Origin of the sequence: Microbispora sp. NBC_01389 (assembly GCF_045040095.1) — a bacterium.
In the GTDB taxonomy this organism is placed as follows: Bacteria; Actinomycetota; Actinomycetes; order Streptosporangiales; family Streptosporangiaceae; genus Microbispora.
The window spans coordinates 4,206,559-4,263,675 of the sequence record NZ_CP109552.1 but is presented as its reverse complement, the minus strand read 5'-3'; the positions used below and the strand labels follow the sequence as shown (position 1 = coordinate 4,263,675).

48 protein-coding genes (2 of these 48 cut by a window edge) are annotated in these 57,117 nt (G+C 71.5%); 19 read left to right on the top strand and 29 right to left on the bottom strand.

The features are described 5' to 3' along the window. From OG344_RS19215 to OG344_RS19195, 5 genes are all read left to right on the top strand, one after another. Window positions 1-354, top strand: the end of a protein-coding gene (locus OG344_RS19215; protein WP_405084260.1) for an amino acid ABC transporter ATP-binding protein. 402 nt of this gene lie to the left of the window's left edge; only the last 354 of its 756 coding nucleotides appear in the window; the start codon falls outside the window, past its left edge; its stop codon occupies window positions 352-354. A 107-nt stretch (window positions 355-461) separates the two neighbouring features. Beyond that, a complete protein-coding gene (locus OG344_RS19210) occupies window positions 462-1,295 on the top strand; it encodes a glutamate ABC transporter substrate-binding protein (protein ID WP_327044673.1) in 834 nt (277 codons plus the stop codon). 33 nt (window positions 1,296-1,328) lie between these two features. Next, window positions 1,329-1,997 (top strand): amino acid ABC transporter permease, encoded by a 669-nt coding sequence (locus tag OG344_RS19205; RefSeq protein WP_327044672.1) that lies wholly within the window; start codon window positions 1,329-1,331, stop codon window positions 1,995-1,997. Further along, window positions 1,994-2,869 (top strand): amino acid ABC transporter permease, encoded by an 876-nt coding sequence (locus tag OG344_RS19200; RefSeq protein ID WP_405084259.1) that lies wholly within the window; start codon window positions 1,994-1,996, stop codon window positions 2,867-2,869. Before OG344_RS19205 ends, OG344_RS19200 begins: the two co-directional genes overlap by 4 nt. Before the next feature lie 77 nt (window positions 2,870-2,946). Beyond that, window positions 2,947-3,684, top strand: a complete 738-nt coding sequence (locus tag OG344_RS19195; protein ID WP_405084258.1) for a transporter substrate-binding domain-containing protein — start codon at window positions 2,947-2,949, stop codon at window positions 3,682-3,684. Window positions 3,685-3,714: 30 nt separating this feature from the next. On the opposite strand, the gene OG344_RS19190 is transcribed toward OG344_RS19195, so the two are convergent. The 4 genes from OG344_RS19190 to recA all read right to left on the bottom strand — a co-directional run bounded on the left by OG344_RS19190 (window position 3,715) and on the right by recA (window position 8,567). Next, window positions 3,715-4,395, bottom strand: a complete 681-nt coding sequence (locus OG344_RS19190) for a DUF305 domain-containing protein (RefSeq protein WP_405084257.1) — start codon at window positions 4,393-4,395, stop codon at window positions 3,715-3,717. A gap of 131 nt (window positions 4,396-4,526) precedes the next feature. Beyond that, the gene (gene rny / locus OG344_RS19185) at window positions 4,527-6,152 is read right to left on the bottom strand and encodes a ribonuclease Y (protein ID WP_327044665.1); all 1,626 of its coding nucleotides are present in this window, start codon (window positions 6,150-6,152) and stop codon (window positions 4,527-4,529) included. Window positions 6,153-6,441: 289 nt separating this feature from the next. After that, entirely contained in the window at window positions 6,442-7,434 is a 993-nt protein-coding gene (locus OG344_RS19180) for a regulatory protein RecX (RefSeq protein WP_405084256.1), read from the bottom strand. Between the two features lie 8 nt (window positions 7,435-7,442). Further along, entirely contained in the window at window positions 7,443-8,567 is a 1,125-nt protein-coding gene (recA, locus tag OG344_RS19175) for a recombinase RecA (RefSeq protein WP_405084255.1), read from the bottom strand. 330 nt (window positions 8,568-8,897) lie between these two features. Between recA and OG344_RS19170 the strand changes: the two genes are divergently transcribed. Then, window positions 8,898-9,173 (top strand): hypothetical protein, encoded by a 276-nt coding sequence (locus OG344_RS19170; RefSeq protein WP_405084254.1) that lies wholly within the window; start codon window positions 8,898-8,900, stop codon window positions 9,171-9,173. 70 nt (window positions 9,174-9,243) lie between these two features. Here OG344_RS19170 and OG344_RS19165 read toward each other — a convergent pair whose 3' ends face one another. The 6 genes from OG344_RS19165 to OG344_RS19140 form a co-directional block, all read right to left on the bottom strand. Beyond that, a complete protein-coding gene (locus OG344_RS19165; protein ID WP_405084252.1) occupies window positions 9,244-10,329 on the bottom strand; it encodes an ABC transporter permease in 1,086 nt (361 codons plus the stop codon). Next, window positions 10,326-11,204: an ABC transporter ATP-binding protein gene (locus tag OG344_RS19160; RefSeq protein ID WP_405084251.1), complete on the bottom strand. Its 879-nt coding sequence runs from the start codon at window positions 11,202-11,204 to the stop codon at window positions 10,326-10,328. Before OG344_RS19160 ends, OG344_RS19165 begins: the two co-directional genes overlap by 4 nt. Next, window positions 11,197-11,505, bottom strand: a complete 309-nt coding sequence (locus OG344_RS19155) for a transcriptional regulator (RefSeq protein ID WP_327044660.1) — start codon at window positions 11,503-11,505, stop codon at window positions 11,197-11,199. Before OG344_RS19155 ends, OG344_RS19160 begins: the two co-directional genes overlap by 8 nt. Next, on the bottom strand, window positions 11,502-11,963 hold the full coding sequence (locus OG344_RS19150; protein WP_405084250.1) for a hypothetical protein: 462 nt from the start codon (window positions 11,961-11,963) through the stop codon (window positions 11,502-11,504). Before OG344_RS19150 ends, OG344_RS19155 begins: the two co-directional genes overlap by 4 nt. 224 nt (window positions 11,964-12,187) lie before the next feature. Further along, window positions 12,188-12,382 carry a DUF3046 domain-containing protein gene (locus tag OG344_RS19145; RefSeq protein WP_327044658.1) on the bottom strand — a complete coding sequence of 65 codons (195 nt, stop codon included), beginning with the start codon at window positions 12,380-12,382 and terminating at the stop codon, window positions 12,188-12,190. A 71-nt stretch (window positions 12,383-12,453) separates the two neighbouring features. Further along, the gene (locus OG344_RS19140; RefSeq protein WP_327049542.1) at window positions 12,454-12,942 is read right to left on the bottom strand and encodes a VOC family protein; all 489 of its coding nucleotides are present in this window, start codon (window positions 12,940-12,942) and stop codon (window positions 12,454-12,456) included. Between the two features lie 136 nt (window positions 12,943-13,078). On the opposite strand from OG344_RS19140, the gene OG344_RS19135 reads away from it, so the two are divergent. Next, a complete protein-coding gene (locus OG344_RS19135) occupies window positions 13,079-18,106 on the top strand; it encodes a DEAD/DEAH box helicase (protein WP_405084249.1) in 5,028 nt (1,675 codons plus the stop codon). A 28-nt stretch (window positions 18,107-18,134) separates the two neighbouring features. On the opposite strand, the gene OG344_RS19130 is transcribed toward OG344_RS19135, so the two are convergent. From OG344_RS19130 to OG344_RS19120, 3 genes are read right to left on the bottom strand one after another with little or no spacing between them, the layout of a single operon-like run. Beyond that, window positions 18,135-19,448: an APC family permease gene (locus OG344_RS19130; protein ID WP_405084248.1), complete on the bottom strand. Its 1,314-nt coding sequence runs from the start codon at window positions 19,446-19,448 to the stop codon at window positions 18,135-18,137. 12 nt (window positions 19,449-19,460) lie between these two features. Then, a complete protein-coding gene (locus tag OG344_RS19125; RefSeq protein ID WP_405084247.1) occupies window positions 19,461-20,144 on the bottom strand; it encodes a M15 family metallopeptidase in 684 nt (227 codons plus the stop codon). Between the two features lie 16 nt (window positions 20,145-20,160). Further along, window positions 20,161-21,336 (bottom strand): ROK family protein, encoded by a 1,176-nt coding sequence (locus OG344_RS19120; protein ID WP_405084246.1) that lies wholly within the window; start codon window positions 21,334-21,336, stop codon window positions 20,161-20,163. A gap of 215 nt (window positions 21,337-21,551) precedes the next feature. On the opposite strand from OG344_RS19120, the gene OG344_RS19115 reads away from it, so the two are divergent. The 4 genes from OG344_RS19115 to OG344_RS19100 all read left to right on the top strand — a co-directional run bounded on the left by OG344_RS19115 (window position 21,552) and on the right by OG344_RS19100 (window position 26,412). Continuing rightward, window positions 21,552-22,883 (top strand): sugar ABC transporter substrate-binding protein, encoded by a 1,332-nt coding sequence (locus OG344_RS19115; RefSeq protein WP_327044653.1) that lies wholly within the window; start codon window positions 21,552-21,554, stop codon window positions 22,881-22,883. Window positions 22,884-22,888: 5 nt separating this feature from the next. Continuing rightward, window positions 22,889-23,908 (top strand): carbohydrate ABC transporter permease, encoded by a 1,020-nt coding sequence (locus tag OG344_RS19110; RefSeq protein WP_405084245.1) that lies wholly within the window; start codon window positions 22,889-22,891, stop codon window positions 23,906-23,908. Then, window positions 23,905-24,756 carry a carbohydrate ABC transporter permease gene (locus tag OG344_RS19105; protein ID WP_327044651.1) on the top strand — a complete coding sequence of 284 codons (852 nt, stop codon included), beginning with the start codon at window positions 23,905-23,907 and terminating at the stop codon, window positions 24,754-24,756. The genes OG344_RS19110 and OG344_RS19105 overlap by 4 nt, the downstream gene beginning before the upstream one ends. 114 nt (window positions 24,757-24,870) lie before the next feature. After that, window positions 24,871-26,412 (top strand): glycoside hydrolase family 3 protein, encoded by a 1,542-nt coding sequence (locus OG344_RS19100; RefSeq protein WP_405084244.1) that lies wholly within the window; start codon window positions 24,871-24,873, stop codon window positions 26,410-26,412. 98 nt (window positions 26,413-26,510) lie between these two features. Here OG344_RS19100 and OG344_RS19095 read toward each other — a convergent pair whose 3' ends face one another. From OG344_RS19095 to OG344_RS19080, 4 genes are all read right to left on the bottom strand, one after another. Then, complete coding sequence (locus OG344_RS19095) at window positions 26,511-27,140, bottom strand: hypothetical protein (protein WP_327044649.1); 630 nt, start codon at window positions 27,138-27,140, stop codon at window positions 26,511-26,513. 35 nt (window positions 27,141-27,175) lie between these two features. Further along, window positions 27,176-28,627, bottom strand: a complete 1,452-nt coding sequence (locus OG344_RS19090) for a sugar phosphate isomerase/epimerase family protein (protein WP_405084243.1) — start codon at window positions 28,625-28,627, stop codon at window positions 27,176-27,178. Between the two features lie 205 nt (window positions 28,628-28,832). Next, window positions 28,833-30,692 (bottom strand): OmpL47-type beta-barrel domain-containing protein, encoded by a 1,860-nt coding sequence (locus tag OG344_RS19085; RefSeq protein ID WP_405084242.1) that lies wholly within the window; start codon window positions 30,690-30,692, stop codon window positions 28,833-28,835. A 194-nt stretch (window positions 30,693-30,886) separates the two neighbouring features. Further along, window positions 30,887-34,900: a ThuA domain-containing protein gene (locus OG344_RS19080; RefSeq protein WP_405084241.1), complete on the bottom strand. Its 4,014-nt coding sequence runs from the start codon at window positions 34,898-34,900 to the stop codon at window positions 30,887-30,889. Between the two features lie 484 nt (window positions 34,901-35,384). Here OG344_RS19080 and OG344_RS19075 point away from each other — a divergent pair, with 484 nt between their 5' ends. Next, a complete protein-coding gene (locus tag OG344_RS19075) occupies window positions 35,385-36,620 on the top strand; it encodes a multicopper oxidase domain-containing protein (RefSeq protein ID WP_405084240.1) in 1,236 nt (411 codons plus the stop codon). 76 nt (window positions 36,621-36,696) lie between these two features. Continuing rightward, entirely contained in the window at window positions 36,697-37,722 is a 1,026-nt protein-coding gene (locus OG344_RS19070) for a multicopper oxidase domain-containing protein (RefSeq protein ID WP_405084239.1), read from the top strand. A gap of 50 nt (window positions 37,723-37,772) precedes the next feature. Here OG344_RS19070 and OG344_RS19065 read toward each other — a convergent pair whose 3' ends face one another. Then, window positions 37,773-38,951, bottom strand: coding sequence for an ROK family transcriptional regulator (locus OG344_RS19065; RefSeq protein ID WP_327044643.1), 1,179 nt, complete (start codon window positions 38,949-38,951; stop codon window positions 37,773-37,775). 262 nt (window positions 38,952-39,213) lie between these two features. Here OG344_RS19065 and OG344_RS19060 point away from each other — a divergent pair, with 262 nt between their 5' ends. From OG344_RS19060 to OG344_RS19050, 3 genes are all read left to right on the top strand, one after another. Beyond that, entirely contained in the window at window positions 39,214-41,157 is a 1,944-nt protein-coding gene (locus tag OG344_RS19060) for an endonuclease/exonuclease/phosphatase family protein (RefSeq protein ID WP_405084238.1), read from the top strand. 84 nt (window positions 41,158-41,241) lie between these two features. Continuing rightward, window positions 41,242-41,706, top strand: coding sequence for an RrF2 family transcriptional regulator (locus OG344_RS19055; RefSeq protein WP_405084237.1), 465 nt, complete (start codon window positions 41,242-41,244; stop codon window positions 41,704-41,706). 62 nt (window positions 41,707-41,768) lie between these two features. Further along, window positions 41,769-42,554 carry a DNA-formamidopyrimidine glycosylase family protein gene (locus tag OG344_RS19050; protein WP_405084236.1) on the top strand — a complete coding sequence of 262 codons (786 nt, stop codon included), beginning with the start codon at window positions 41,769-41,771 and terminating at the stop codon, window positions 42,552-42,554. A gap of 208 nt (window positions 42,555-42,762) precedes the next feature. On the opposite strand, the gene OG344_RS19045 is transcribed toward OG344_RS19050, so the two are convergent. From OG344_RS19045 to OG344_RS19005, 9 genes are all read right to left on the bottom strand, one after another. Continuing rightward, entirely contained in the window at window positions 42,763-43,119 is a 357-nt protein-coding gene (locus OG344_RS19045) for a helix-turn-helix domain-containing protein (RefSeq protein ID WP_111699708.1), read from the bottom strand. A gap of 253 nt (window positions 43,120-43,372) precedes the next feature. After that, a complete protein-coding gene (locus OG344_RS19040) occupies window positions 43,373-43,867 on the bottom strand; it encodes a nicotinamide-nucleotide amidohydrolase family protein (RefSeq protein ID WP_327044639.1) in 495 nt (164 codons plus the stop codon). Next, window positions 43,864-44,637 carry a CDP-diacylglycerol--glycerol-3-phosphate 3-phosphatidyltransferase gene (pgsA, locus tag OG344_RS19035; RefSeq protein ID WP_405084235.1) on the bottom strand — a complete coding sequence of 258 codons (774 nt, stop codon included), beginning with the start codon at window positions 44,635-44,637 and terminating at the stop codon, window positions 43,864-43,866. The genes OG344_RS19040 and pgsA overlap by 4 nt, the downstream gene beginning before the upstream one ends. Continuing rightward, window positions 44,634-46,046, bottom strand: coding sequence for a 30S ribosomal protein S12 methylthiotransferase RimO (rimO, locus tag OG344_RS19030; RefSeq protein ID WP_327044637.1), 1,413 nt, complete (start codon window positions 46,044-46,046; stop codon window positions 44,634-44,636). Before rimO ends, pgsA begins: the two co-directional genes overlap by 4 nt. Window positions 46,047-46,076: 30 nt before the next feature. Next, window positions 46,077-46,829 carry a helix-turn-helix domain-containing protein gene (locus tag OG344_RS19025; protein ID WP_327044636.1) on the bottom strand — a complete coding sequence of 251 codons (753 nt, stop codon included), beginning with the start codon at window positions 46,827-46,829 and terminating at the stop codon, window positions 46,077-46,079. A 144-nt stretch (window positions 46,830-46,973) separates the two neighbouring features. Continuing rightward, a complete protein-coding gene (locus tag OG344_RS19020; protein ID WP_405084234.1) occupies window positions 46,974-49,565 on the bottom strand; it encodes a DNA translocase FtsK in 2,592 nt (863 codons plus the stop codon). A 74-nt stretch (window positions 49,566-49,639) separates the two neighbouring features. Next, entirely contained in the window at window positions 49,640-50,413 is a 774-nt protein-coding gene (locus OG344_RS19015; protein ID WP_405084233.1) for an IclR family transcriptional regulator, read from the bottom strand. Between the two features lie 265 nt (window positions 50,414-50,678). Further along, complete coding sequence (locus OG344_RS19010; protein WP_405084232.1) at window positions 50,679-52,097, bottom strand: aldehyde dehydrogenase (NADP(+)); 1,419 nt, start codon at window positions 52,095-52,097, stop codon at window positions 50,679-50,681. A 1-nt stretch (window position 52,098) separates the two neighbouring features. Next, complete coding sequence (locus OG344_RS19005; protein ID WP_327044630.1) at window positions 52,099-52,902, bottom strand: NAD(P)-dependent oxidoreductase; 804 nt, start codon at window positions 52,900-52,902, stop codon at window positions 52,099-52,101. Window positions 52,903-53,124: 222 nt separating this feature from the next. Between OG344_RS19005 and OG344_RS19000 the strand changes: the two genes are divergently transcribed. Genes OG344_RS19000 through OG344_RS18990 form a run of 3 tightly spaced genes read left to right on the top strand, consistent with a single transcriptional unit; the run spans window position 53,125 to window position 56,401 of the window. Beyond that, entirely contained in the window at window positions 53,125-54,027 is a 903-nt protein-coding gene (locus tag OG344_RS19000; RefSeq protein ID WP_405084231.1) for a 5-dehydro-4-deoxyglucarate dehydratase, read from the top strand. Next, window positions 54,024-55,283 carry a glucarate dehydratase family protein gene (locus tag OG344_RS18995; RefSeq protein ID WP_405084230.1) on the top strand — a complete coding sequence of 420 codons (1,260 nt, stop codon included), beginning with the start codon at window positions 54,024-54,026 and terminating at the stop codon, window positions 55,281-55,283. The genes OG344_RS19000 and OG344_RS18995 overlap by 4 nt, the downstream gene beginning before the upstream one ends. Then, window positions 55,280-56,401, top strand: a complete 1,122-nt coding sequence (locus OG344_RS18990) for a hypothetical protein (RefSeq protein ID WP_405084229.1) — start codon at window positions 55,280-55,282, stop codon at window positions 56,399-56,401. Before OG344_RS18995 ends, OG344_RS18990 begins: the two co-directional genes overlap by 4 nt. Window positions 56,402-56,409: 8 nt before the next feature. On the opposite strand, the gene OG344_RS18985 is transcribed toward OG344_RS18990, so the two are convergent. Together OG344_RS18985 and OG344_RS18980 are read right to left on the bottom strand one after the other, a co-directional pair. Then, on the bottom strand, window positions 56,410-56,919 hold the full coding sequence (locus tag OG344_RS18985) for a DUF402 domain-containing protein (RefSeq protein WP_327044626.1): 510 nt from the start codon (window positions 56,917-56,919) through the stop codon (window positions 56,410-56,412). Window positions 56,920-56,982: 63 nt separating this feature from the next. After that, window positions 56,983-57,117: the final stretch of a ribonuclease J gene (locus OG344_RS18980; protein ID WP_327044625.1), read on the bottom strand. 1,551 nt of this gene lie beyond the right edge of the window; only the last 135 of its 1,686 coding nucleotides appear in the window; its start codon lies beyond the right edge, outside the window; its stop codon occupies window positions 56,983-56,985.

Sequence of the window (57,117 nt, the reverse complement as noted above, 5' to 3'; positions counted from 1 at the left end):
ATCGCCTCGCAGGCGGGGAAGTATCCCGCCCAGCTCTCCGGCGGCCAGCAGCAGCGGACGGCCATCGCCCGCGCGCTGGCGATGGACCCCAAGATGATCCTCTTCGACGAGCCCACCTCGGCCCTCGACCCGGAGATGGTCCAGGAGGTGCTCGACGTGATGGTCGGCCTGGCCAGGGACGGCATGACGATGATGGTCGTCACCCACGAGATGGGCTTCGCCCGCCGCGCGGCCAACCGCATCGTGTTCATGGCCGACGGCCAGATCGTCGAGGAGGGGTCGCCCTCGGAGTTCTTCACCCAGCCGAGCACCGAACGCGCCCGCGACTTCCTCTCCAAGATCCTCACGCACTGATCCGTGTTCCTGACAGCCCCTGCTCCTGACAGCCCCTGCTCACGACAGTCCCAGCTCACGACAGTCCCAGCTCACAAAGTGCTCCACAGAAGCGAAAGGTGATGCGGATGCGATTCGCAGCCGGCTTGCTCGCGCTCGCCGCCCTGGCCACCGGCCTGACGGCCTGCGGCGGTTCCGGGTCGGGTTCGATCGTCGACAAGGCGAAGGACGACAAGAAGCTCGTGATCGGCGTCAAGATCGACCAGCCGGGCTGGGGCCTGAAGAAGCCCGACGGCAGCTTCGGCGGGTTCGACGTCGACGTGGCGAAGTACGTCGCCAAGGAACTCGGCGTGCCGGAGAGCGGCATCACGTTCAAGGAGGCCCAGTCGGCCAACCGCGAGCCGTTCATCCAGCAGGGTCAGGTCGACATGGTCATCGCGACCTACTCGATCACCGACGAGCGGAAGAAGAAGATCTCCTTCGCCGGGCCGTACCTCGTCACCGGGCAGGACATCCTCGTCCGCGCCGACGACAGCTCGATCACGGGGGTCGAGTCGCTCAAGGACAAGAAGGTCTGCGGCGCGCAGGGGTCGTCGTCGCCCAAGCGGCTCGCGGACAAGTTCGGCCCCGACTGGGAGGCCAAGAACCTCACCCAGCAGCAGGGGTACGGCGCCTGCCTGCCGCTGCTGGAGAACAAGCAGGTCGACGCGATCTCCACCGACGCCACGATCCTCGCCGGGTTCGCCACCCAGTTCCCCGGCAAATTCAAGCTGGTCGGCCAGCCGTTCAGCGAGGAGAGGTACGGCATCGGCATCAAGCTGGACGACAAGACCGGCCGCGACGCGATCAACAACGCGATCGAGAAGTTCTTCAAGGACGGAAGCTGGCGCAAGGCCATCGACGCGAACCTCGGCGAGTTCGGCAAGTACTTCACGACGCCGCCGTCCGTCGACCGGTACTAGAACACCGACAGCGGCACTGGAAGGAGGCCGGCGGTGGAGGCCGTCGTCGACGAGCTTCCCGTCATCCTCGGCGCGTTCTGGCTGACGGTGAAGCTCACGGTGGTCAGCGGGCTGATCTCGCTGGTCTGGGGGATGGCGCTGGCCGCCATGCGGGTGAGCCCGCTGCCGGTGCTGCGGGCGGCGGGCGCGCTGTACGTCAACGTGCTGCGCAACACGCCCCTCACACTGATCATCGTGTTCTGCGGCCTCGGCCTCGGCACGGTGATGGACGTCCAGTTCTCCGACAACCTGTCGATCAACAGCTTCTGGCTGTCGATCATCGGGTTGTCGGCCTACACCTCCGCCTTCGTCTGCGAGGTCGTCCGGGCCGGGGTCAACACCGTGCCCCTCGGCCAGGCGGAGGCGGCCCGCGCGATCGGCCTGACGTTCCTGCAGACGCTCCGCCTGGTGATCCTCCCCCAGGCGGTGCGCACGGTCATCGCACCCCTGGGGAGCCTGCTGAACGCGCTGGTCAAGAACACGACGGTCGCCGCCGCGATCGGCGTCACGGAGGCGGCACTGCGCATGAAGGGCCTGTTCGACGCCCACGGAGACGCGATCATCCCGATCTTCCTCGGCTTCGCGGCCGGTTTCGTGGTGCTGACCCTCCCCGTCAACCTGCTGTCCGGCTGGCTGGCCCGCCGCCTGGCGGTGGTCCGATGACGGCCCGCGGCGCGAGCGTCCTCTACGACGTCCCCGGCCCGCGCACCCGGCTGCGCAACAACGTCCTGACGCTCGTCTTCGGCGCCGTGCTGCTGCTGGTCGCGTACTTCGCCTGGGCGAAGTTCGACGAGAAGGGCCAGTGGAGGGGCGAACTGTGGCAGCCGTTCCTCCGGGCGGACACCTGGACCGAGCTGATCCTCCCCGGGCTGCTCAACACGTTGTCGGCCGCGGCGGTGGCCGCGGTTTTCGCGCTGGTCTTCGGCGCCGTGTTCGGCATCGCCCGCCTGTCGGACCACCGCTGGGTGCGGCTCCCCGCCGGGCTCGTCGTCGAGGTCTGCCGGGCGATCCCGCTGCTCATGATGATCTTCTTCGCGCAGTACGGCGGGAGCCTCGCGGGGCTCGTCGTCACCGAGTTCACCGCCGTGGTCTTCGGCCTCACCGTCTACAACGGGTCGGTCCTGGCCGAGATCGTCCGCGCGGGCATCCTGGCGGTGCCGCGCGGCCAGGCCGAGGCGGGCTACGCGATCGGCCTGCGCAAGAACCAGGTGATGCGGGTGATCCTGCTGCCGCAGGCGGTCACCGCGATGATGCCCGCCATCGTCAGCCAGCTCGTCGTGCTGCTCAAGGACACCGCGCTCGGGTTCGTCGTGGCGTACGCCGACCTGCTGAACGCCGGCGCGCGGGTGGTGCCGGCGAACTTCTCCAACCTGATCCCCTCGGTGATCGTCATCGCCGTGGTCTACATCGCGATCAACCTGGCGCTCGGCTATCTCGCCACCTGGCTGGAACGGCGCAGCCGGCGCAGCAGGAAGGTCACGGCCGACCCGGCCGCCGCCGAACGGGCCGGCGGCGAGGTCGCCTTCGTCCGCTGATCCCGCGCTCTCCGGTCAAGGGAGTTTTGCCGTGTCGCTGCTGGCGGCGGCGCGTACGCGACCTCGATATTGAGCGCGTGTGGCGTGTCCTCGCCGTGATCGGCGTCCTGGCGGCCGGGTGCCTCGCGGGGTGCGGGGGCGACGGCAGGCTGGTGATCGGCGTGCGCCCGGGGCAGCCGGGGCTGGTCGCCCGGATGCCCGACGGGCACTTCGGCGGCTTCGACATCGAGGTCGCGCACTACGTCGCGCGGGCCCTCGGCTACCGCGACGACCAGATCCTCTACACGGCGGACACGGCCCGCGCGGACCTCGTCGTCGGCGTCACCGGCCCGGCGGGCTCCCGGCCGATCGCGGGGCCGTATCTCGTCACCAGCACCGACGTCCTCGTCCGGGCCGACGACCTGTCGATCAGGCGGCCCCGTGACCTCGCCCGCAAGCGGGTCTGCGCCACCCGGGAGTCCGCCGGGCCGCTCGTGGCGAGGTTCGGCGCCCGCTGGCGGCAGTTCTTCCTCGCCGAGGCGAACCTGCCCGCCGCCTGCGCGCCGCTGCTCGCCCGGGGCGGCACCGACGCCATCGTGGCCGACGCGCCCGTGCTCGCCGGGCTGTCGGCGCAGTATCCCGGCAGGTTCCGGTTCAGCGGCAGGCCGCTGTCGACCCAGGAGTACGGCATCGCCACCAGCACGGCCGCCCTGCGCGACCAGGTGAACGACGCGCTGCGCCGGATGTTCGAGGACGGCAGCTGGAACCGGGCCGTCATCGACCAGCTCGGCGTCCTCGCCACCCGCTACACCACTCCCCCGTCGCTGAGGTGGTGACGGTGGGATCGGTGGCGAGCCGGGCGCGGGCTACCGGTTCAGCTTCGCGAGGAGGGCGCGCATGCGGTCGATCTCGATGCGCTGGTCCCCGTCGACGTGGGTGACGAACTGGTTGATCGCCGATTCGCCGCCGCCTCCGCCGCCGAACAGCCGCTCGACCATCGTCAGCGCGCCCATGTGGTGCTGGATCATGTCCTCGTAGAAGAGCCGGTCGAACCGCGTCCCCTTGGCCTGCTCCAGCTCGGCGAACTGCGCCTCGGTGAGCATGCCCGGCATGGGCTCCCCGTCGCCGTGGTCGTGCCCGGCGCCGGAGCCCACGCTGGGCACCTGCTGGAGCCGGGCCCTCAGCCAGCGCACCATCTGGTCGATCTCGTCCTGCTGGGAGATCTCGATCCGCTTCGCGAACCGGGGAAGGTCCTTGCTCTCGCCGCGGCCGGCGACGAGCCCGGTCATGCGCAGGGCCTGGGAGTGGTGGCGGATCATCCCCTGCATGAACCGCACGTCGGCGTCGGTGTAATCCTGGCCCTCGGCGCGCGGCACCTCGCCCGCCGTCAGGACCTTGCTGCCCTGTCCCGGCGCACCCGGCTGCACGATGTTCGCCGCGGGGGCCTGGGCGGCCTTGGGAGTCTCCGTCTTCGCCGTACAGGCGCTGATCGTGGTGGCCGCCAGCACGAGCACGAGAAGCCGCCGGTACGGAGTCGAGGAGATCATGGCCGTGCACTCGCTTCGGGGTGGGGGGCACCGGGTAAACCGGAGTATATGGAGGGGTATAGCACATTTGCCCCCAAATCCGGTTAGTGCCCACCAAATGCCGCGCTGGCGGTGCTCTGCGGCAGCCGGGCTTATCGGGCGAACTCGGTGGCGCGGGACTCGCGGACCACGGTGATGCGGATCTGACCGGGGTAGGTCAGCTCCTCCTCCACCTGCTTGGCGACGTCCCGGGCGATCACCTGGGCCTGGATGTCGTCGACGTTGTCGGGCCGGACCATGACGCGGATCTCCCGGCCCGCCTGCATGGCGAACACCTTGTCCACCCCGTCGTACGACTGGGCGATCTCCTCCAGGCGCTCCAGCCGCTTCACGTACGCCTCCAGGGACTCACGCCGGGCGCCCGGACGGCTGCCGCTGATCGCATCGGCGGCCTGGGTGAGGACGGCCTCGACGGTCCTGACCTCCACCTCGTTGTGATGTGCCTCGATGGCGTGGACGACGTCCTCGTGCTCGCCGTACCGGCGGGCGATCTCCGCGCCGATCATCGCGTGGCTGCCCTCGACCTCGTGGGTGAGCGCCTTGCCGATGTCGTGCAGCAGAGCGCACCGCTTGACGAGGTCGCGGTCGAGCCGCAGCTCGGCGGCCATGATCCCGGCGATGTGCGCCGACTCGATCAGGTGTTTGAGCACGTTCTGGCCGTAGGAGGTGCGGTAGCGCAGCTGCCCGAGCAGGGTGACCAGCTCGGGGTGCATCTCGGTGATGCCCAGCTCGACCAGCGCGTCCTCCCCCGCGCGTACGCACAGGTCCAGCACCTCGGCCTTGCTGCGCTCGTGGGCCTCCTCGATGCGCTGGGGGTGGATGCGCCCGTCGAGCACGAGCTTCTCCAGCGTCAGCCTGGCCGTCTCCCGGCGCACCGGGTCGAAGCACGACAGAAGCACCGCTTCCGGTGTGTCGTCGATGATCAGGTTGACACCGGTGGTGGACTCGAAGGCCCGGATGTTGCGGCCCTCGCGGCCGATGATCCGGCCCTTCATCTCGTCGCCGGGGAGGTGCAGGACGCTCACGACCGACTCGGCCGTCTGCTCGGTGGCAACCCGCTGCACGGCGAGAGTCACGATCTTGCAGGCGCGCTTCTCGCCCTCCTTGCGGGCCTCGCTCTCGATCTCCCGGACGATCAGGGCCGCCTCGCGCTTGGCCTGGTTCTCGATCTCCTTGACCAGCTCGGCCCTGGCCTGGTCGGCCGTCAGGCCCGCGACCCGCTCCAGGATCTCCTTGCGCCGCTCGGCCACCCGCTCCAGGTCCTCGCGGCGGTCGGCCAGCTCCGTCTCGGTCTCGGCTAGCTTACGGGCCCGCTCGGCCTGCCTGCGCGCCTCCTCGTCGAGCCGCTGCTCGCGCTCGGCCAGCCGGTTCTCGCGCCGCTCCAGGTCGGAGCGCAGCTCCTTGAGCTCGGTCTTGAGGAGGCGCGCCTCCTCCTCGACCTCCTTGCGCGTGAGCGTCGCGCTCTCGGCGAGCGACTCGGACTTCTGGAGGATCTCCCCCGCGTCCCGCTCCGCCCTCGTACGGATCTCCTCGGCCTCCTGCCGGGCTCGTTCGAGCTCCTCATTGACCTCGGCCTTGATCTCGGCGAGCTGCTCGGGCGAGGGACCGGACGGCGCGGCGACTCCGCCGGTGCGGCGTACGACGATGACAAGGGCGGCGATCATCACGAGAGCCAGCAGCACCACCGCAACCGCAAGAACGATCACGATCGTGTCCATGCGCGCTCACCCCTATCGCCTCACGACAACCTCATGGCAGGGGTCACACGCGCGCAGCACGGCAGAGCCCGGTGGCGTCACCAGGACAAATATCGTCACATCGCCCGGACACCCCGAAGGGTGACCGATCTGGCCCGAAGGCCGGCCAAAGTTCTCGTCCGTCGTGCTTCACCGTTATGGCAATCCGCGCTGCGCGGAGTAACTCCTCACTGCGGTCGAGATTAAGCGTCAGAGAGGTAACGAGCAAGCAAAGATGGCCTGTCAAGCGACTTTTGCATGGTGCTATAGCTCACTCGAAGCTGTCGGGAAGCCCATCGGAGGGTATGCCTTCGGCCTCGATCGCCTCCCGGACGATGCGGAACGCCAGGCCGGGTGAGTAGCCTTTGCGGGCCAGCATGCCGACCAGCCGGCGCATGCGCGCCTGCGGCTCCACCCCACGCGTGCCGGCCAGCTTGCGCTCCACCAGTCTGCGCGCGGTCTCGGTCTCCTCGTCGGGATCGAGCCGCTCCAGGGCGTCCTCGACCGTCTCCTCGGCGACGCCGCGCCGCCGCAGTTCCTGCGCCAGCGCGCGGCGGGCGAGGCCGCGTCCGGCGTGCCGGGAGGTCACCCACGCGGCGGCGAACGCCTCGTCGTCGATGAGCCCGACCTCGGAGAACCGCTCCAGGACGGCGTTCGCCGCCTCCTCGGGCACGTCCCGCTTTCGCAGGGCGTCCGCGAGCTGTGCCCGCGTCCTGGGCGCCATCGTCAGCAGCCGCAGGCAGATGGCCCTGGCCACCGCCTCGGGGTCGGCCGGCGGCCCCTCTCTCGCCGCGCTCCCCTCTCCCGGCCCGTCCGGCAGCCACTCCCCGGACCGCTCCCGCCGCTCGCCCCGGCCTCGGCGAGCTTCCCAGGCTCCCTGGTCTTCCCGGTCGGCGTCCTGCGCTCTGCGGTTCTCCCGCTTCCTGCCGCGCCCCTGACGCCGGCGCCCGGACCCGGCGGCGGCCCGGCCCGTGTCGTCCCGGTCCCAGAGGTCGAACCCACCGGGGCCGGCGGAGCCGGCAACGTCGCCGGAGCTGTCAGCATCGCCAGAACTGCCGGAGCCGCCGACACCGTCCGGGGCTCGCCGTTCACGCCTGCGGATCTGCGCCCGCAGGGCGCCGATCGTCGCGGACGCGTCATCGGCCGAGCCAGCCGAACCGGCCGGCTCCCCGACCGGCCCCCAGGGTCCCGAGTTCCAGTCCCCCGGCCCGAACTCGTCGTCCGGGCCCTCGTCATCCGGGCCGGGGTGCTCGTCGCGCCTCATGCCTGCGCTCAGACGTCACCCGGCTTGGGCGCGGCGGCCGCCTTGCTGCCCCGGCCCGACGCGGACGCGGTCGCCCGGCCCGCCGTGGGCGCGGGCGCGGCGGCCGGAGCGGCGGGCGCTTCGGTCGGCGTGTCGAGCTTGGGCCCGACCCCCAGCTTCTCCTTGATCTTCTTCTCGATCTCGTTGGCGATGTCGGGGTTGTTCTTCAGGAAGTTGCGGGCGTTCTCCTTGCCCTGCCCGAGCTGGTCGCCCTCGTACGTGTACCAGGCGCCCGCCTTCCGCACGAACCCGTGCTCGACACCCATGTCGATCAGGCCGCCCTCACGGGAGATGCCCATGCCGTAGAGGATGTCGAAGTCGGCCTGGCGGAACGGCGGGGCCATCTTGTTCTTGACGACCTTCACCCGGGTCCGGTTGCCGACCGGCTCGGTGCCGTCCTTGAGCGTCTCGATCCGGCGCACGTCCAGCCGCACCGACGCGTAGAACTTCAGCGCCTTCCCACCCGTGGTGGTCTCGGGACTCCCGAACATGACGCCGATCTTCTCGCGGAGCTGGTTGATGAAGATGGCGGTGGTCCGGGTCTGGTTCAGGGCGCCGGCGATCTTGCGCAGCGCCTGCGACATGAGGCGGGCCTGGAGGCCGACGTGGCTGTCGCCCATCTCGCCCTCGATCTCCGCCTTCGGCACGAGGGCCGCCACGGAGTCGATCACGATGATGTCGACGGCGCCGGAGCGGATCAGCATGTCGGCGATCTCGAGGGCCTGCTCACCGGTGTCCGGCTGGGAGACGAGCAGCGCGTCGACGTCGACGCCCAGCTTCTTCGCGTACTCGGGGTCGAGGGCGTGCTCGGCGTCGATGAAGGCGGCGATGCCGCCGCCCCGCTGGGCGTTGGCCACGGCGTGCAGGGCGACCGTCGTCTTACCGGAGGACTCCGGGCCGTACACCTCCACGATCCGGCCCCGGGGGAAGCCACCGATGCCGAGAGCCACGTCGAGAGCGATGGCGCCGGTGGGGATGACCTCGATCGGGGCGCGCGCGTCGTCTCCGAGGCGCATGACGCTGCCCTTGCCGAACTGCCGCTCGATTTGCGCGAGGGCGGTCTCAAGGGCCTTCTCGCGGTCGTTGATTGCCATTGGATGCCCCCTGGAGGGTGGTCGTCTGCTCGGTCACCGAAAAGCTACGGGGTGCGACCGACAATTTCCTGAGCTTCCCGCACACCGCCCGGAGGGTGGGTGCGGCGGTCCGCCGCGTCCGGGCGCCGCGCGCGGCGCACACCCCGTGGGCGACCAGACCAATATAGCCGAACGACTGTTCGATCACATGAGGAACCGCCGCCGACATCGGGAAACCGGCCGGAGTTCCCGCCGCCGTTACATTCCCGGGCGTTACCCGTTCATGGTTGTCGTCCCGTTGACCTGCGACGATCCTTGTAACAAAGCTGGATCTCCCGCGAAGGGGGCCTCGTGACGGGCACCGGCGACTACGGCAGGCAGCGCCTGGCCTACCTGGAGGCACTCGCCGCCCGGCTTCCCGGCCACGGCCTCGGCGCCCGGGTGATCGGCGGGGACACCCCCGTCCTCTCCGTATGGCACCCGGAGACCGGCAGGCAGACGATCGTCTTCGCGATTCCGGCCGGGGAGGGCTGGATGTTCCTGTGGGCTCCGGGCGGGCAGGAGAGCGCCGACGATCCCGGGCGCGCGGCCGAGCTGATCACCGCGACGCTCACCCGGCCACTCTGACCCGCCGGGATCTCCCCCGGAGCCCCACCGGAACCCGGCGGAAACCCGCCGAGCCCGGTCCCGTACGCACTCAGCGCAGGACCTCGCCCAGTCTGACCCGGGCGCCCGTACGGAGCACCGCGCGCTGGTACACCCGGGCGGCGAACAGCAGCACGCCCACGACGGCCGCGATCATGAGCGCCACGGCGAGGAGGATCTCTCCCAGCGGCACGCCGGTGGCCGCCGTGCGCACGGGCATGACCATGGACGAGAACGGCGGCACGAGCGACAGGACGCGCGCGACCGTGCCGGTGGGCTGGACGGCGGCGAAGTAGGCCGTCACATAGGTCAGCATCATGAGCGTGGTCATCGGCGTCAGCACCGTGTTCAGCTCCTCCTGTCTCGACACCAGCGAGCCGAAGGTGGCGGCGAGCACGGCGAAGAACGCGTAGCCCAGCACGAACCAGACGAGCGCGCTGACGACGATCCCGCCCATTCCCGGTGGGAGGTCGGCCGCGAAGCCGGTCGCGACCGACGCGGCCAGTCCGGCGGCGACGACCACGGCGAGGTTGACCAGCCCCAGGACGCCCAGCCCGACGATCTTGCCGCCCAGCAGCTGCCACGGGCGCACCGAGGTCAGCAGGATCTCCACGATCCGGCTGCCCTTCTCCTCCACCACGCCCATCGCGACGTACATCGAGGAGTAGATGAACAGGAAGAACAGCACCATCACGAGCAGGGTGGCGATGCCGGTGCGCACTCCCTGGTAGCGCGCGTCGGCGCCGACCGACTCCACCCGCAGCGGCGTGACCGTGACCCCGGCCGCCTTGATCTGCTCGTCCCGGTGGACGCTTTCGAGGATCAGCCCCAGCCGCTGGTCGAGCTCGCCGTTCGCGACGACCCTGTCCCCGCCGATCAGGGCCGCGTCGACGTCCCCGCCGATCACCGCCTTCCGCGCGGCCGCCTCGTCCGGATACCGCGAGTAGGAGAGCTGGGCGACGGGGGCGGGGGCGGCGCCCACCACGCCGACGTCGAAGGTGCCGTCGCCGCCGAGCGCCTTCGGCAGAAACGCCAGCGCGGCCACCAGGATCGCGCTGATCGCCAGGCTGATCAGGAAGGACTTCGTACGGATCCGCGTGCGGACCTCCCGCTGGGCCACCAGCACCAGGCCGTTCATGCCACCGCCTCCCTGAAGATCTCGGTGAGGGTCGGCTGCCGCCGCCCGAAGTGCTCGACCGTCCCCGCGCTCATCGCCGTACGGAGGACGGCCTGGTCGTCGCCCTCCTCGCAGAGCAGGACATCGCGGTCGCCCTCGCGGACGACCGTGCCGGGAAGACCGTCGGCCCAGCCGGGCGCGGCGTCCCGGACCACGACGCGCAGCACCCCGCGGCCCTCCCGCTCCCGGAGTTCGGCGACCGGGCCGTACGCGACCATCCGGCCCGCGGAGATGATGCCGACCGAGTCGCAGAGCCGTTCGACCAGATCCAGCTGGTGGCTGGAGAAGATGACCGGCACGCCCCCGGCGGCGCGGTCCTTGAGCACCTCCGCCAGCGCGTCGACCGCCAGCGGGTCGAGGCCGGAGAACGGCTCGTCGAGGATCAGCACCGTCGGCTCGTGGACGAGCGCGACCGCGAGTTGCACGCGCTGCTGGTTGCCGAGCGACAGCGCCTCGACGGCGTCGTCGCGCCGCCCGGCCAGGCCGAGCCGTTCGAGCAGTGCGTCGGTGGCCGTGCGCGCGGCGGCCGGGGCGAGCCCGTGGAGCCGGCCGAAGTACTCGATCTGCTCGGCGACCTTCATCTTCTGGTAGAGGCCGCGCTCCTCCGGCATGTAGCCGAACGCGCGGCGATCGTCGTATCCCAGAGGACGCCCGTCGAGCCGCACCTCTCCGGAGTCGGCGCCGAGCACGCCCATCACGATGCGCATGGTCGTCGTCTTGCCCGCGCCGTTGGCGCCGACGAAGCCGAACATCTCACCGGGCCGTACGGTGAAGCCCACCCCGTCGAGGGCGGTCTTGTCTCCGTAGCGTTTGCGCAGTCCGTCGATTTCAAGCACGGGGGGTCGCCTCCATGATTCGCCGCAGCACGTCCAGGTAGTTCTCGAACGCCGCGCGCCCCCGCTCGGTCAGCGAGAGCCACGTGCGCCCCCGCTTGCCGACGAAGGCCTTCTCCACCCGGACGTAGCCGGCTTCTTCGAGCGTGAGGACGTGCTTGCTGAGCAGTGAGTCGCTGACTTCGATCGTGTCGCGGAGGAACCGGAAGTCGGCCTTCTCGGCGGCGGCCAGCGCCGCCACGATCGACAGCCGCACGGGGGCGTGGATGATCTCGTCGAGCTCGTGACGCGGGTGCGCAGTCATCGGTCCCTCGTGAGCGGGGCACCCGCGAGCGCGTCCCTCATCAGGAGGAGCCCGCCGTACAGCACGGGCAGACCGGCGAGCACCGACAGCGCGAGCAGCACCGCGGCCGATCCCGCCGTGCGCGGGTGCGGCATCAGCCAGATGCCGTAGACGAACGGCAGTGCCATCGTCACCACGTACGCCACCGTGACGGGCCCCCTGATCCGCTGCAAAAGCCGGTCGTGGAACCGCAGCCTGGCCCAGTAAGCGCAGAGTGCGATCGTCATGGCGATCCATCCGAGCCCGCCGATCGACGGCCACACGCCGCTGCCGAGGAACATCACCGGCCAGTAGACCATCGTGGCCAGCCCCATGATCAGATACGCCCGGCCGGGGCCGCGGGCGGACCGCCTGACCTGCCGGTCCATCCGCCCGATCTCCCGGAGAGCCTCGTCAGGAGTGAAGTGATCTCCGCTCATGCCCTTCCTCCCCATTCCTCCTGTCAACACGGTAGCAAGCACTCAACCGGCGTTCAAGTGCTTGCCGTGGACGACGAAGGGTGCAGGACTGCCGGGAAGAGTGGGCATGGCCGCGAGGAGGAAGCGGCGGCCGGCCGATGGTGCGGGGGCGCGGCCCGTCAGCGATCCTCCGGCGCCGCGCGGCGGTGCGTCAGCGTACTTCGGTCGTCAGCGCAGTCTGGGCGTCAGCGCAGTCTGGAGTCGACGTCGACCGCCTGGCAGACGGCCTGCCAGACCTGCTTCGCCGCCACGCCTTCGGCGAGGGCCTGCTCGACGGTGCGCCCGCCGAGACCGGCGAGGACGTAGTCCCTGGCCCACGACTCCGCGTACGCCTCGCCGAAGTGGCGGCGCATCCTGTTCCAGAAGTCCGTGAGGCGCATGCGTTCAGTATGGCCCCCCATGGGGAATGGCCTCACCGCCCTCGGCGTCCGTGACGCCGCGCCCCGTCCCGTCACATCACACGGGTGCCGTACATCTCACCGAGGGGGTCCGCGAGGAGCTCCAGGCGCGCGCCGTCCGGGTCGCGGAAGTAGATCGAACTGCCGCTTTCCTCCTGGTACGGCACGCCGGCCGCGTCGAGCTTGCCGCGCAGGCGCTCCCACGTCGCCCGCTCCACGGAGATCGCGATGTGGTGGAGACCGCCGAGCACCTCCTTGTACGGCTCCAGGTCGAGACCGGGGAGGTCGAAGAAGGCCAGCAGGTTTCCGTTGCCGATGTCGAAGAAGAAGTGGTTCGACCCGCGGTAGTCGCGGTTCTCGAAGATCTCGGTCAGCGGGAACTCGAGGAGCTCGTGGTAGAAGCGGATGGTGCGCTCGACGTCGGACGAGATCAACGCGAAGTGGTGCAGGCCACGCGCGCTGCTTGCGGCACGGCGCTCGCCGAGGTAGCGCTCCCTGATGAGGGCGCGCGTCACCTCGACCGCCGCGTAGTCGATTTCCATACTCAAGAAGATTGTCCTTTTTGCCGCTCATCATGCCCGCCGTCGCCGGCTGGTCGCGGCGCGTCCCTTCCCCCTGTGCCGCGGGCGGGTGCTCCTCTGACCGGAAGACGGGGTGGCGTTTTCTGTCGGTGGGGCGATGCATGATGGGCGGGTGGGTGCGCTCGACGGCTTCAGCCCGGTGACCAGGGAGTGGTTCACCGGGGCGTTCGCGACGCCGACCTCGGCGCAGGAGGGCGCATGGTCGTCGATCGCGCGTGGTGAGAACACCCTCGTGGTCGCCCCCACGGGGTCGGGCAAGACGCTCGCGGCCTTCCTGTGGGCGATCGACCGCCTGGCCGTCGAGCACGCCACCGGGCAGGATGAGACGGCGGGCCCGCGGGACCGGCGCGGCGGGTCGCCCGGGCGGCGGTCCGGCGGCGCGGGCGGCCGGGCGAAGAGCGGGGAACCGGCGCGTCCCTGTCGTGTCGTGTACGTCTCGCCGCTGAAGGCCCTGGCGGTCGACGTGGAGCGGAACCTGCGCGCCCCGCTCACCGGCATCCGGCAGACCGCGCTGCGGATGGGGCTGCCGGCCCCCGACATCTCGGTGGCGATCCGCTCCGGGGACACCGCGGCGGAGGAGCGGCGCCGGTTCGCGGCCCGGCCGTCGGACATCCTGATCACGACGCCCGAGTCGCTCTTCCTGCTGCTCACCTCCCAGGCGCGCGAGGCGCTGCGCGGCGTCCAGACCGTGATCGTGGACGAGGTCCACGCCGTCGCGTCGACCAAGCGCGGTGCCCACCTCGCGCTCACGCTGGAGCGGCTCGACGCCCTGCTGCCCGCGCCGGCCCAGCGCATCGGCCTGTCGGCGACCGTGCGCCCGGTCGGGGAGGTGGCGGCCTTCCTCGGCGGGGCGCGCCCGGCCACCGTCGTGCAGCCGCCCGCCGAGAAGGTCATCGAGGTCGACGTCGTGGTGCCGGTCGAGGACATGACGGAGCTCGCGCCGCCTCCTCCCGGCGCCGAGGGCGAGCCGACGGAGCACCGGCGGAGCATCTGGCCGCATGTGGAGGAGCACCTGCTCGATCTGATCCAGGCCCATCGGTCCACGATCGTCTTCGCCAACTCACGGCGGTTGTCGGAGCGGTTGTGCACCCGGCTCAACGAGCTGGCCTGGGAGCGGCAGGCCCCCGCCGCGGCGGGTCCTGGGCTCACGGGGCCGGGACTGCCGGGGCCTGGACTGCCGGGGCCTGGGGTCATGCCGTCGGAGTTCATGGCTCAGGCGGGTGTGTCGGGCGGCGCGATCCCCGAGGTGGTGCGGGCCCACCACGGCTCCGTCTCCAAGGAGGAGCGCGCCCAGATCGAGGAGGCGCTGAAGTCGGGCCGCCTGCCCGCGGTGGTCGCCACCTCCAGTCTGGAGCTCGGCATCGACATGGGCTCGGTCGACCTGGTGGCCTGCGTGGAGGCGCCGCCCAGCGTGGCCAGCGGGCTGCAGCGCATCGGCCGCGCCGGGCACCAGGTCGGCGCGGTGTCCAGGGGTGTGATCTTCCCCAAGTACCGGGGCGACCTGGTCCAGACGGCGGTGGTGGCGGAGCGCATGCGGGCCGGGCGGATCGAGGAGCTCCGCTACCCGCGCAACCCCCTCGACGTGCTGGCGCAGCAGATCGTCGCGATGACCGCGCTCGACGAGTGGACGGTCGACTCGCTGGAGGCGCTGGTGCGCCGGGCCGCGCCGTACGCCACGCTGCCGCGCACCGCGCTGGAGGCGACGCTCGACATGCTGGCCGGGCGTTATCCGAGCGAGGAGTTCGCCGAGCTGCGGCCGCGCGTCGTGTGGGACCGGGTGACGGGGACCCTCCACGGCCGTCCCGGGGCGCAGCGCCTGGCGGTGACCAACGGCGGCACGATCCCCGACCGGGGACTGTTCGGCGTGTTCCTGGTCGGCGAGAAGGCCTCGCGGGTGGGCGAGCTGGACGAGGAGATGGTCTACGAGTCCCGCGTCGGCGACGTGTTCGTGCTGGGCGCGACCTCCTGGCGGATCGAGGACATCACGGCCGACCGCGTGCTGGTCTCGCCCGCTCCCGGCCGGCCGGGCAAGCTGCCGTTCTGGCACGGCGACGCGCCGGGCCGCCCCGCGGAGCTGGGCCGGGCCATCGGCGCGTTCCTCCGCGAGCTGTCGGCCGCCGGGGCGGGCGGCCGGGGCGACGCCCGGGCGGCGCTCGACCGCGTCCGCGCGGCCGGCCTCGACGAGTACGCCGCCGGGAACCTCCTCTCCTACCTGACCGAACAGCGGGAGGCGACGGGATACGTGCCCGACGACCGCACGCTGGTGGTGGAGCGGTTCCGCGACGAGCTGGGCGACTGGCGGGTGGTGCTCCACTCCCCCTACGGCGCCCGGGTGCACGCGCCGTGGGCGCTCGCGATCGGGCGCCGCCTGCGCGAGCGGTACGGCGCGGACGTCCAGGCCGTCCACTCCGACGACGGCATCGTGCTGCGCGTCCCCGACACCTTCGAGGACGGGCCGTCCGACGTGGCGGTGTTCGACGCCGACGAGATCGAGCGGATCGTGGTGGAGGAACTGGGCGGCTCCGCCCTGTTCGCCTCCCGCTTCCGGGAGTGCGCCGGGCGCGCCCTCCTGCTGCCCCGGCGGTCGCCGGGCAGGCGCACCCCGCTGTGGCAACAGCGCCAGCGGGCGGCGCACCTGCTGGGCGTGGCGAGCAAGTACGCCGGTTTCCCGGTGGTCCTGGAGACGATGCGCGAGTGTCTGCAGGACGTCTTCGACGTTCCCGGCCTGGTGGGGCTCCTGCGTGACGTCGCCGCCCGCCGGGTGCGGGTGGTCGAGGTGGAGACCTCCCAGGCGTCCCCGTTCGCCGCGTCGCTGCTGTTCAACTACATCGGCGCCTTCATGTACGAGGGTGACGCGCCGCTGGCGGAGCGGCGGGCCCAGGCGCTGGCCCTCGACACCGCGCTCCTGGCCGAGTTGCTCGGGCAGGCCGATCTGCGGGAGCTGCTCGACCCCGACGTCCTCGCGGAGACCGAGCGGGAGCTGGCCCGGCTCGACCGGCCGTTGCGGGACGCCGAGGACCTCGCCGACCTGCTGCGTTCGCACGGCCCGCTGCTCGCCCAGGACGTTTCGATCCGCGAGGGCGACCCGGCGTGGCTGGCGGACCTGGAGCGGGCGCGCCGGGCCATCCGGGTGCGCGTGGCGGGCCACGAACAGTGGGCCGCCGTCGAGGACGCCTGGCGGCTGCGTGACGCGCTGGGCGTGCCGCCGCCCGTGGGCGTGCCGCATGAGTTCCTGGAGCCGCCGACCGGCGGTGCGCACGGCCCCGGCGGTTCCGGCAGTCCCGCCGCCGACCCGCTGGGCGACCTGGTGGCCCGCCACGCCCGCACCCGCGGACCGTTCTCGTCCGGGACCGCCGCCGCCCGCTTCGGGGTCGGCGTCGCGGTGGCGGACGAGGCACTGCGCCGCCTCGCCGGGTCGGGAAGGATCGTCTCGGGTGAGTTCCGGCCCGGCGGCCGGGGCGAGGAGTGGTGCGACGCGAACGTGCTGCGACTCCTGCGGCGCCGGTCCCTGGCCCGGCTCCGCAAGGAGGTCGAGCCGGTCGCGCCCGAGGTTCTGGCCGCCTTCCTGCCGGCCTGGCACGGGATCGCACCGCAGAGCGTCGCGGCGACCGGCGACCGTTCCACGGGGTACGACGGCCCCGCCACTCTCCCTGGTCCGGGCCTCGTGAGCGCCTCCCCCGGTGGACCTCCCGGCCCGCCGCGGCAGGAGAGGCCCGGACGGCAGGAGCTCCATGGGTCCGCGCGGGCGATGGACGCACTGATCAGCGCGGTCGAACGGTTGCAGGGAGCGGCGGTCCCCGCCTCCGCCCTGGAGTCGCTCGTGCTGCCCGCGCGGGTGCCCGGATACTCCCCGGCCCTGCTCGACGAGCTGACCTCGTCCGGCGAGGTCGTCTGGACGGGCCAGGGCTCGCTGCCCGGCGGGGACGGCTGGATCTCGCTCTGCTTCGCCGACACCGCCCCCCTGCTCCTGCCCGCGCCGGCGGAGATCACCATGACCCCTCTGCACGAACGGATCCTGGAAAGCCTCGGCGGCGGCGGGGCTCTGTTCTTCCGCGAACTGTCCAACCGCATCGGGGCGGCCGCATGCGGGGCGGGCGGCGCGGCCGGCACCGGTCCGGACGCCGCGGCGTCCCGCCGGGCCCGCATCCTCGGCCGGTCGGCCGCGGACACCCCGGCGGCCGGCGAGCGCCTCACCGCGAACGGGACGCCGGACGATGTGACGCCGGACGATGTGACGCTGGCCGCCGCGCTGTGGGACCTCGTCTGGGCGGGCCGCGTCACCGGGGACACGCTGGCTCCGCTCCGGTCGGCGCTGGGCACCGGGAGGCCCGCCCACCGTCCGGCCGCGACCAGGCGCCGCCGGGCCGTCCTGCCCACCAGGAGCGGCCCGCCGACCGTGAGCGGCCGGTGGTGGCTGCTTCCCGCGCCCGCGGATGACGGCACCCAGCGGGCGCACGCCCAGGCGGAGGTGCTGCTCGAACGGCACGGAGTGCTCACGAGGGGCGGGGTCACGGCCGAACGCCTGCCCGGCGGATTCTCCGCCGTCTACCAGGTGCTGCGGGCGTTCGAGGAGAGCGGGCGGTGCCGCCGCGGCTACTTCGTCGAAGGGCTGGGCGGAGCCCAGTTCGCCCTTCCGGGCGCGGTGGACCGGATGCGAGCGATGTCCTCGTCGTCCTCCCCATCGTCCTCCCCATCGTCCTCCTCGGCGGGGCTCGCGCCGGAGGAGGACCTGTGGTCGATCCCGGCCTCGCCGCCGCCCCGGCAGGTGGTCGTGCTGGCCGCGGCCGACCCCGCCAACCCGTACGGCGCCGCGCTGCCCTGGCCCGAGCGCGCGGACGACGTGACCCACAAGCCGGGCCGCAAGGCGGGCGCGCTGGTGGTGCTGGTGGAGGGCGCCCTCGTCCTCTACGTCGAGCGTGGCGGCAAGACCCTGCTCTCCTACGGCTCGGCGGAGGACCTGCGCCCGGCCGTGCAGGCCCTGGCCGTCTCCGTACGACGGGGCGCGCTGGGCAAGCTCACCGTCGAGCGGGCCGACGGCGCCGCGATCACCGGCTCACCCCTGGCGGAGGCCCTGGAGGCCGCGGGCTTCCACCCCACCCCGCGTGGCCTGCGCATCCGCGGCTGACCACCGACTCAGCTCAGCTCAGCTCAGGTCAGCTCAGCTCGGCGACGCTCTCCGGGCGCTCTTCGCCCGCCTGCGCCGCGCGGGCCGCCCGGCGCCCCCGGTCGAGCCGCAGGTACAGCAGGGCGGCCCCGGTCACCCCCAGCGGCCACAGCAGATAGGGGCCGGACACGACCAGCAGCGCGGCCACCGCGACCATGGCCGTCATCGCCGCGGCCCGGCCCAGGCTGCGTCTGGGCAGCAACCTGAGCGCGGCGGCCACCCCGACCGCGTACACCGCGACGAAGGAGCCGGTGGTGAGCAGCACCAGGGGCCGCGGGCCGACGCCCGCCCCGACCACGACCGCCAGCGCGCAGAACGACAGGGTCGCGTGGACGGCCAGGCTCCGGCGGGGCACGCCGCCCGCGACGCTCCCCTCGGCGAGCACCGCGGGCAGCGCTCCGTCCCGGCCGAGGGCGGCCCCGAGCTTGGCCGCCCCGGCGTAGTAGGCGTTCATCGCGCCGAGCGTCAGCAGCACCGCGGCCCCGGCGGCGAGCCAGCGCGCGTTGCCACCCAGCCCCATCGCCATGAGTTCGCCCAGCGGCGCTTCGGTCCGGGCGGCTCCTGGCCCGAGGACGGTGATCGTGGCGAAGGCCACGAGGAGATACAGCGCGCCCACGAGGACGACCGCCGCCGCGGTCGCCCTCGGCAGGTCCCGTTGCGGGCGGCGGAACTCGCCGGCGAGGTGGGTGATCGCCTCCCAGCCCGCGAAACTCCAGACGAGCAGCGCGCCCGCCGCGCCGATCGCGGTCCAGCCGTGCGGGGCGAACGGCCGGAGGTTGGCCGTGTCGGCGTGCGGCAGCGACAGCCCGACCGACACCAGCAGCAGGACGACCAGCAGCCCCGCCAGCACGAGCTGCACCCTGCTGCTGAGCTGGAGCCCGACGGCGTTGGCCGCGGTGACCAGGGCCATCAGGGCCGCCGCCGTCAGCGCGGTGGTCGTCGTCCCGCCCCCGACCGCCGCGGAGACGTACGCCGCGCCGAACATCGCCGCGGGCACGGCGCCCAGCGGCACGGCGAAGTAGAAGCACCAGCCGACCACCGCCGCCGCGCGCTCGCCGAAGGCGAGCCGGGCGTAGGTGGACACCCCGCCGGCGTCGGGATGACGCGCGCCGAGCGCGGCGAAGGTCCCGGCCAGCGGTGCCGACAGCAGGACGAGCGCCAGCCAGGCGAGCAGCGAGGCCGGTCCGGCCGCCTCGGCGGCCAGGGCGGGCAGCGCGATGACCCCGGTGCCCAGGACGGCTCCCACGTACATCGCGGTGCCGTGGCCGAAGGTCATCCGGCCCTGGTGCGTGATCTCACTCATGAGTCGATCGCCCTACAACTCCACGGGTCCGTAGAGGGCGGCGGGGGCGCGGCGGGTCATGGCCCAGTAGCGGTCGCCGTACGACCAGTGCCACCACTCGGTCGGATAGTTGACCAGGCCGCAGGCCTCCAGGGCCGCGCTCAGGACGTCGCGGTTGCGCCGGGCCCCGGCGCCCACCTCGGCGGCCGTGTAGCAGGCGCCGCGGCTCTGCTCGGGGGTGGCGTTGACGGCCGTCCCCATGTCGAGCTCCACCCCGTCGTCGTCGCAGAGCGTCAGGTCGACGGCCGCGCCCGCCGTGTGCGGGGCGACCTCGATCGGCGAGACGTACCGGCTCGCGGCGGCGTGCAGGTCGCCGGCCGGCATGTCCGGGAAGGCGGCGCGCAGTTCGTCCTTGTACTCCTCGAAGTAGCGCCGCTGCAGCGCGGGCGGGCGGTAGCCCTCGACGACCACCAGGTTGCACCCGGCCGGGAGCCGGTCCTGGGCCTCCTCCAGGCGGGCCAGCAGGCCCTCCCGCAGGTGGGCGAAGGCTCCGGCCGGATCGGCGAGCCGTTCGTCGACCCGCAGCCGCCCCCGGACGTCACTCAGCTTCTCTCCGCACTCGTCCACGCCGATCGAGGTCACCCGGAGATCCGAGATCAGGACCAGACCGGCGGCGGGGTCGGGCAGGGCGGAACGATCACGAGGGGAAACGGGCATGAGGATCAACCTACCGTCACACGGTGTCCGAGAAGACCTCTTCACGCGCCTGGTCCAGTGCTGCGACGATGGCCCCCATAAGTACGGGATTGCCATCCACGCCGGTCGCCGCCACCGTGGGACGGCTCGGGCACACGCGGGTCACCGCCTCCTCCACCCGCCGGGCGAGCAGGTGCCCCCCGGCCCTGCCGACGTCTCCGCTGAGCACGACCAGCCCCGGGTCGAGCACCACCGAGACCGCCGCGACGCCGACCGCGAGCCGCCCGGCCAGGCTGTCGACGAACCCCTCGTTGCCGGCGGCGATGGCCGCGCGGACCAGCCCGGCCACGTCGCGAGTCTCCAGGTCGTCAGCGCTTACGCCGTGCGCGCGGGCCAGGTTCCACAGCGCCTCTCCTCCGACGAGGCGCTGGAAGGACCCGGTCTGGGGCGCGGTGACCTGGCTCGGCAGCGGCTCGCCGGGGACCGGGAGCCAGCCGATCTCCCCCGCGCCGCCGGTGATCCCGCGGTGCAGCCTGCCGCCCAGCATGACCCCGAGGCCCTGGCCGACGCCGGTCCACAGGATCGCGAAGTCGTCGGCGCCCCGCGCGGCGCCGTACGCCTGCTCGGCCAGCGCCGCGAGGTTCACGTCGTTTTCGATGATCACGCACTCGCCCAGCAGCGTGCGCAGCCCGGCGAGGATGCCGACGTGCCAGGAGGGCAGGTCGACGGAGTACCGCACGTCGCCGGTGGCGGGGTCGACCACGCCTCGGGTGCCGATGACGAAGCAGCGCAGCCGGGCGAGCTCGATCCCCGCCGTCCCGCAGGCCCGCTGGACGGCCTCGTGGACCACCCGTACGGGATCTCCCGCCTCGCTGGGGTCCACTGTGACCTGGGCGATGACCGTCCCGGTGATGTCGGCGACGGCGGCCGTGACGCTGTCCGGCAGCACCTCCAGGCCCGCGACGTACGCGCTGGAGGGGTTGACGCCGTACAACGCGGCGTTCGGGCCGCGGCCCCCGGGGCGCTCGCCGGCGGCCGTGACCAGCCCGCGCGTCTCCAGGCGCGCGAGCAGCTGCCCCGAGGTCACCTTGGAGAGCCCGGTAAGCTCACCCAGCTCGGCCCTGGTCAGCGGGCCTCTGGAGATGAGGAGTTCCAGTGCCGCGCGGTCGTTGATCTGCCGTAGCAGGCGAGGCGTGCCCGGTCGTTGTGGCACCGGCTGGTTCCCCTCTCGTCACGATCCGCTAACGCGGGCTTTTTTATAAGAAAGTTTCTTGTTAGTTTAGCGCCAGCCAGCCCGGAGGCAACCGATCAGCCTCGGGACGCCATGAGCGCCGACCGAAAGGAGAGCGCCTTCCAGCAGGTGAGCGGCCCGCCGACACCCCCACGAGGCGCACCCCCGACGCGAAGCCGGGAAGGGAGAGAACCATCGTGAAGATTGTGAAGATCGCGGTCGCGACCACCGCGACCGCCGCCCTGGCTCTGGGACTCGCCGCTTGCGGAAGCGACGACTCCAAGGATGCGGCCGCGCCGGCGGCCTCCGCGGCCGCCGGTGGTCCCAAGTTCGCGGGCCAGACTCTTACCGTGTGGCGACTCGGTGCCACCAACGACGTCGCCACCAAATACATGGACGACCTGGGCGCGAAGTTCAAGGAGCAGACGGGCGCCGAGGCGAAGGTCCAGTGGATCCCCTGGCCCGACGCGCAGAAGAAGTGGACCGCCGCGCTCGCTGGCGGCGAGGGCCCGGACGTCACCGAGTTCGGCAACGACCAGGTCGCCGCCTGGGTGGCGCAGGACGCCCTGGCCGACATCAGCGGCATCGTGAAGGGCGACTCCGAGCTCCAGGAGATCCCGCAGAACCTGTGGAGCTACGAGACGATCGACGACAAGATCTACGCCGTGCCGTGGGGCGGCGGCACCCGGGCCGTGCTCTACCGCAAGGACTGGTTCGACAAGCTCGGCATCGAGGTCCCGAAGACCTGGGACGAGCTGATCGCCGCGGGCAGGAAGATCGTCGACAAGCAGGGCAAGGACGTCGACGGCTTCGCCTTCAACGGCGGCTCGGACGCGAACATGTCCCTTTCGCCGTTCGTCTGGTCCGCCGGCGGCGACTTCGCCAAGTTCGAGGGCGGCAAGTGGGTGGGCCAGCTCACCCAGCCGGGCTTCAAGGAGGGCTTCCAGTTCTACACGGACCTGGTCGCCAAGGACGGCGTGTCCGGCAAGGGCCGCCTGACGCAGAACTCGGTGGACATCGCCCAGCGTTTCGCCGCCGGCAAGGTCGGCATGTACGTCACCGGCGGCTGGGACATCACCGCCATCAAGGAGCAGAGCAAGGGCAAGGTCGACGAGTCGAAGATGGGCTTCTTCTCGCTCCCGGCCAAGGACGGCTCCGGCCCGGCCCCGGCCTTCCAGGGCGGCAACGACATCGCCATCTGGAAGGACGGGAAGAACCCCGAGCTCGCCGCCGAGTACGTCAAGCTCGCCGCCGGCAAGGAGTTCGGCGTCCGGTACGCCAAGGAGGGCGGCCTGCTCCCGCTCTACCCGGACGCGCTCGCCGAGATGGGCGGCGACCCCGCCCAGAAGCCGTTCACGGACACCTTCAAGGTCGCCAAGGGCTTCCCGGCCAGCCCCAACTGGGCCGAGGCCAACGACACCAAGGCCGTGCTGCAGAACGCGGCGCGCTCGGTCATCGAGGGCAAGAAGAGCGTCGACCAGGCTCTCACGGACGCCAACTCCGAGCTTGAGACGATCCTCAACCAGTAGGACTCATGACCCACACGTCAACCCTCGCCCGGGGCGGAGCCGACACCTCCGCCCCGGCGCGGCGCCCTCGCAGGCGGGCCGGCCGTCCGGCCCTGTCCGCCAAAGCCGTCCCGTACGTCCTGATCCTGCCCGGCCTCCTGGTCATCGGCGCGCTCCTGCTCTACCCGCTGTACCAGATGGTCGAGATGTCCTTCCACAAGGTCGGGCTCCGGCAGATCAAGGCCGTCAACCCCGCGCCCGCCGAGTTCGTCGGCGGGGACAACTACGCCCAGATCTTCGGCTCCGACCTGTTCTGGTCGTCGCTGCGCAACACCATGCTCTTCGCCGTCGTGACCGTCGCGCTGACCCTCGTCCTCGGCACCCTCGTCGGCCTGCTGCTGCACCGGCTGGGCCCGAAGATGTCGACCTTCGTGGTCGTCGGCATCATGGCCGCGTGGGCCACCCCGCCCACCGCGCAGGCCATCGTCTGGAAGTGGCTGTTCGACTCCGACGCCGGAGTGGTCAACTGGGCGCTGAACCTGCTGCCCGACGGCCTCTCGACCCTGCTGTCCGGCCAGGCCGACTGGAGCGGGCACCCCTGGTTCAACGACACGCTCACGCTCTACTTCGTGCTGGTGATGGCCGTGGTGTGGGCGTCCTTCCCGTTCATCGCGGTGTCGGTGCTGGCCGGGCTCAAGAGCATCCCCGGCGAGCTGTACGAGGCGGCGAGGATGGACGGGTCGGGCGCGGTCACCACGTTCCGGCGGATCACGCTTCCGCTGCTCAAGCCGGTGTTCTCGGTGCTGGTCGTGCTGTCGGTCATCTGGGACTTCAAGGTCTTCACCCAGCTCTACCTGCTGGCGGGCGGCACCACGAACCGGGACGCGTTCAACCTGTCGCTGTGGAGCTACTCCGAGGCGTTCGGCGGCAGCTCGCCGAAGCTCGGTCTCGGCGCCGCCATCGCGGTCGTGCTGACGGTGATCCTGCTGCTGATCACCTTCGTGTACGTCCGGCAGATCGTGAAGACGGAGGACGACATCCGATGAGCCCGCTCGCGCGCAGGAGGCTCGGGCGGATCGCGCTGAACGCGGCCGGGGTCGCGGTGTTCCTCTTCGCGGTCTTCCCCGTCTACTGGATGGTCGCCACGGCGTTCAAGCCGAACGACCAGATCTTCACCACGAGCTTCATCCCGTTCCCCAGCCCTCCTTCGCTGGACCACGTCCAGCGAGTCTTCACGAAGGGCGTGGGCGAGCTCCCCATCTGGCAGTACCTGCTCAACAGCACGATCGTGGCGCTCAGCGCCGTGGTGCTCGGCGCGGTCTTCGCGCTGCTCGCGGCGACCGCCGTGGCGCGGTTCCGGTTCCGGTTCCGCACGTCGTTCCTGATTCTGCTGCTGATCGTACAGATGGCGCCGGCCGAGGCGCTGCTGATCCCGCTGTTCACCATGATCAAGAGGCTCGGCCTGTACGACCAGCTGCTCGGCCTGATCGTCGTCAACGTCGGCCTGACGCTGCCGTTCTCCGTCTGGATGCTGCGCACGTTCGTCGCCGCCGTGCCCAGGGAACTGGAGGAGGCGGCCTGGATCGACGGCGCCGGCCGGTTCACCACGTTCTGGCGGGTGCTGTTCCCGCTGGTCGCGCCCGGCCTGGTCGCCACCAGCATCTTCGCCTTCATCACCACCTGGAACGAGTTCGTGTTCGCCCTGACCCTCATCAACGACCAGGGCAGGTACACGATGCCGGTCGCCCTGAAGTTCTTCGTCGGCCAGCGGTCGACCGACTGGGGCGGCATCATGGCCGCCTCGACCCTGATGACCATCCCGGTCCTCGTCTTCTTCCTGCTGGTCCAGCGGCGGATGGTCTCCGGCCTCGTCGCGGGCGCGGTCAAGGGTTAAGCACACCCCCACGGGCACCCCCGCTCCGTACGGCCACCCGCACCGGTGGCCGTACGGGCCCTGCCCGCGCGCCCCCAATCCGTTCTTCCACTCTCATCGAGGAGCCGAGACACCATGTCCGCCACCCGCGACTCCCTGCCGGGGGCCGCAGACCTGTCCACGCGCACCGGCCTGTCCACGCGCACCGGCCTGTCCACGAGCACCGGCGACCCGGGCCTGCACCGGCTCGCGGCGGGCGCGCTGCTCATCTCGTTCCAGGGCACGACCGCGCCGGACTGGGTCCTGCGCGGCCTGGAGGACGGCCTCGGCGGCGTGTGCCTGTTCGGCTTCAACGTGGCCTCGGGCGAGCAGGTGGGCGCGCTCACGGCCCGGCTGAACGAGGCGGCGCGGCCCGTGGTCTCCCTGGACGAGGAGGGCGGGGACGTCACCCGGCTGGCCTACCACACCGGGAGCGCCTATCCGGGCAACGCGGCGCTCGGCCGGGTGGACGACGTCGGCCTGACCGAGCGTGTCTACCACGCCATGGCCGGCGACCTCGCCCGGTGCGGGGTGAACCTCGACATGGGTCCCGTGGCCGACGTCAACACCGCCGACGACAACCCGATCATCGGCACCCGCTCGTTCGGCCCGTCGCCGGACCTCGTGGCGCGGCACACGGTCGCCGCCGTACGCGGCCTGCAGTCGGCCGGGATCGCCGCCTGCGTGAAGCACTTCCCCGGCCACGGCGCCACCCACCAGGACTCCCACCTGGAGATCCCGCTGGTGGACGCCTCCCTCGATTTGCTGAGAGAGCGTGAGCTGGTCCCCTTCGTCGCGGCGATCGAGGCGGGCGCGAGGTCGATCATGACGGCGCACGTGGCGGTGCCCGAGCTGACCGGGGACCTGCCGGCCACGCTCAGCCGGGAGGCGCTGACCCGGCTGCTGCGCCGTGAACTGGGCTACGACGGCGTGGTGGTCAGCGACGCCCTCGACATGCACGCGATCACCGGAAGCGTGGGGCTCGCCGAGGGCGCCGTGCTGTCCCTGGCCGCGGGCGCCGACCTGCTGTGCCTCGGGCCGCTGCCCACACCGCAGGACGTACGGCGGATGGTGGCGCACATCGCGGCCGCCGTCACCGAGGGCAGGCTCGCCGCCGGGCGCCTGGAGGAGGCGGCGGGGCGGGTGGACCGGCTGCGTGACCGGTTCGCCCGGCCGGGCGCGTCCGCCGGAGACGAGAGCCAGGTCGTGGGGCTGGACGCGGCCCGCCGCGCCGTGTCGCTGACGGGCTCGGCGGCGCCGCTGGTCGACCCGTTCGTGGTCGAACTGGACACTCCGCCGACGATCGCGGTGGGCGAGGTGCCCTGGGGGGTCGGGCCGTGGCTGCCACAGGCGGAGATCGTCCGGGTCCGGCCCGAGGACGCCGACGCCGCCGCGCTGCTCGGCCGGGCGCGGGGCCGCTCGCTGATCGTGGTCGTGAAGGACGCGCACCGGCACCCGCGCAGCCGGGACCTGATCTCCGCGCTGCTCGCGGCCCGCCCGGACGCGGTCGTCGTGGAGATGGGCCTGCCGATCTGGCGGCCCGGGGCGGGCGCCTACCTCGCCACGTACGGCGCGGCCCGCGCCAACGCGCGGGCCGCGGTGGAACTGCTGAGCGGTGGTCCGCCGGCGGTCGGGTAGCCGTCGCCGGCGTCGATCGCGGGTGAACGTCCGGGACGTGTGCCGTACGCGCACACGTCCCGGACACCCGCGGCGGGAATCGGCGTCCCGCGTCCGGCTCAGGACTGGTTGAACAGCGAGAGCGTCAGGGTCGAGTGGTACTCCCCGGCGGCGACGTCGACCGCGGTCCGCAGAGCCAGGTCGGCGTTGACCTTCGAGGTGCCGATCTCGTCGGTGGAGTTCGCGGTCGAGATGAGCAACTCCTGGCCCTCCAGACCCACGGCGGGCGCGCCGGTGCCGTCGGAGACGACACTGGAGACCGGCTCACCGGCCGACACGGCACCGGTGGAGGAGTCGGTCAGCAGGCGCGGGGTCCAGCCCAGGTACTCCGGGCCGATGGTCTTGGCCGGGTCACCGGCCGAGGTGAACGCACCCGCCTGGCCCACGACCGCCCAGTACTCCCCGGCGGGGATCTCCTCGGGGCCGCGGGTGTCGGTCACCGTGACCGTCGGCAGGGTCCCGGTGAACTGGCGGGCGGTGGCGTCGGAGCCGTTCTCCTGCAGGGCGACCCCGTCGTTGTCCGCCACGGTCATCGACAGCTGACCGGGAGTGGTGGTCGGCTCGATGTTCACCGAAACGTCGATGCCGTCACCCGGGCCGTCGGCCGCGACCGCGGGACCGGCCACACCGGCGAGCGCGAGACCGAGCACCGACGCGGCGAGTATCTGCGCGGGCTTCCTGGTGTTCATGTGGTTACTCCATCTGTGGGGGGGTGGGGATCCGGTCAGCCGGAGCTGACCGCGCTGTACGTGGCGTCGTAGGACGTGGTGACCTGCTTGCCGTCGACCGTCGCGGTCCCCGCCACCGTGGCCCTGCCCGCGCCGATCTGCTTGGCCCGCGCGTTGAAGGACTGGTACGCCTGCTTGCCCGGGGCCACGTCGGCCACGGTCGTGGAGCCGTACGGAGTCGTCAGCGTCACGGTCACCGGCACATCGCCGTCGTTAACGGCCGTCACCGCGACGTACACCGACGTGCCCACGCGGCGGGACGAAGCGGTGACGGTCAGCGGGACCTTGTTGCGAAGCGCCGACATGTTGACATAGCTGATCCTGGAATTGTCCAGCGACCCGCCGGGGTTGCCCGTGCCGCCGGGGGCGTTGTCGTTCTCGAACATCGGGTTGTATCGGCCCCTCTTCGGGCCCGAGGAGAAGAACGCGTCGTAGTCGATGACGCCGAGCCCGAACGCCGTCATGTCGTAGCCTTGGCTGGTCGCCGGGTTGTACGTGCCGTCCTTGGCGTGGAACAGCGGGAACCGCTCGTCCGCCCCCTGCACGACCCCCAGCGGGTTGAAGATGTTGGTCTGCGTCGACCCGTCGGGCGCGGTGAAGGTCTTGTGCTTGTGCTGGGCCACGTACGCCCAGAAGATGTCCATCTCCAGGTGGACCAGCCCGGGATCGGTGATCTTCAGGAAGTACTCGAGCCTGCGGATGCCCGAGGAGCGGGTCGGGCGTCCCTGCCCGTCCAGCGGCCCGCTGTCGAGCAGGAAGCTGTAGGCGACGTCGTGGTTGTGCGTGTACAGCTTGAGGCCGGCGTCCCTGGCGAGGGCGCCGAGCTGGTGCCACTTGTCCGCCGCGACGTCCCAGTCGGCCTTGTAGGCGCTGCTCGTGGGGTCGTTGCCGGTGCCGACGTGTTCCATGCCGAGGATGTTGGCGATCTCCAGTTGGAGCTTGAAGCGGTCCACGTCGGCCTGGCTCAGCGGCCAGGAGCCGGGAATGAAGCCGTGGTTGCCCTGGGCGCGCAGGCCGTTGTCGTCCAGCCATCCGCGCAGCAGGCGGGCGCCCGCCACGCTCTCCAGGTTCGCGCCGCCCTCGGCGTTCGCGTGCTGGGTGTAGCCGGCGAACTCGATCTGCGAGTAACCGATCTTGCCCAGTTCCTCGAGGGTGCGCCGGAAGCCGGCGGGCAGGTTCGGGTCCGCGAGCGGGTTGCGCGAGATGACGTCGCGGACGGTGTAGAGGATGATTCCTCGCTTCGCCGCCGGAATCAGCGCGAACTGGTCACCCTTCGTCTCGTCGCCCCCGCCGGGGCTCGCGTGTGCGGCCGAGGAGAGCAGGCCTGTGGCCGAGAGGGCCGTCACCGCCGTGACTCCCGTCGTGGCCGCGAGGAACTGGCGCCGGTTCAGTCCCAGCCTGCGGCGCAGCATCCGCCCGGACTCGTTTTCTTCTTCGAACGCGCTCATCGTGGTGTCAACTCCATTTTGTGTCGGATAAGTGTTGTGTCGGATACGTGGCGTGCCGGATCCGTGGTGTGCGGATCCGTCGGAGTGAAAAGCTCTGATCCCCCGATGACGCGGCGAGCCGCCGGTACCTCCGTGGAGCGGACGAGACCGCCGGGGGAAACCGGCCGGCCCGTCGGCCGGCCGGCCCCCCTTCACCGCTCGCCGGTCAGCCGCAGCTGATCGCGTTGTAGGCGGCTTCGTAGGACGTGGTGACCTTCTTGCCGTCGATGAACGACGTCCCGGTCACCGTGGCCTTGCCCGCGCCGATCTGCTTGGCCCGCGCGTTGAAGGACTGGTACGCCTGCTTGCCCGGGGCCACGTCGGCCACGGTCGTGGAGCCGTACGGAGTCGTCAGCGTCACGGTCGCCGGCACCGTGCCGTCGTTGACGGCCGTGACCGCGACGTACACCGACGTGCCCACGCAGCGGGACGAGGCGGTGACGGTCAGCGGCGTCTTGGCGGCCGGCGGAGCCACGACGACCGTGAACGTGGCCGTGGCGACGCTGGAGGTGTTGCCCGCCTTGTCGGTGGCCCGGTAGCCCACGGTGTGCGCCCCCGGCTGGTCGACCACGAGCGGCTTGGTGTACGGCGCGAACGGCTGCCCGTCGAGCGAGTACTCGATGGTGGCCACGCCGGAGCCGGCGTCGGTCGCGGTGATCGTCACCGTGGCGGAGCCCACGTAGTTCCAGGCCCAGTCCATGTCACCGGTGAGCTGCGCCGACACCGTCGGCGGGGTGGTGTCCTCCTGCTTGGGCGCCACCACCGTGAAGGTCACCGACTGCGCCCCGGAGGTGTTGCCCGCCTTGTCGGCGGCCCGGTAGCCCACGGTGTGCTTGCCGACCTGGTTCACCGACACCGGAGCCGTGTAGGCCTGGAACGCACCGCCGTCCAGCGAGTACTCCACCTTGTCCACACCGGACTCGGTGTCGGTCGCCGTGATCGTCACCGTGGCGGAGCTCACGTAGTTGCCGTCGGCGTCCTTCGTGCCGGACACAGCCGCCGACACCGTCGGCGGGGTGGTGTCCTTGGGCGACGAGCTCACGACCGTGAAGGTCGCCGACCCCACGTCGGAGGCGTTGCCCGCCTTGTCGGTCGCCCGGTAGCCCACGGTGTGCGCCCCCGGCTGGTCGACCACGAGCGCCTTCGTGTACGACGCGAACGGCTGTCCGTCGACCGAGTACTCCACCGTGTCCACACCGGACTCGGCGTCGGTCGCCGTGATCGTCACCGTGGCGGAGTCCACGTAGTTGCCGTCGGCGTCCTTCGTGCCGGACACGGCCGCCGACACCGTCGGCGGGGTGGTGTCCTTCTGCTGCGGGGCCACCACCGTGAACGTCACCGACTGCGCCCCGGAGATGTTGCCCGCCTTGTCGGCGGCCCGGTAGCCCACGGTGTGCTTGCCGACCTGGTTCACCGACACCGGAGCCGTGTAGGCCTGGAACGCACCGCCGTCCAGCGAGTACTCCACCTTGTCCACACCGGACTCGGTGTCGGTCGCCGAGACGGTGACCACGGCGGAACCGACGTAGTTGCCGTCGGCGTCCTTCTCACCCGACACCGACGCCGACACCTGCGGCGGCGTCGTGTCGGTGGGACCACCGCTGGTGACCACGAGCTCGCCGACCATGTTCCCGTGACCGGGGATCGCGCAGAAGAAGCGGTACGTGCCCGGGGTGAGGTTCACCTGGATCTCGTGCCTGCCCCCGTTCGTGTCGAAGGGGCTGGCGAGGATGTTGACGTTGACGTCGTGGTTGTAGCCGGGGCTGGAGGCGTCGAACGTCAGCGTGTGCGTCATCCCGAAGGTGTTGCCGGTCGACGGGTTGGTCTCGAAGACGATCGTCGCGGGGCCGGCGACCGCCGTGGTCGGCATGGACTGGTAATCGGTGTAGCTGTTGTCGGCGGTCCAGACGAGCACCTGCGCCGCCGCCTGGTTTACTTGCTGACTCTGGCTCTGGTTCTGCGCCGCGGCCCCGACCCCCGACAGGAACAGCGTCGGCAGGGTCACCGCCAGCACCAGCAGGGCCATGCGCCGGAGCATGGCGGGGGTTGCGAGCGCCCTCCGCGAATCACTCAGGAGGGCTGAAAGAGATCTCATGGGCATTAACCTTTGCACCTCTTATGATCTGACGCACTAGTGGGCGGATGTCGCATTCTGCCCGGCGTCACTCGGAGGGGGCGCCGGGCGGGGGAATCCCCCGCCCGGCACCGCCGGATCACCGGCTAGAGCTCGCGCACGCGGATGTCGCGGAACTCGGCCAGGTCGGTGTTGCTGTGGTTCTGCAGGCCGATGAACCCGCTGACGAACTGGCGCAGATCCGTGTCCGGGTCACCGCTGCGAGACGACTTCTTGCCCGGAACGTTATCGAACTCGTTGATCACCACGCCGTTGCGGATGATCGTGTAGTGCTGTCCGACCGCCCGGATCTCGTAGTCGTTCCACACCTCCTTCGGCGTCGGCATGGCCTTGTCCAGGGTGACCGGGGCGAAGTTGTAGACCGAGCCGGTCTTCTGGACCTCGCCCGTCGCGCCGTCGTAGATCTGGATCTCGTGGCCGCAGTAGACCCCGACCCATGCCTGATCCGTACGGGCCGACCCGACCGTCCCACAGCTTGTGGTGGGCCGGTTGTCCAGCGGGGTCCTCGTGTCGGGGAACCGGATGAAGACGCCGGTGTTGGCGCGAGCCGTCCCGGTCGCGACGTCCCGGTACTTCAGCCGCACCGAGAAGTCGGCGTACGCCTTCTTCGTGTACACCAGCATTCCCATACCGCCGGACGTCCGCAGCGTGCCGTCCTTCTGCAGGTTGAACTGCCCGGCCCCCGCCATGGTCCAGTCCTGGAAGGACTGCGCGGTTCCGTCGAAGACCGTCTTGTAACCGTTGGTCTTGCCGATGTCCGATCGTTCCGCCGCCTTGGTGATCGCGGCGGCCTCCCCGTCGTCGATGATCCCGTCCTTGCGGAGCTGGCTCACCACATCGCCGAGGTGGCTCACGAAGTCGCTCTGCTTCGGCCAGATGCGCTCGTCGTCGATCAGGTCGTTGATCGTGCAGCCGCCGCCGGCCACACGGTTGGCGACGCCGGTGTCGGTGTCCAGCAGCATGACCTTCGACCGGCTGTCGGGCGCCGGGCAGCCGATGGTGACATCGATCTCCCCGGTGGCCACCTCACCGTCGGCGTAGGTGACCTTCAGCTTCGCCTTGTAAGCGCCGAACTTGGCGTAGGTGTGCGTCGGGCCGGCCTCGGTCGACTTGCCGCCGTCACCGAAGTCCCACTCCCACTTGACGCCGCCGGCCCTGGTGTTGGAGAACGCGATCGTGTTCGGCGTGCTCTCCCGCACCGGCCGCCACGCGGCCTGGCTCGGGTTCGGCGTCGCCGGACCACCCTTGTAGGTGACGCGGATCAGCTTCTGGTTCGCGTGGAGCGTGAAGAAGCCGCCGGCGTAGTCGAGCATGTAGAGCGCGCCGTCCTTGCCGAACTTGGCGTCCATCCAGGCCTGAAGCTGGGTGCCGCCGCTGCCGGACTGGATGATGCCGCGCAGGTCCTCGGCGAAGGCCGGCGGACCCTGGTCCTTGACCGTCTTCGGGTCGACGGTCACGGCGACCCGGTTGTTGGCGTTGGACTCGTCACCGATGAGCCACTTGTTCTCCCAGTACGCCGGCCACGCGACACCGCTGTCGGTGTCAACCTCGGAGCGGTGGTAGGTCGGCCCGGACATGATCGCCTGGCCGCCGCCGCTGAGGAAGGGCTGGGTGAAGGTCTCGTCGCCCAGCTTGTAGGTCGGCAGACCGCTGCCGTCGTCCCGCTTCGGGTAGACCGGGCCGCCGCCCTGCGGCGAGAACCAGATCATGTTGGTGCGGGCCGGCGGGATGTCGACCAGGCCGGTGTTGCGCGGCGAGGTGTTCTTCAGGTTGTCGCAGTCGTACCAGTCGGCGGGCTGGCTGGCGTCGGTGTTGCTGCGGTCGCGGTAGGGCTGCTTGTCGCCCATGCAGTACGGCCAGCCCTGGTTGCCCGCGGAGGTGATGATCGTCGCGGTCTCGTACTTCGCCGGGCCCCAGGTCTCGCTCGGGACACCGGCGTCCGGACCGACCCATGCGGCGTTCAGCCAGTTGTTCACGGGGTCCCACTGGAGCCGCGAGATGTTGCGAACACCCATCACGTAGATCTCGGGGCGGGTCTTGCCGCCGCCCTCTTCGTCGCCCGTGAACAGGTTGCCCTTGGGGATCGTGTACGTGCCGTCCGGCTCCGGGTGGATCCGGATGATCTTGCCGCCCAGGTTGTTGGTGTTGCCGGCGGTGCGCCGGGCGTCCTGGAACGAGAGGCCCTTGTAGTCCAGGGTCCAGTTGTTCCCGGCGTAACCCGCCCCGGCGCCGCCGGAGGAGTTGTTGTCACCGGAACCGACGTAGAGGTTGCCCTCGTTGTCGAAGGTCATGCCGCCACCCGCGTGGCAGCAGCTGTGGATCTGGGTGTCCCAGTGCAGCAGGTCCTTACGGGTCGCCTGGTCGATCGTCTCCGTGGCGAGGTCGTAGGTGAACCGCGAGATCGTCCGCTGGCCGATCCGGTTGTCCCGGTCGATCGACTCGTGCGGCATCCAGTAGACGTAGAGCCAGCCGTTCTGCTGGAACTTGGGGTCGGGGACGATGCCGAGGAGGCCTTCCTCGTTCTTGACCAGCTCGTCACCGCTGCCCCGGTTGCCCATCACGGCGAGCGTGGTGAGCAGCTTGACCTGCTTGGTCTTCGGGTCCCACTGGTGGATCGTGCCACAGCCGAGGCCGACCTTGGGGTCGTTCCAGTTGGCGATCACGCCGGTCGGGCAGGCCGCCCGGCCGACGTAGAAGACCTTGCCGTCGGGTGCGACGGTCAGGCCGTGGGGCTCGCCGATCTGGTCGAGCTGACCGGACTTGTTCGTCGTGGTCAACCGCTCGGTCACGTAGTTCGACGCGATGGTCGCCTGGCAGTCACCGCGGACCAGGCCGGCCGCCCACTTGATGGCGCCGCCGAGGTGGCTCTGGAACTGCTTGTCGCTGGTGTAGCTCGCCTCGGTGCCCCCCATGCCGGTGTAGAACGACCGGCCGCCGTCGTAGTCACGGCACCACGAGATCGGGTGGAACGGGCCATTGCCGTTCAGGCCCGCCTTGTAGAACCGCTCCTCGACCTGTGCGATCGTGTGGACCTTGCCGAGCGGGTTGGGCGCCCAGTTCATCCACTGGTCGGACCGCTTGACGGTGGGCGGAAGCCCCTCGTTGGCCGGGTGCTGGCGGTCGGTGAAGTCCACCTGCGCGTTCTGCACCTCGGTCTCCGGCGGAGGACCGGCGGTGGGGCCGAACAGGCGCAGCTCGGCCAGCTGGGTCAGGGGCTCACCACTGTTCGCGGTGATGTCCAGCCTGTACCACGGGTAGGCCGTGCTGTTGTCGAACTTGTATTCCTTGGTCTGGAACCGCTGCGGGAAGGTCTCATTCGTCCGCTTGTCCAGGTCGACCCAGGTCTGCCCGTCCTGCGAGCCCTTCAGCGTCCAGTTCTTCGGGTCACGGCCCGGAAAGTCGTTGGCCGAGGTCAGCGCGTAGTGGCCGACCACTACCGGCTTCTCCAGCCGCACCTCGGCCCACCCGGTGTTCGCGCGGGTCAGCCACTTGGAGTTGTTGTTGCCGTCGACCAGCTGGGCCTTGCCCTCGCTCGGCGGGTTCTCCCCGCTCACCCTGATCTCGGCGACCTTCTCGGCGGGAGGGATGCTGCCGGCGGGGCGGGTGCCGACCAGTTCGGTGAACCAGGAGGAGTCCGCCTGGGCGCGTACGGCATCGTGGACACCGACGAAACCGCCTCCGTCCCTGATGAACGTCCGGAACGCGGCCTCCTGGGCGGCGTTCAGCGTCACGCCGTTGGCGGACAGGAACACCACGCCGCGGTAGCGCGCCAGGTTCTCGGAGGTGAAGACCGAAGGGTCCTGGGACACGTCGACGGAGAAGCCGTTGGCCTTGCCCAGGTCCTTGACCGACGCCGCGGCCCGCTCGACCGGATCGTCCTGTTTCGCTGCCGGGCCGTGGAACACCAGCACGCCGGCCGGGGCGTCGTCGGCCTGCATCTGTACGCCGTGACCGGCCGGGGCCGGGTCGTCCGGTGTGGTCGGCGCGGCCACGACCGGCAGCGTCGCCATTCCCATGGTCAGGGCGACGCCGGACACGATGATCCCGGCGCGGCGCCAGGCGGGTAGTCGGGGCTGTGCGAAGAGGTCTCCTCGACCCATCGTCCGCTCCTTCTGGTTGGGGGGTGCAACAGCAACCTTCGGAAGAGCTGCCTGATCAGCCGCAGTGGTCACGGGGCTCGGCGATGTCGGACGTGGCGCCGACCCTGTTGATCTCCTTGTCCCGTACCGATCGATCACTCCCGGTGACGGCAGTGGTGCCGTGACGTCTCCATCCCTCCGAGGCTGTGGTCAACTCCTCAGGCGCTTCGGCTGGAACGTAACAGTCAGGCAGCACTTCGTCCACAGTCGTGACAAAGTTTTGCGCTTCGTTACCATACTTCTAGAAAGAATCAGCAAAAGCTTCGTCACCCGGCGACGAAAGCGCCGTTTTACCTGCCCATATTCCCCTGGGGCGGCCTGCCCCTTACTCTGTATGCCAGCCTTGAGTCCCCTGCACCACGTGGTATCCACCGACCCGCCGCCGGAACTACGGACCCCCCCAGCTCGCCGCACCCGGGCGAGCGCCGTACCCGATTGGGAACCCATGACCGAGAAAAGCACCGATGTGACGCGACGCCTGCTCTCCCGGCGCGCCTTCGCCACCACCGCGGCGACAGCCGCCGCGGTGGCGCCGTTCGCCGTGGCGAGCCAGGTCAACGCGGAATCGCCCGAGCAGATCGCGGGCCGGACCGCGGGCACGCCGGGTGACGTCCGCCGCATCACCCTCTACGCGGAGAAGCTGGCGGACGGCCAGATGGGCTACGCCCTGGAGCCGGGCAAGCCCACGATCCCCGGCCCCCTCATCGAGATGATCGAGGGCGAGACCCTCGAAATCGAGCTGGTCAACAACACCGACGTGACCGCCAGCCTGCACGTCCACGGCGTGGACTACGAGTGGAACAGCGACGGCACGCGGATGAACGCCAGCGTGGTGCAGCCCGGAGGCCGGTACGTCTACACCTGGCGCACCCACGCCCGGATCGACCGCGCGGACGGCACGTTCGCACCGGGCAGCGCGGGTTACTGGCACTACCACGACCACGTCGTGGGGACCGACCACGGCACGGGCGGCATCCTGCGCGGACTCTACGGGCCGCTGGTGGTGCGCCGCACCGGCGACGTGCTCCCGGACAAGACCCTCACCGTCGTCTTCAACGACATGAAGACCAACAACCTCACCCAGGCGCCCGACTTCACCGCCAAACTCGGCGAACGCGTGGAGTTCGTCGTCATCGCCCACGGCAACTTCTTCCACACCTTCCACATCCACGGGCACCGCTGGGCGGACAACCGCACCGGCATCCTGGAAGACCTGGAGGACCCGAGCCGGATCATCGACACCAAGACCACCGGACCCGCCGAGTCGTTCGGCTTCCAGGTAATCGCCGGTGAGCGCGTCGGCCCCGGGAAGTGGATGTACCACTGCCATGTCCAGGGTTATTCCGACATGGGAATGGCCGGGGTGTTCACGGTGACCGGCGCGAGCGAGAACGTGCCGCTGACCGTCACCGCCTCGGCCCGCTGCGTGGGCACGTCGGTGTACGTCGCGGTGACGGCCGTCAACGACGGCAAGGTGCCGGCGACCGTGACGCTGACGACTCCGTACGGCTCCACGACCGTGGCCGACGTGGCCCCGGGCAAGCAGGCGTACCAGTCCTTCAACGCGCGGGCCAAGCAGATCGGCGCCGGCAGGGCCACGGTCACGGGGACCGCGACGATCGGCGGCAAGAAGGTCACCACGTCCTACGAGGCCGGCTACAACGCGACGAGCTGCGGCTGACGCCGCCTTCGAAAGCGCCCTTCCACCCCCCTCAGCTCGCCGCACCCGGGCGAGCGCCGTCACCGATTGGGAAGCCATGACCGAGAAAAGCACCGATGTGACGCGACGCCTCTTCTCCCGGCGCGCCTTCGCCACCACCGCGGCGACAGCCGCCGCGATCGCACCGTTCGCCGTGGCGAGCCAGGTCACCGCGGCGCCCGCGGACACGATCACGGGCAGGACCGCGGGCACGCCGGGGGGCGTCCGCCGCATCACCCTCTACGCGGAGAAGCTGGCGGACGGCCAGATGGGCTACGCCCTGGAGCCGGGCAAGCCCACGATCCCCGGCCCCCTCATCGAGATGATCGAGGGCGAGACCCTCGAAATCGAGCTGGTCAACAACACCGACGTGACCGCCAGCCTGCACGTCCACGGCGTGGACTACGAAACGTCCAGCGACGGCACGCGGATGAACGCCAGCGTGGTGCAGCCCGGAGGCCGGTACGTCTACACCTGGCGCACCCACGCGCCGGCCGAACGCCCGGACGGCACCATCGAGCCCGGCAGCGCGGGCTACTGGCACTACCACGACCACGTCGTGGGGACCGACCACGGCACGGGCGGCATCCTGCGCGGACTCTACGGGCCACTGGTGGTGCGCCGCACCGGCGACGTGCTCCCGGACAAGACCCTCACCGTCGTCTTCAACGACATGAAGACCAACAACCTCACCCAGGCGCCCGACTTCACCGCCAAGCTCGGCGAACGCGTGGAGTTCGTCGTCATCGCCCACGGGAACCTCTTCCACACCTTCCACATCCACGGGCACCGCTGGGCAGACAACCGCACCGGCCTGCTGAACGGCCCGAAGGACCCGAGCCGGATCATCGACACCAAGACCACCGGACCCGCCGAGTCGTTCGGCTTCCAGGTGATCGCCGGTGAGCGCGTGGGCCCCGGGATGTGGATGTACCACTGCCACGTACAGAGTCATTCCGACATGGGGATGGCCGGGATGTTCACGGTGACCGACGCGAACGGGAACGTGCCGGGTCACTCCATGGACGGAATGCCGGGCCACTCGATGAGCGGCATGCCGGGCCACTCCATGGAAGGCATGTAACGGCGACGCCGTCCCACGCCCGACCGGGGGCTTCGACGGGGAAGCCCTCCCTATGCCGTGAAGATCTCCTCACGGGCCTGGTCGAGTGCGGCGAGGACGGCGCCGCGCAACACCGGGTTGCCGTCCACCTGGCTCGTGATCACCTGAGGCGGTATCGGGCAGATGCGGGCCACGGCCTCCTCCACACGGGTGGCCAGGCCCTCCCCGCCCGCCCGGCAGACCTCTCCGGCCAGGACCACGAGGCCGGGGTCGAGCACCACGCACACCGAGGCCACGCCGAGCGCCAGCCGCGCGGCGACCTCGTCGAGCAGGGGCTCGCCCGTAGCACCCGCCGCGACCGCGGCGGTCACGCAGTCGGCCGCGGTGTCTCCGCCGAAGCCGTGCTCGCGGGCGAGTTCGCCGACCGCCTCCGAGCTGACCAGCGACTGCAGGCCGCCCCGCAGCGACGGCAGCCGCCCGGGGATCGCCCGCACGTCGTCGGCGAGGGGCACCCCGGGCACCGGAAGATATCCGATCTCACCCGCGCTGCCCGACCTGCCGCGGTGCAGGCGCCCGCCCAGCACGACGGCGAGGCCGATGCCCCGGCCGACCCAGACGAGCACGAAGTCGTCGGCCTCGCGGGCGGCGCCCCGCGCGCGCTCTGCGATCGCCGCGAGGTTCACGTCGTTCTCGATCGTGACGTCACGGCGCAGGTCCCGCGCCAGCGCCTCGTGGATGCCCTCGTGCCACTGCGGGAGGTCGAACGAGAAACGCACATCCCCGGTGCGGGGGTCCACGACGCCGGGCGTGCCGATCACGACTCCGCGCAGCCGCGACAGCGCGACCCTGCCGCCACGGCAGGCCTTGACGACGGCGGAGTGCACCAGCGACACCGGGTCGTCCGCGCCGTCGGGGGACGCCGTCACCTCGGCGACGATATGGCCGTTGATGTCGGCGATCGCCGCCGACACCCGGTCGGGCCCCACGTCGAGCCCCGCGACGTACGCGCAGGAGGGGATCACGCCGTAGAGCGCGGCGTTGGGTCCGCGGTTGCCCGCCTGCTCCCCCACGACCTCCACCAGGCCGCGCTCCTCCAGGCGCGCGAGCGTCTGCGAGGCCGTGACCTTGGACAGTCCGGTGAGCTGGCCGATCTGGCCACGCGTCAGGGGACCGGAGGCGAGCAGCAGTTCCAGGGCGGCCCGGTCGTTGATCTCCCGGAGCAGCCGGGGCACGCCAGGACGTCGCTCCATACTCCCGCTTCCCCTCGTCTGAGTCTCCCGCTCACCGTCGGCGCGCACCCGCACGCCCCGCCGGTTCGCCGGGCCCCGCCGGCGCTCCCACCCCGGGCGCTCGTGAACGACGTGCGCCCGTGAACGAGCAACAAAAGTTTTCAGCAAAGCTTAGCGAGCCGGGGAGCGCGGAGAACGCGCCGGTCGCCGCTCACGGTAACGCCTCCGCCAGTCATGAGGATGGCTCATATGACCGCCCGAGCCGGACGAGACGAGGAGCGCCATGACCGAGACGGCCAGACAGCCGCACGCCCCGCCGCGCCGCGGGCTGCCGACTCCCCCGTGGCCGCTGGTCATGCTCGTGACGGGCGTCACGCTCCTGTTCGACGTCATGCGGGTGTTCCTGCCGTCCCTCATCACCCTGTACGGCCGGGCGGGCGAGACCTCCCCCGAACGCATGGGGCTCTACGCGGCGCTGTGGTTCGTCCTGCCGTTCGCCGCGATCCCCGTGGCGCGGCTCGGGTCGCCCCGCATCGTCCTGGTGGCGGGCGCGGCGGCGCTCGCCGCGATTCGGATCTGCCTGCAGGCCGCGGACGGGGGCACGCCCCAGCTTCTGCTCGCCTCCGCCGGGGTCACGGCGGGGCTGGTCTTCCTCTACGGCTGCGCGCGCACGACGAGGGGCGCGTGGGTGCCGGCCGGGCTCACCGGCGGCCTCGCGGCCGCGTCGATCCTCCACCTGGCCCTCGACCGGATGGACCTCGTCTGGCGGGACGGTCCGCTGCCCTGGCTCGCCGCGGTCGCGCTCTGCGCTCTCTTCCTGTGGGCCGTCTTCCTGTGGTCCGTACGGCTCTCGCCCGCGTCGCCCGGCCCGGCCCCGGCGGCCGTGTGGTTCGCGTTCGGCCCGATGCTCCTGCTCGCGGGCATGTACGGCGGCGGCTCCGGGCTGCTGCCGCAGGAGGCCGGGCAGCACAGCGGGCCCTTCACCGCCCTGATGGTCGCGCTGCAGGCCGGCGCGTGGTGCGCCGCCGCCGGGTACGCCTGGACGTCGTCGTGGGGCTGGGCGGCGGGGCTCTTCCTCGTCGCCGGGGTGGCGGGGACGGAGGCCGGTCTGACCGGCCTCGCCGCCCTCGTCGCGACCATCGCCCTCGGCGCGTGCGCCGCCACCATTGGACAGGACACGGGCGGACAGGACACGGGCGGACAGGACACGGGCGGACAGGAGAGCGCGGCCCGGCGCGGGGGCGTCGCCGTGCTCGGCGGGATGCTGATGTTCCTGGTGGCGGTCTTCCTCTACTACGCGGCCTTCGACGCCGATCTCGGGTTCCCCAACGCGGTGGTCCCGGTGGCTGTGTCCGCCCTGCTGGCCGTCATCGCCCTCCGGCGGGGCCGGCGGCACCGGTCCGCCCCCGTACGGCGGGCGCCCCGCCGATGGGGCTCGATCGCGCTGTCGATCGCGCTGCTGACCGGGCTCGTCACCTGGCAGCCGCTCCCCGCGGAGCGGCCGATCGCCGGGAACGAGTTCACCCTCGTGGCGTACAACATCCGGATGGGGTTCGGGCTCGGCGGCCGGCTCGACCTCGACCGGATCGCCGCCTGGGCCGCGACGCGGCGTCCCGACGTGGTGCTGCTCAGCGAGGTCGACCGGGGCTGGCTGCTCAACGGCGGGCACGACGACCTGGCGAGGATCGCCCGGGGCCTCGGGATGCGCTATCACTTCGCCCCCGCCGCCGACCGTCTCTGGGGCGACGCGCTGCTCACGAACCTGCCCGTCACCGAGATCGGCTCCACCCGGCTGAACCGGCACGGTTATCCGACCGGCGCCCAGGCCCAGTCGATCGTGCTGGAGGTCGGCGACCACGAGGTGGGGATCGTCAACACCCACCTGCAGGAGCCGCGGGGACAGGCGCCCGAGGTCGCGGCGATCGCCCGGCGGCTCGCGGCGGCCGCCCTCCCGCCCGGCGTCGGCGTGGCCGATCCGCGACCGGTGATCGTGGCGGGCGACCTCAACACCACGCCGTCCGACCCGCAGATGCGCGCGCTGGAGGCCGCGGGCCTGTCCGATCCGCTGCGGGCGCTCGGCGACCCGCCGACCTCGCCGGCCGACGCCCCCGTGCGGCGGATCGACCACGTGCTGATCTCGAAGGGGCTCACGGCGGTGGCCGCCGACGTCCCCCGGGTGCCGTTCTCCGATCACCTCCCGGTCGTCGTACGCCTGCGCGTGGGGTGATGCGAGGGATGGAGTGGGGGTGAGACCAGGGTGAGAACGGAGGCCGCGTCGTACCGAGGCCAACCAGGCGGGATAATCGGCTACATGCGACTTTCTGCCCGTGTCGACTACGCCCTCCGTGCCGCCGCCGAGCTCGCCGCGGCGGGCGAGGGACCCACAACGGTGGGCGAGCTGGCCAAGGGGCAGGAGATGCCCCCCAAATACCTGGAGAACATCCTGCTCCAGATGCGCCGCGCCGGCCTCGTACGCGGTCAGCGCGGCCCCGAGGGCGGCTACGTGCTGGCCCGTCCGGCCTCCGCGATCTCCCTCGCCGACGTGATCCGCGCGGTGGACGGCCCGCTGGCCAACGTCAGGGGCGAGCGGCCCGAGCACGTCGGCTACCAGGGCGCCGCCCAGGCGTTGCAGCAGGTGTGGATCGCGCTGCGGGCGAGCGAGCGGGCCATCCTGGAGGAGGTCAACCTGGAGCAGATCGCCAAGGGTGAGCTACCCGCGAGGGTGACCGAGCTGGCCGCCGACCCGGCGGCCTGGGACTCGCACACGCCGGTGTGAGCCGCCCGTCCCTGATCGACCCCTGACCCCTGACCGACCCCTGATCGTCGCGGGAGGCTGGCGTGCCGGAGGGTGACTCGGTCTATCGGGCCGCGAAGCGCCTGCGGGAGGCCCTCGACGGCCGGACACTGACCCGCAGCGACTTCCGGGTGCCCCGGCACGCCACCGCCGATCTGCGCGGCCGGGCCGTGCTCACCACGATCCCGCGCGGCAAGCATCTCCTGACCCGGGTGGAGGGCGGGCTCACCGTCCACACGCACCTGCGCATGGAGGGCGGCTGGCGGGTCGGTCCGGCGGGCCGGCCGGTGCCCCGGGGCGATGTGGTGCGGCTGGTCCTCGCCAACGCCGAGTGGCAGGCGGTCGGCACCCGGCTGGGGATGGTCGACCTCGTGCCCACCGGCCGTGAGGACCGCGTCGTCGGGCATCTCGGCCCGGATCTGCTCGGGCCCGACTGGAACCCCGGGCAGGCCGTACGCAATCTGCTCCGGGAGCCCGGGCGGACCATCGGAGAGGCGCTGCTCGACCAGCGTGTGCTGGCCGGGATCGGCACGATCTGGCGGGCGGAGACGCTGTGGGCCGCGCGCCTGTCGCCGTGGCGCACCATCGGGTCGATCCCGCCGGAGGCGCTGGAGTCGCTGGTCTCGACCGCGCACCAGCTGATCGACGCGAGCAAGGACGCGCCGTTTCCGGTGACGAGCGGTGATCCGCGTCCCGGCCGGTCACTGCTCGTGTACGGCAGGGCACGCCGTCCGTGCCGGCGGTGCGGCAGCCCGATCGGCAGTGGCGAGATGGGTCCGCAGCCGTCCGAGCGGCTCATCTACTGGTGTCCCGCCTGCCAGCGCCCATAGCGGCGCACAGGGAACAAGCACAGGGAACAAGCACGGGGAATACGCACAGGGAACAGTCGTGATACAGGTCCGGCACATGCCGGACACTGTGCCGGGGCACTACCAGGTGCCGGGGCACAATCGCCACACACCCGGGGCCGGGCGTCTGGCGCCGGGCACGGCGACAGGACCTCTGCCGCGGGCGAGGCCCGGGCGGCGGAAGCGCCGTCTACGCGGCGACCATGTCCTTGACCTCAGGGAAGCCGTCGAACTCGGGGCCGGCGGGCACGGTCTCGGGAATCGGCAGCCGCTCGTGCTCGGGCAGCTCCGCGAGCATGGGGGCGGCCTGCAGTTCGGCGAGCGCGAACTGGTCGGACACCTCACGCAGCACCTGGGACAGTGGGACACCCAGTGCGCCGCAGATCGAGGCGAGCAGCTCGGAGGAGGCTTCCTTCTGGCCGCGTTCGACCTCGGACAGATAGCCGAGTGAGACACGGGCCACGGTGGAGACCTCGCGAAGGGTGCGATTCTGCCGCACCCGCAGCCGCCGCAGTACGTCACCGAGCAGCTGACGCAGCAGGATCATCTGTCGCTCCCTCCCCAGGGGGGACGCCTTCACGACGCCTCGCACGGTGGGCTCATGTCGCCCCTTCTTCATCTGCCCTTCGTACATACGCCTCGCCGTCATCATTGGTTCGCTCGGCCCCTTCGCCGGGCGTGCGCCTGTCTTGCTCCTCGCCGATGGCTCACGGACCTCACTCACAGCTCCACCGTACCTGTAGAGGGCGACACCGCGGCAGACCGTGGCGAGCATGTTCGCTGGGGACGTAACGCGGTAATCACCCGAGATGTTCCCCCGAATTTGCCTGGAGCACACCTTCCAACAGGTCCAAAGCCTCGCGGCAGGTCGCCTTTCTGATCTCGTCTCTGGTCCCGGTCAAGAGCAGGTCACGGTGCCAGAGCCGCTCCCCCGGCCCCGCCAGGGCGATGTGGACCGTGCCGACGGGTCTGCCGTCCTGCGGCTCGGGACCGGCGACCCCCGTCACGGCCAGACCGTAGTCCGAATCTGTCAGCTTACGCACCCCGGTCGCCATGGCCGCCGCCACGTCCGGGTGCACCGCCCCCTCACGCTGCAGCAGGCCTGGCGGAACGCCGAGGAGGCTCGCCTTGAGGTCGGTGGCGTAGGCGACCACCCCGCCGCGGAAGGCCGCGGAGGCTCCCATGGGCTCGGTCATCGCGGCCCCGATCAGGCCGCCCGTCAGCGACTCGGCCACGGCGGCCGTCGCTCCCCGGCGGACCAGCAGGGACAGCACCTGCGTCGCCACACTCGTCATACGGTCCGCGCCCTGTTCGCCACCTGCCGCAGCCGCACCGCGCGCACCACGTAGTCGGCGCCGGTCCCCACCGTGACCACCAGGGCGAGGCCCATCGCCGCCCACCTGGCCAGGTCGGGCACGGCGGGCACGATGTAGAGCGCGACGGCCACGATCTGCAGCACGGTCTTCACCTTGCCCCCGTAACTGGCCGGGATAACCCCGTGCCTGATCACGAGGAAGCGCAGCAGCGTCACTCCCGCCTCACGAGCGATGATCAACGAAGTGACCCACCAGGCGATGTCGCCGAGGTACGACAGGCACAGCAGCGCCGCGCCGATCAGCGCCTTGTCGGCGATCGGGTCGGCGATCTTGCCGAAGTCGGTGATCAGCGCGTACTTCCTGGCCAGCCACCCGTCGAGCTGGTCGGTGACGGAGGCGAGCAGGAACACCCCCAGCGCCGCCAGCCGCCAGGCCTCGCCCTCGGCGAACAGGAAGACGACGAAGACGGGCACGATCGCCAGTCGGGCGATGGTCAGGGCGTTCGCGATGTTCCAGGTGCTGACGCGGCGGGCCGCCCCCTCCTCGCCGTCGGCGGACGGCGGCGGCACGGGCGCGGTGGATGTCCCGGGCGCGGGCGGCACGGGCGCGGGTGTCACCAGCGCAGGAGGCGCGACGGGGACGGCGGCGGCCGGCGCCGGCCCGATCTCCGCGGTCGCCTCCACTGTGGCCTCCACTGTGGCCTCTACCGCGCCCGCCACCTCCACCGGCCGCTCGCCGCGCTCCGTCATGTGCCTGCCTTGATCCGGGCGATCAGGTCGACCCCCTCGGAGTCGACCGCGACCGCCTGCACGATCTGCCCGGGGACCAGACCGATGCCCTGAACCGTGACCGCCCCGTCGACCTCGGGGCCCTGGTGCGCCGCGCGGCCCTCGTAGCCGCCGTCGCCGAGGTCCTCCTCGATGAGCACCTCCAGTTCGGTGCCGATGCGCTCCTCGGCCCGCTGGGCGGTCAGCTCCTCGGCGAGCTCGGTGAGCGTCGCCACGCGTTCGTCGATCACGTCCTGGTCGAGCTTGTCCTCGAAGCCGTACGCTTCGGTGCCCTCTTCGTCGGAGTAGCCGAAGACGCCGATGACGTCGAGCCTGGCCTCTTCCAGGAAGCCCACCAGCTCCTCGAACTGCTCCTGGGTCTCCCCCGGGAAGCCCACGATGAAGTTCGATCTGACGCCCGCCTCCGGCGCCCGCTCGCGGATCTGGTCGAGGAGGTCGAGAAAGCGCCGGGGGTCGCCGAAGCGCCGCATCCGCCGCAGCACCGGCCCGCTGGCGTGCTGGAAGGACAGGTCGAAGTAGGGCGCGATCCCCTCGGACGAGGCGATCACGTCGAGCAGCCCCGGCCGCAGCTCGGCGGGCTGCAGGTAGCTGACCCGCACCCGCTCGACGCCGTCGGTCCCGGCCAGCCGAGGCAGCAGCTTCTCCAGCGCCCGCAGGTCGCCGAGGTCCTTGCCGTACGACGTGGAGTTCTCGCTGACCAGCACCAGCTCCCTGACGCCCTGGCCGGCCAGCCAGGCGGCCTCGGCGAGCAGGTCCTCCGGCGCGCGCGAGACGTACGAGCCGCGGAAGGCCGGGATGGCGCAGAAGGTGCAGCGCCGGTCGCAGCCCGAGGCGAGCTTGAGCGAGGCGACCGGCCCGGAGCCGAGCCGCTTGCGCAGCGTGCGCGGGCCGCTCGCGGGGGCGACGCCCCGCGGCAGCGGGTCCTCCTGGGCGTGGCCCGGGATGTGCGCCTGGGCCGCCGAGCGCTCCACCGGGCTGATCGGCAGCAGCGTGCGGCGGTCCCGCGGGGTGTGCGGGACCAGCGGCCTGCCCGCGATGACGTCGTCGAGCCGCTCCCCGATCTCCGCGTAGTCGTCGAAGGAGATGACGGACGCCTCGGGCAGGGCGTCGGCGAGCTGCGCGCCGTACCGTTCGGCCATGCAGCCCGCCGCGACCACCTTCGCGCCCGAGTCGGCCGCGGCGAGCAGGGTGTCGATGGAGTCCTTCTTCGCCGAGTCGATGAAGCCGCACGTGTTGACGACGACGACGTCCGGGTCGTCGTCACCGGTCTGCCACCCGGCGGCTTCGAGCCGCGCGGCGAGCTCCTCTGAGTCGACCTCGTTGCGGGCGCAGCCCAGCGTGATCAGCGATACGGTTCGGCGAGAAGACATGATGCGAACTACGGTATCGGCAGTCGGCGATTAACGGGGACTCGGGCCGCCCGCGGCGAAGGTCCGCCGCACCATCTGGCCGTCCCTGCCGGGCGCGCCGAGGTCTTTCCCGTTGACCACGAGCCGCACCGCCCCGGCGTCGCCGATGACCATCTTCACCCGGTCCTTCGCCGAGTACGTCTCGGTCTTCCCCTCCGGCAGCGTACCCTCGAAGATCGCCTTGCCCTTGGCGTCCTTCACGGCGATCCAGGACGGCTTGCGCGTGGTGACCTTGACCACCACGAGGCCGGGCGCGAAGGCCTCCTCCAGGCTCCGGCCCTCCCGGGCCCCGTCGTGCCGCTCCTGCCCGTGCTGCCCGTGCTGCCCGTTGGCCGGGAGCCGTACGGCAGTCGGGCCCGTCCTGTCTCCCGAGCCGCCGAGCATCCGCGCGATGACGACGATCACGACGATGGCCAGGGCGACCGCGACGGCCATCGTCCAGCCGGAGCCCCGGTGACCCCGCTCGCGCAGCACGGCGGCCCCTCCGAACAGCGACGACGTCCTGATCGGGGAGTCGCCGCCCGGGTGCTCCTGCGCGTACTGCCGCACGAGCTCGTCCGGGTCCAGGCCGAGGTCGGACGCGATGGTACGGAGGTGGCCGCGCGTGTAGAAGTCGCCCACCGAGAAGTCGTCCCCCTCGAAGCGCTGAATGACGGTCTCACGGATCCGCGTGCGCTCGCTGAGCTGACGCACCGACAGCCCGGCGCGCTCACGGGCCTCGGCCAAAGCGGCACCTACGCTCATCGTTAAGCCCCCTGTCTTCCAGACCGCCCCACAATGCGTAGTTAGCTCCATTCAATCAGCTACCGACTACTAAGGGTAGTCATTGTGGGGCATAGAGTACGCGACGGGCTCCGGGCGGCCCCGCCGCACGGGGTGATGACGGCCCTAGGACTCGCCGCGCAGGTCCGCGAGGAGGCCGGGCAGGTCGTCGGGCTGGACCAGCACCTCGCGGGCCTTCGATCCCTCGCTCGGGCCGACCACGTTGCGGCTCTCCAGCAGGTCCATCAGCCGTCCGGCCTTGGCGAAGCCGACCCGCAGCTTGCGCTGGAGCATCGACGTGGAGCCGAACTGGGTCGACACGATCAGCTCGGCGGCCTGGACCAGCAGGTCGAGGTCGTCGCCGATCTCCTCGTCGATCTCCCGCTTGGCGGCGGCCGGCGCGGCCACGTCCTCCCGGTACTCGGCCTGCATCTGGACCTTGCAGTGGCCGACGACCTCCGCGATCTCCTTCTCGGAGATGAACGCGTTCTGGAGCCGTATCGGCTTGCTCGCGCCCATCGGCAGGAACAGCGCGTCGCCCTGCCCGACGAGCTTCTCGGCGCCCGGCTGGTCGAGGATGACCCGGGAGTCGGCGAGCGAGGAGGTCGCGAACGCGAGCCGGGACGGCACGTTCGCCTTGATCAGGCCGGTGACCACGTCGACGGACGGCCGCTGGGTGGCGATGACCAGGTGGATGCCCGCGGCCCGGGCGAGCTGGGTGATGCGGACGATCGAGTCCTCCACGTCGCGCGGCGCGACCATCATCAGGTCGGCCAGCTCGTCCACGATCACCAGCAGGTACGGGTATGGCTGGTAGACCCGCTCGCTGCCCGGCGGAGGCACCAGCTTGCCCGCCCGGACGGCCTTGTTGAAGTCGTCGACGTGCCGGAAGCCGCTGGCGGCCAGGTCGTCGTACCGCCGGTCCATCTCGCCGACCACCCATTCGAGGGCCTCGGCGGCCTTCTTCGGGTTGGTGATGATCGGCGTGATGAGGTGGGGAATGCCCTCGTACGAGCTGAGCTCGACCCGCTTGGGGTCGACCAGCACCATGCGGATCTCGTCGGGGGTGGCCCGCATCAGGATCGAGGAGATCAGCCCGTTGATGCAGGTCGACTTGCCCGCGCCGGTGGCGCCGGCGATGAGGATGTGCGGCATCTTGGCCAGGTTGGCCACGATCGTGCGTCCCTCGACATCCTTGCCGAGGCCGACGATCATCGGGTGGTGGTCGGCCTGGGCCACCTGCGAGCGCAGCACGTCGCCGAGCGACACGAGGTCCTTGTCGACGTTGGGGATCTCCACACCGATCGCCGACTTGCCCGGGATCGGGGACAGGATCCGCACGTCGGCCGACTTCACCGCGTACGCGATGTTCTTGGTGAGCGCGGTGACCTTCTCGACCTTGACCGCCGGGCCCAGCTCGATCTCGTACCGCGTGACCGTCGGGCCGCGAGTGAACCCGATGACCTGCGCGTCGATGGAGAACTGCTCCATTACGCTGGTCAGCGCGTTCACGACCGTCCGGTTGGCCTTGGTCTCCTGCTTGGGCGCGCTGCCCGGCCGCAGCAGCGCGAGGTCGGGCACCGTGTAGGGCCCCTCCTGGCTGGACAGGACGAGCTGCTCGACCTTCCGCGGCGCCGGGGTCGGCAGCGGCGGCTGCGACACGGGCGCGGGGAGCTGTATCTCCGGCTCGGTGGGCTCGCTCGGCGCGGCCGCGTCGGCGGCTGTGTCGGCGGTCTCGTCCACCAGGCCGGGGACGATCTCCGGCGAGTGTTCCTTGTCCGACAGCACGGGCGTGTCGTACGGCTTGACCCTGTCGCCGCCCTCACCGGCGTCGCCCTGCGACCTGCGGGTGCGCCTCTTCTGCCCGGCCGGGGACCTGCGCGGCTCCCCGGCTCCCTCCGGCCGCTCGAAGAGCATGTGCCGGATCTCGGCGAGGCGCTCGGGGACGCGGTGCACCGGGGTCGCGGTGATCACCAGCAGGCCGAAGCCCGACAGCATCACCAGCAGCGGGATCGTGATGAACGCAGGCAGGATGCTCGACGGCGGCGCCGAGACGATGAAGCCGACCATGCCGCCCGCCGCCGACACGTTGTCCATGCCGTCGGTCGGCCCGCCCGAGGGGTACGGCGTGCCGTGAGCGACGTGCACGATCCCGAGGATCCCGGCCAGCAATGCGGTCCAGCCGATGCCCATCCTGCCGGTCTCGGAGTTCTGGTCGGGGTGGCGCAGCAGCCGCCAGGCGAGCAGCGCGAGGAGCACGGGGACGGCCCAGGTGAGCGAGCCGACCGTGCCGCGCACCACGGCGTCGACGAACGCGGCGAAGCCCGTCGTGGTGTCGCGGCGCCAGGTCAGGGCGGCGAGCACGATGGCGCCGGCCAGCACCGACAGGCCCTGCCCGTCACGCCGGTGCACGGGGTCAAGCTCGCGGGCGTTCTGCCCGAGCGCCCGGGCGGCCATGCCCAGGCTGTTCGCCACCACCATCCACAGGCCGATGACGACCTTGCCGATCACCAGGAAGACCCAGCTGATCGGGTCGTGCCCGGTGGCGGGCGGGCGTTTCCTGGGCGCGGGCCGGGGCGCCGCCCTGCCTCGGGAGCCCGCCGGGGACCGTTTCGGTGCTGCCGTACGGGACCCTGCTGCCGTACGGGACCCTGAGCGCGGCCCGGAGCGGGGCGTGGAGCGCTTGCCGGACCCCTGTCCGGACGTACGGGTGGCCATGATGCCGAAGTTACTCGTAAGGCGCGCAGATGTCCGGAAGGCTCGCCGGAACGGACCGGCCGCGCCCCCGCCTGTCAGTAGGCGCGGCGCTGACGCAGGGCGGAGCGCTCGATGCGCTCGCGCGCCTCCAGGAGGCAGGAGGCGATCTCCTTCTCCCGCTCCGGGGTGAGGCGCGGGATCGGCACCGAGCAGCTGATGGCGTCTCTCGGCGGGTCGCTGATCCGCAGCGCCACGCCGAAGCACCGCAGCCCCTCGGTGTTCTCCTCCCGGTCGACGGAGTATCCCTGCTTGCGCACCCGGCGCAGGTCGACCAGCAGCTCCTCGGCGTCCACGATGGTGTGCGCCGTCAGCGAGGGCAGCTCGGCGGGCAGCAGCGCCCGCACCTCCTCGTCGTCCCGGCTCGCCAGGATCGCCTTGCCGAGGGAGGTGGTGCTCGCGGGCAGTCGGCGCCCGACCCGGGAGAACGGCCGCAGGTAGTGGCGTGAGGCGCGGGTGGCGAGGTAGACGACGTCGAAGTGGTCGAGCCGGGCGAGGTGCACGGTCTCCCCCGTGACCTCCGCCAGCCAGTCCAGTGCGTCGTGCGCGAGCTGGACCACCGGGTCCCCGTCGATGTACGTCGCCCCGACCAGCAGCGCCCGCATGCCGATCCGGTACAGCGTGCCGGTGACGTCGGTCTCGATCCAGCCGAGGTCGGCCAGGGTGCGCAGCAGAGCGTGCAGGCTGCTCTTGGGATAGCCCAGCTTGCCCTGCAGGTCGGTGAGGCTGTGCAGCCCGGGATACCGCGCGAAGAAGTCGAGCAGCTCGACCGTCCGGAGCGCCGATTTCACGTGCGGCACGGGTTCCGCCATTTGGTACCTCCCTGACCCACCTGTCCGCCTCCTATTGTGAGCCGGTTCCCCGGGAGGCGACCGTACGGGAGGCGATGTCATCCACATCCAGATCATCCTCCGGCCGCACGTCTCAGGCGGGCAGGCGGAGCCCGAGCTGGACGCACAGCTCGAGCTGGTCGTAGAAGACCTCACTGCGGTCGATCAGGCCGCCCACGACGTCGAGCACGGCGAAACCCCCGTTTCCCGCACATCCGGGAGTCCAGATTACGTGGGCGTACGGCCGTCAGGAGAGGCGCGGGCGGCCGTCCACCCGCTGGGGCACGCCGAGGGGGTTGCCGTCGCGCAGCTCCGGCGGGAGCAGGTCCTCCGGCCAGTCCTGGTACGCCACGGGGGTCGTCCAGCGTCTGATGGCGGCCGCGCCGACGGAGGTGTGCGCCGGGGTGGTGGAGGCGGGCCAGGGGCCGCCGTGGTGCATCGCCCAGCAGACGGCGACCCCGGTGGGCCAGCCGTTCCAGATGAGCCGCCCGGCCAGCCGGCGCAGCGCCGGCAGCAGGTCGCGGGCCTCCTCGGGCCCGGCGGCGTGCACGGTCGCGGTCAGCGACCCGGGCAGCCGCCGCAGCACGGCGGGCAGATCGGCGGGGTCGCGGTAGCGGATCACGATCGCCGAGGGGCCGAAGCACTCCTCCCCCAGCTCGGGCAGCCCGTCCGCGAACGCCTCCAAGTCCGCGGCGAACACCCGCGGGGTGATGCCGTCCACCTCGCCTCCACCGGCCAGCACGGCGAGCCGCTCGGCGAGCCTGCCGGACACCCGCAGGTAGCCCTCGCGGATCTTGGCGGTCAGCATGGGCCCGCCGCTGGTCCCGGCCACGGCCTCGGCGATCGCCTGCTCGAACCCGCCCTTCGCCGGGACGAACACCAGGCCGGGGTTGGTGCAGAACTGTCCCACCCCGAGGGTCAGCGAGGCCGCGAATCCGGAGGCCACGGCGGCGGGGTCGGCCGAGGGCAGCACGACGACGGGGTTGACGCTGCCCAGCTCGCCGTAGAACGGGATGGGGTCGGGCCGCTCGTCGATGAGCTTCCGGATCGCCTTCCCGCCCGCGAGCGAGCCGGTGAAGCCGGCCGCCGTGACCAGCGGGTGCCGCACCAGCGGCGCGCCGGCCTCGAACCCGTGCACGAGCCCGAGCAGGTCAGGGTCGGGCAGTGCCCGCCGTACGACGGAGGCGGTGAGGTCGGAGGTGCGCGGATGGCCCTCGTGCGCCTTGACCACGACCGGGCAGCCGGCCGCGAGGGCCGACACCGTGTCGCCGCCCGCCACGGAGAACGCGAAGGGGAAGTTGCCGGCCGCGAAGACCGCGACGACGCCGAGCGGATGGTTCATCCGGCGCACGTCGGGACGCGGCGGCGTGGCCCCGGGGTCGGGATGGTCGATGACCGCCTCGACCCACCCGCCGTCGCGCAGGACCTCCGCGAACAGCCGGAACTGCGCGGCCGTACGGGTGACCTCCCCGCGCAGCCGCGTCTCGGGCAGGCGGGTCTCCTCCGCGGCGACCGGCCACAGCTCCTCGGCGTGCTTGAGCAGGGCGTCGGCGACGGCTTCGAGCACGGCGGCGCGCTCGGCCGCGGGCGTCGCGCGCCACGCCTCGCCCGCCGCCGCGGCCCGCCGGACCGCCTCGTCCACCGCCTCGTTCATCGAGCTGGTCATCTCATCCCTCCGCCGTGAGATTGTCGACGTCGTAGTGGGGGCCGCAGAACGCCCCGCCCACCACGGAGTGCGGCAGGTCGCCGAGGTCCGGCTCGCCGTGCTCGGCGACGAGCGTATCGGCGAAGACCTCGGCGTCGTCCTTCGGCTCGTAGCCGATGGCCCTGCCCTCCTCCAGGGACCACCAGCGGCGGGTGTTGGCCGACACGCCCCAGACCACGTGGAAGCCGTCGGCCGCCAGCGCCGCCTCGGCCAGCCGCGCGCAGTCGTCGGGTGACAGCCACGTCGACAGCATGCGCACGTCCCTCGGCCGCTCGAAGCAGGAGCCGATGCGCAGGCACGTCACCGCGAGGCCGTAACGGTCGTGGTAGAGCGAGCCGAGCGCCTCCTTGGCGACCTTGCTGACACCGTAGAAGGTGTCCGGGCGCGGGAACAGGTAGTCGGGGGCCTCACCCTCGCCGCGCGGGACGAACCCGACGGCGTGGTTGCTGCTGGCCAGCACGACGTGGCGGACTCCGGCCCGCCGCGCGGCCTCCAGCACCACGTAGGTGCCGTTGACGTTGACGTCCAGGATCTGCGCCCAGGGGCGTTCGACGCTGTGCGCGCCCAGGTGCAGCACGGCGTCCACGCCGTCCATCGCGGCGGCCATGGCCTCCTCGTCGGTGATGCTCGCGGTCACCGCCTCCTCGCCGGGCCCCGCCTCCAGGGGCGCGACGTCGAGCAGCCGCAACACGCGCCCCTCCTTGGCCAGCCGGGGTCGCAGCATGGTGCCGACGCCGCCCGCCGCGCCGGTGATGAGAATACGCATGTGCCTCCTGCCGCGATCTTCCCTGACTTATGCGCTGATACCGCTTTGCAGTGTCACAGTAATACCCATGCGTTCACAGCAGCGGTCGCTGTTCGCCCATGTGAACGCACGGCACCTTCGCGGACCGGCTCCGCTCCTCGTTGACTTCACATTCAGGGCCCGACTAGCGTCAAGAACAGGATCAAGAACAGTGTCCACATATGTGGACGGGAGGGCTGGCGGATGCGTCTCGAGGGCGTTCTCTTCTTTCCCGTGACACCTTTCGACCCCGGCGGCGAGCTGGCCGGGGACGTACTGGCCCGGCATGTGACGCGCGGAGTCGCGGACGGCGCGGGCGGGGTGTTCGCGGCCTGCGGCACCGGCGAGTTCACCGCGCTGGGCATCGACGAGTACGAGCGGGTGGTGCGGATCTCCGTCGAGTCGACCGGCGGGCGGGTCCCCGTCCTGTCCGGAGCGGGCGGGCCGCTCCCGTACGCCCGCGAGTGCGCGCGCAGGGCCGCGGCGGCGGGCGCGGACGGCCTGCTGCTGCTGCCGCCCTACCTGGTGAGCGCCCCCGCCGAGGGCCTGGTGCGCTACGTCCGCGAGGTCGCGACGGCCACCGACCTGCCGATCATCGTCTACCAGCGGGCCAACGCCCGCTTCACCCCCGCCGCCGCGGCGGCGCTGACCGGGATCGCCAACGTCACCGGGTTCAAGGACGGCCTCGGCGACGTCGACCTCATGCAGCGGATCGTGCTCGCCGTACGGGAGACCGCCGGGCGGGAGTTCACGTTCTTCAACGGACTGCCGACGGCGGAGCTGACCGTGCCCGCCTATCGGGGGATCGGCGTCAGTCTGTACTCCTCCGCCGTGTTCTGCTTCCTCCCCGAGGTCGCCCTGGCCTTTTACCAGGCCGTGAACGCCGGAGACGACGACCTGGTGCGCCGCCTGCTGAGCGGCTTCTACCGGCCACTCGTCGAGTTGCGCGACCTCGTGCCCGGCTACGCCGTCTCGCTGATCAAGGCGGGCGTCACGCTGCGCGGGCTCGACGCCGGCGGGGTGCGGCCGCCGCTCCTGGACGCGGCCCCCGAGCACGTCGCCCGCCTGGAGAAGCTGATCGCGGCCGGGCTGGACATGGTCTCATGAGGATTCGCGAGATCCACGTCACGCCGGTCGCCTTCCGCGACCCGCCGCTGCTCAACGCCGCGGGCGTCCACGAGCCCTGGGCCCTGCGCACGATCGTCGAGGTCGTCACCGACGAGGGGCTGACCGGCCTCGGGGAGACCTACGGCGACCTCGACCACCTCGTACGGGTGCGGGCCGCGGCCGAGGCGCTGCGCGGTCACGACGTCTACGGCGACAACGCCATGTACGCCACGGTGGCCGCCCTCGTCGGCGCCGACGTGGTCACCGACCTGCACGGCCTGACCGGCACCTCCTCCCGGGCCAAGACCGTCGACCGGATCTTCTCCCCCTTCGAGGTCGCCTGCCTGGACATCCGCGGCAAGGCGGCGGGCCGGCCCGTCGTGGACCTGCTCGGCGGCCGGGTGCGCGACGCCGTGCCCTACAGCGCGTACCTCTTCTACAAGTGGGGCGGCCACCCCGGCGGCCCGGAGGACGGCTTCGGCGCCGCGCTCGACCCCGAGGGGGTGGTCGAGCAGGCCCGCCTCCTGATCGGCCGGTACGGCTTCGGCTCCATCAAGCTCAAGGGCGGGGTGTTCCCGCCCGATCAGGAGATCGAGGCGATCCGCGCGCTGCGGGAGGCCTTCCCGGAGCATCCGCTGCGCCTCGACCCCAACGCCGTGTGGAGCGTGGAGACCTCGATCCGGGTGGGCCGCGAACTCGACGGCCTCCTGGAATACCTGGAGGACCCCACCGAGGGCATCGAGGGCATGGCGCGGGTCGCCGCCGAGGTGCCGATGCCGCTCGCGACCAACATGTGCGTCGTCACCCCCGAGCACCTGCCCCCGGCACTGCGCGCCGGGGCCATCGGGGTGCTGCTGACCGACCACCACTACTGGGGCGGCCTGGTGCGCTCGGCGCACATCGCCACGCTGTGCGCGACCTTCGGCGTCGCGCTGTCCATGCACTCCAACTCGCATCTCGGCATCAGCCTGGCCGCGATGACGCACCTGGCCGCCGCCACCCCGGCGGTGACCCACGCCTGCGACACCCACACCCCCTGGCAGGACGGCCAGGACGTGGTCGCGCCCGGCGCCCTGCGGTTCGCGGACGGCGCGGTCCCGGTGCCGGACGGCCCGGGACTCGGGGTGGAACTCGACCGCGACGCCCTCGCAATCATGAACGAGCAGTATGAGAAGTGCGGGGTCCGCTCCCGCGACGACACGACGTACATGAGGTCCGTCGACCCGTCCTTCTCCGCTCGGAGGCCACGCTGGTGAACGTCATCTACGCCTACCCCTGGGACATCGTCGGCGACCCCGGGGCCGCCGACCGCCTGGCGGCGCTCGGCGTCGACGCCGTCGCGCTCGCCGCGTCGTACCACACCACCCGCGCCGCGACCCCCCACCATCCCGCCCACCGGCTGGTCGACGCCCGGCACTCCGCCTGCTACGTGCCCGTACGGGAGGAGGCGTGGAAGGGAGCCCGCCTGGTGCCGGGCACGCCGTCGTGGATGGACTCGGCCGACCCGTTCGGGGAGGCCGGGGACGCCCTGCGCGCGGCGGGCCTGCCGGTGCGGGCGTGGACCGTGCTGACCCACAACACGCTGCTCGGCTCGGCCAACCCCGACCTGGTCGTCGTCAACGCGTTCGGGGAGAGCTATCCGTACGCGCTGTGCCCGGCGGCGGCCGACGTGCGCGACTACTGCCGCACGCTGGTCCGCGAGATCGTGGAGGCCGGCGACCCGGACGCGCTGATCCTGGAGGCGTGCGGCCCTCTCGGCTTCCGGCACGGCGGCCACCACGAGAAGACCGACGGCGCGGACTGGTCGCCCGCGCAGGTCGCCCTGCTGTCCCTGTGCTTCTGCGCGAACTGCGTCCTGCGGTACGAGACGGCGGGGCTGGACGTGGCCGAGGCGCGGGCGCGGGTGCGCGCGGGCGTGGACGGCCGGCCGGGCTCGGTCGAGGAGGCGCTGGGCGACCTGGCGGACGCCCTGCGCGGCCTGCGCACCGGGCTCGCGGGCGAGCTGCGCGCGCTGCTGCTGGCGGAGGCCAGGGCGGCGCGGCCCGGCCTGGAGGTCGCCCTGCACGCCAGCGCCGACCCGTGGGCGACCGGCCCGTTCGCGACCGTCCCCGAGGGCGTGAACGCCGACCTGCTCGTCGGCGACTGCTGGAACTCCCCGGAGGCGGACGAGGCCGGGCTACGGGCCCTCGGCGAGCTGGGGCCGCGGGTGGGGGCGTACGTGCTGGCCCTGCCGCCGCGCCCGGCCGACGCCGGGGCGCTGACGTTCCTGGCCGAGGCGTACACCGCGGCCGGCGCCGCCGAGATCCACTGGTACCACGGCGGCCTCGCCTCCACGGCCCGCCTCAAGGCGATCGCCGCCGCCGTACGGCGCTGAGGTGAGAGTCAGGTCACGAGGGACAGCCAGCGGTCGTGGGCGCCGTCGAACGGACCGGTCCGGGCGGTCACCGACTCCATCAGCCAGGCGGCCGACCGCTCCGCCTGGCGGATGATCTCCTGCGGGTACGCGTACCGCACCTGGTGCTCGGCGAACTCGTCCTCGTCGTCCAGCAGCACCCGGCCGTCGCGCATCCGCAGGACGTCGAGGTCGAGGTCGGCCATGGTGATCCGGCCGTCACGCCGCACCGGCACCGTGGTGATGTCGCAGTAGATCTCCGCCTTGTGCGGCGGGGCGTTGAACGACGCCGTCCACCACGCGTCGCGCGGGAACAGCATGACGGACGGGATCTCGAAGACCGTCTCCGGCTCGTGCCCCCGCTGGGCGATGGTCCTGGCGGGGTAGCCGGCCCAGACCCCGTGCTCGTCCTCGCCGAGCAGCCGGGCGAAGTGGTGCCAGTGCAGCGCTCCGCCGTACTTGCGGTAGACGATTCTCACCTCGGACCTCACCTCGGACACGGGCGGGACGTTACGCCACGCCCGTCTCCGAGTTCAACGGGATTTGGTCCGAACGGGATTTCGCTACACCTCGACGACCACCGGGATGATCATCGGCCGGCGGCGGTAGGTGTCGCTCACCCAGCGCCCCACCGTACGGCGGATCGTGCGCCGGATCTGCATCTCGTCGGCGACGCCCGCCGCGGCGACCTCCTGCAG

Excerpts from the sequence above, each read along its gene's own strand:
- OG344_RS19200 (WP_405084259.1), top strand. The coding sequence starts at position 1,994 with ATGACGGCCCGCGGCGCGAGCGTCCTCTACGACGTCCCCGGCCCGCGC.
- OG344_RS19075 (WP_405084240.1), top strand. The coding sequence starts at position 35,385 with ATGACCGAGAAAAGCACCGATGTGACGCGACGCCTGCTCTCCCGGCGC.
- rimO (WP_327044637.1), bottom strand. The coding sequence starts at position 46,046 with ATGTCTTCTCGCCGAACCGTATCGCTGATCACGCTGGGCTGCGCCCGC.
- OG344_RS19105 (WP_327044651.1), top strand. The coding sequence starts at position 23,905 with ATGAGCCCGCTCGCGCGCAGGAGGCTCGGGCGGATCGCGCTGAACGCG.
- OG344_RS18995 (WP_405084230.1), top strand. The coding sequence starts at position 54,024 with ATGAGGATTCGCGAGATCCACGTCACGCCGGTCGCCTTCCGCGACCCG.
- OG344_RS19145 (WP_327044658.1), bottom strand. The coding sequence starts at position 12,382 with ATGCGCCTCACGGACTTCTGGAACAGGATGCGCCGCCACTTCGGCGAG.
- OG344_RS19110 (WP_405084245.1), top strand. The coding sequence starts at position 22,889 with ATGACCCACACGTCAACCCTCGCCCGGGGCGGAGCCGACACCTCCGCC.
- OG344_RS19025 (WP_327044636.1), bottom strand. The coding sequence starts at position 46,829 with ATGAGCGTAGGTGCCGCTTTGGCCGAGGCCCGTGAGCGCGCCGGGCTG.
- OG344_RS19020 (WP_405084234.1), bottom strand. The coding sequence starts at position 49,565 with ATGGCCACCCGTACGTCCGGACAGGGGTCCGGCAAGCGCTCCACGCCC.
- OG344_RS19065 (WP_327044643.1), bottom strand. The coding sequence starts at position 38,951 with ATGGAGCGACGTCCTGGCGTGCCCCGGCTGCTCCGGGAGATCAACGAC.
- OG344_RS19100 (WP_405084244.1), top strand. The coding sequence starts at position 24,871 with ATGTCCGCCACCCGCGACTCCCTGCCGGGGGCCGCAGACCTGTCCACG.
- OG344_RS19040 (WP_327044639.1), bottom strand. The coding sequence starts at position 43,867 with ATGACGAGTGTGGCGACGCAGGTGCTGTCCCTGCTGGTCCGCCGGGGA.
- OG344_RS19095 (WP_327044649.1), bottom strand. The coding sequence starts at position 27,140 with ATGAACACCAGGAAGCCCGCGCAGATACTCGCCGCGTCGGTGCTCGGT.
- OG344_RS19085 (WP_405084242.1), bottom strand. The coding sequence starts at position 30,692 with ATGGCCCTGCTGGTGCTGGCGGTGACCCTGCCGACGCTGTTCCTGTCG.
- OG344_RS19140 (WP_327049542.1), bottom strand. The coding sequence starts at position 12,942 with ATGGAAATCGACTACGCGGCGGTCGAGGTGACGCGCGCCCTCATCAGG.
- OG344_RS19190 (WP_405084257.1), bottom strand. The coding sequence starts at position 4,395 with ATGATCTCCTCGACTCCGTACCGGCGGCTTCTCGTGCTCGTGCTGGCG.
- OG344_RS19125 (WP_405084247.1), bottom strand. The coding sequence starts at position 20,144 with ATGCCCGTTTCCCCTCGTGATCGTTCCGCCCTGCCCGACCCCGCCGCC.
- OG344_RS19135 (WP_405084249.1), top strand. The coding sequence starts at position 13,079 with ATGCATGATGGGCGGGTGGGTGCGCTCGACGGCTTCAGCCCGGTGACC.
- OG344_RS19090 (WP_405084243.1), bottom strand. The coding sequence starts at position 28,627 with ATGAGCGCGTTCGAAGAAGAAAACGAGTCCGGGCGGATGCTGCGCCGC.
- OG344_RS19060 (WP_405084238.1), top strand. The coding sequence starts at position 39,214 with ATGACCGAGACGGCCAGACAGCCGCACGCCCCGCCGCGCCGCGGGCTG.
- pgsA (WP_405084235.1), bottom strand. The coding sequence starts at position 44,637 with ATGACGGAGCGCGGCGAGCGGCCGGTGGAGGTGGCGGGCGCGGTAGAG.
- OG344_RS19010 (WP_405084232.1), bottom strand. The coding sequence starts at position 52,097 with ATGACCAGCTCGATGAACGAGGCGGTGGACGAGGCGGTCCGGCGGGCC.
- OG344_RS19210 (WP_327044673.1), top strand. The coding sequence starts at position 462 with ATGCGATTCGCAGCCGGCTTGCTCGCGCTCGCCGCCCTGGCCACCGGC.
- OG344_RS19055 (WP_405084237.1), top strand. The coding sequence starts at position 41,242 with ATGCGACTTTCTGCCCGTGTCGACTACGCCCTCCGTGCCGCCGCCGAG.
- OG344_RS19080 (WP_405084241.1), bottom strand. The coding sequence starts at position 34,900 with ATGGGTCGAGGAGACCTCTTCGCACAGCCCCGACTACCCGCCTGGCGC.
- rny (WP_327044665.1), bottom strand. The coding sequence starts at position 6,152 with ATGGACACGATCGTGATCGTTCTTGCGGTTGCGGTGGTGCTGCTGGCT.
- OG344_RS19045 (WP_111699708.1), bottom strand. The coding sequence starts at position 43,119 with ATGATCCTGCTGCGTCAGCTGCTCGGTGACGTACTGCGGCGGCTGCGG.
- OG344_RS19000 (WP_405084231.1), top strand. The coding sequence starts at position 53,125 with ATGCGTCTCGAGGGCGTTCTCTTCTTTCCCGTGACACCTTTCGACCCC.
- OG344_RS19155 (WP_327044660.1), bottom strand. The coding sequence starts at position 11,505 with ATGACTGCGCACCCGCGTCACGAGCTCGACGAGATCATCCACGCCCCC.
- OG344_RS19070 (WP_405084239.1), top strand. The coding sequence starts at position 36,697 with ATGACCGAGAAAAGCACCGATGTGACGCGACGCCTCTTCTCCCGGCGC.
- OG344_RS19005 (WP_327044630.1), bottom strand. The coding sequence starts at position 52,902 with ATGCGTATTCTCATCACCGGCGCGGCGGGCGGCGTCGGCACCATGCTG.
- recA (WP_405084255.1), bottom strand. The coding sequence starts at position 8,567 with ATGGCAATCAACGACCGCGAGAAGGCCCTTGAGACCGCCCTCGCGCAA.
- OG344_RS19150 (WP_405084250.1), bottom strand. The coding sequence starts at position 11,963 with ATGAGCGGAGATCACTTCACTCCTGACGAGGCTCTCCGGGAGATCGGG.
- OG344_RS19165 (WP_405084252.1), bottom strand. The coding sequence starts at position 10,329 with ATGAACGGCCTGGTGCTGGTGGCCCAGCGGGAGGTCCGCACGCGGATC.
- OG344_RS19180 (WP_405084256.1), bottom strand. The coding sequence starts at position 7,434 with ATGAGGCGCGACGAGCACCCCGGCCCGGATGACGAGGGCCCGGACGAC.
- OG344_RS19130 (WP_405084248.1), bottom strand. The coding sequence starts at position 19,448 with ATGAGTGAGATCACGCACCAGGGCCGGATGACCTTCGGCCACGGCACC.
- OG344_RS19015 (WP_405084233.1), bottom strand. The coding sequence starts at position 50,413 with ATGGCGGAACCCGTGCCGCACGTGAAATCGGCGCTCCGGACGGTCGAG.